This is a genomic window from Actinopolyspora sp. BKK2, assembly GCF_011291845.1.
GTDB classification, from domain to species: domain Bacteria; phylum Actinomycetota; class Actinomycetes; order Mycobacteriales; family Pseudonocardiaceae; genus Actinopolyspora; species Actinopolyspora saharensis.
Map to the genome: position 1 here is coordinate 1 of NZ_JAANTE010000003.1, position 57,671 is coordinate 57,671.

General features: G+C 68.4%; 49 protein-coding genes and 1 rRNA gene. 17 read left to right on the plus strand and 33 right to left on the minus strand.

The window, feature by feature from the left end:
- The 18 genes from G9Q41_RS07010 to infC all read right to left on the minus strand — a co-directional run.
- Nucleotides 1-1,144 (minus strand): 16S ribosomal RNA (locus G9Q41_RS07010); the annotation flags it as partial.
- 458 nt (nucleotides 1,145-1,602) lie between these two features.
- Nucleotides 1,603-2,874 carry a tyrosine--tRNA ligase gene (gene tyrS / locus G9Q41_RS07015; RefSeq protein ID WP_165632155.1) on the minus strand — a complete coding sequence of 424 codons (1,272 nt, stop codon included), beginning with the start codon at nucleotides 2,872-2,874 and terminating at the stop codon, nucleotides 1,603-1,605.
- 150 nt (nucleotides 2,875-3,024) lie between these two features.
- Nucleotides 3,025-3,648, minus strand: a complete 624-nt coding sequence (locus G9Q41_RS07020; RefSeq protein ID WP_092521780.1) for a DNA-3-methyladenine glycosylase — start codon at nucleotides 3,646-3,648, stop codon at nucleotides 3,025-3,027.
- Between the two features lie 64 nt (nucleotides 3,649-3,712).
- Nucleotides 3,713-5,107 (minus strand): argininosuccinate lyase, encoded by a 1,395-nt coding sequence (argH, locus tag G9Q41_RS07025; RefSeq protein WP_165632420.1) that lies wholly within the window; start codon nucleotides 5,105-5,107, stop codon nucleotides 3,713-3,715.
- A gap of 135 nt (nucleotides 5,108-5,242) precedes the next feature.
- The gene (locus G9Q41_RS07030; protein ID WP_165632156.1) at nucleotides 5,243-6,442 is read right to left on the minus strand and encodes an argininosuccinate synthase; all 1,200 of its coding nucleotides are present in this window, start codon (nucleotides 6,440-6,442) and stop codon (nucleotides 5,243-5,245) included.
- Nucleotides 6,435-7,004, minus strand: a complete 570-nt coding sequence (locus G9Q41_RS07035; protein WP_092521782.1) for an arginine repressor — start codon at nucleotides 7,002-7,004, stop codon at nucleotides 6,435-6,437. Before G9Q41_RS07035 ends, G9Q41_RS07030 begins: the two co-directional genes overlap by 8 nt.
- Nucleotides 7,001-7,930, minus strand: coding sequence for an ornithine carbamoyltransferase (argF, locus tag G9Q41_RS07040; protein WP_092521783.1), 930 nt, complete (start codon nucleotides 7,928-7,930; stop codon nucleotides 7,001-7,003). Before argF ends, G9Q41_RS07035 begins: the two co-directional genes overlap by 4 nt.
- Complete coding sequence (locus G9Q41_RS07045; RefSeq protein ID WP_165632157.1) at nucleotides 7,927-9,153, minus strand: acetylornithine transaminase; 1,227 nt, start codon at nucleotides 9,151-9,153, stop codon at nucleotides 7,927-7,929. The genes argF and G9Q41_RS07045 overlap by 4 nt, the downstream gene beginning before the upstream one ends.
- Nucleotides 9,153-10,076, minus strand: coding sequence for an acetylglutamate kinase (gene argB, locus G9Q41_RS07050; protein WP_092521785.1), 924 nt, complete (start codon nucleotides 10,074-10,076; stop codon nucleotides 9,153-9,155). Before argB ends, G9Q41_RS07045 begins: the two co-directional genes overlap by 1 nt.
- On the minus strand, nucleotides 10,073-11,275 hold the full coding sequence (gene argJ, locus G9Q41_RS07055; RefSeq protein WP_347567507.1) for a bifunctional glutamate N-acetyltransferase/amino-acid acetyltransferase ArgJ: 1,203 nt from the start codon (nucleotides 11,273-11,275) through the stop codon (nucleotides 10,073-10,075). The genes argB and argJ overlap by 4 nt, the downstream gene beginning before the upstream one ends.
- A gap of 14 nt (nucleotides 11,276-11,289) precedes the next feature.
- Nucleotides 11,290-11,697, minus strand: coding sequence for an ACT domain-containing protein (locus tag G9Q41_RS07060; RefSeq protein WP_165632158.1), 408 nt, complete (start codon nucleotides 11,695-11,697; stop codon nucleotides 11,290-11,292).
- Nucleotides 11,694-12,719, minus strand: a complete 1,026-nt coding sequence (argC, locus tag G9Q41_RS07065) for an N-acetyl-gamma-glutamyl-phosphate reductase (RefSeq protein ID WP_165632159.1) — start codon at nucleotides 12,717-12,719, stop codon at nucleotides 11,694-11,696. The genes G9Q41_RS07060 and argC overlap by 4 nt, the downstream gene beginning before the upstream one ends.
- Nucleotides 12,720-13,022: 303 nt before the next feature.
- Nucleotides 13,023-15,515, minus strand: coding sequence for a phenylalanine--tRNA ligase subunit beta (gene pheT / locus G9Q41_RS07070; RefSeq protein ID WP_165632160.1), 2,493 nt, complete (start codon nucleotides 15,513-15,515; stop codon nucleotides 13,023-13,025).
- A gap of 72 nt (nucleotides 15,516-15,587) precedes the next feature.
- Nucleotides 15,588-16,655 (minus strand): phenylalanine--tRNA ligase subunit alpha, encoded by a 1,068-nt coding sequence (pheS, locus tag G9Q41_RS07075; protein ID WP_092521789.1) that lies wholly within the window; start codon nucleotides 16,653-16,655, stop codon nucleotides 15,588-15,590.
- A 165-nt stretch (nucleotides 16,656-16,820) separates the two neighbouring features.
- Nucleotides 16,821-17,681, minus strand: a complete 861-nt coding sequence (locus tag G9Q41_RS07080) for an RNA methyltransferase (RefSeq protein ID WP_207630719.1) — start codon at nucleotides 17,679-17,681, stop codon at nucleotides 16,821-16,823.
- Nucleotides 17,682-17,731: 50 nt separating this feature from the next.
- A complete protein-coding gene (rplT, locus tag G9Q41_RS07085; protein ID WP_092521790.1) occupies nucleotides 17,732-18,100 on the minus strand; it encodes a 50S ribosomal protein L20 in 369 nt (122 codons plus the stop codon).
- A 115-nt stretch (nucleotides 18,101-18,215) separates the two neighbouring features.
- Nucleotides 18,216-18,410: a 50S ribosomal protein L35 gene (gene rpmI, locus G9Q41_RS07090; protein WP_092521791.1), complete on the minus strand. Its 195-nt coding sequence runs from the start codon at nucleotides 18,408-18,410 to the stop codon at nucleotides 18,216-18,218.
- A 122-nt stretch (nucleotides 18,411-18,532) separates the two neighbouring features.
- Nucleotides 18,533-19,144 (minus strand): translation initiation factor IF-3, encoded by a 612-nt coding sequence (gene infC, locus G9Q41_RS07095; RefSeq protein ID WP_092521792.1) that lies wholly within the window; start codon nucleotides 19,142-19,144, stop codon nucleotides 18,533-18,535.
- A gap of 320 nt (nucleotides 19,145-19,464) precedes the next feature.
- Here infC and G9Q41_RS07100 point away from each other — a divergent pair, with 320 nt between their 5' ends.
- Nucleotides 19,465-19,773: a DUF1844 domain-containing protein gene (locus G9Q41_RS07100; protein ID WP_092522794.1), complete on the plus strand. Its 309-nt coding sequence runs from the start codon at nucleotides 19,465-19,467 to the stop codon at nucleotides 19,771-19,773.
- Nucleotides 19,774-19,998: 225 nt separating this feature from the next.
- Here G9Q41_RS07100 and G9Q41_RS07105 read toward each other — a convergent pair whose 3' ends face one another.
- Entirely contained in the window at nucleotides 19,999-20,778 is a 780-nt protein-coding gene (locus tag G9Q41_RS07105; RefSeq protein WP_347567482.1) for an IclR family transcriptional regulator, read from the minus strand.
- Nucleotides 20,779-20,937: 159 nt separating this feature from the next.
- Here G9Q41_RS07105 and G9Q41_RS07110 point away from each other — a divergent pair, with 159 nt between their 5' ends.
- Entirely contained in the window at nucleotides 20,938-22,227 is a 1,290-nt protein-coding gene (locus tag G9Q41_RS07110) for an amino acid deaminase (protein WP_207630775.1), read from the plus strand.
- A gap of 312 nt (nucleotides 22,228-22,539) precedes the next feature.
- A complete protein-coding gene (locus tag G9Q41_RS07115) occupies nucleotides 22,540-23,673 on the plus strand; it encodes a lactonase family protein (RefSeq protein WP_165632162.1) in 1,134 nt (377 codons plus the stop codon).
- Nucleotides 23,674-23,688: 15 nt separating this feature from the next.
- Here G9Q41_RS07115 and G9Q41_RS07120 read toward each other — a convergent pair whose 3' ends face one another.
- Together G9Q41_RS07120 and uvrA are read right to left on the minus strand one after the other, a co-directional pair.
- On the minus strand, nucleotides 23,689-24,807 hold the full coding sequence (locus G9Q41_RS07120; RefSeq protein WP_165632163.1) for a DnaJ domain-containing protein: 1,119 nt from the start codon (nucleotides 24,805-24,807) through the stop codon (nucleotides 23,689-23,691).
- A 297-nt stretch (nucleotides 24,808-25,104) separates the two neighbouring features.
- Nucleotides 25,105-27,969, minus strand: coding sequence for an excinuclease ABC subunit UvrA (gene uvrA / locus G9Q41_RS07125; RefSeq protein WP_092521797.1), 2,865 nt, complete (start codon nucleotides 27,967-27,969; stop codon nucleotides 25,105-25,107).
- A gap of 424 nt (nucleotides 27,970-28,393) precedes the next feature.
- Between uvrA and G9Q41_RS07130 the strand changes: the two genes are divergently transcribed.
- The gene (locus G9Q41_RS07130) at nucleotides 28,394-29,164 is read left to right on the plus strand and encodes a maleylpyruvate isomerase family mycothiol-dependent enzyme (RefSeq protein WP_165632164.1); all 771 of its coding nucleotides are present in this window, start codon (nucleotides 28,394-28,396) and stop codon (nucleotides 29,162-29,164) included.
- Nucleotides 29,165-29,198: 34 nt separating this feature from the next.
- Nucleotides 29,199-29,876: an MBL fold metallo-hydrolase gene (locus tag G9Q41_RS07135; protein ID WP_165632165.1), complete on the plus strand. Its 678-nt coding sequence runs from the start codon at nucleotides 29,199-29,201 to the stop codon at nucleotides 29,874-29,876.
- A gap of 518 nt (nucleotides 29,877-30,394) precedes the next feature.
- Here G9Q41_RS07135 and G9Q41_RS07140 read toward each other — a convergent pair.
- Nucleotides 30,395-31,195 (minus strand): hypothetical protein, encoded by an 801-nt coding sequence (locus G9Q41_RS07140; protein ID WP_165632166.1) that lies wholly within the window; start codon nucleotides 31,193-31,195, stop codon nucleotides 30,395-30,397.
- A gap of 105 nt (nucleotides 31,196-31,300) precedes the next feature.
- Here G9Q41_RS07140 and G9Q41_RS07145 point away from each other — a divergent pair, with 105 nt between their 5' ends.
- Nucleotides 31,301-33,019: a carbon starvation protein A gene (locus G9Q41_RS07145; protein WP_165632167.1), complete on the plus strand. Its 1,719-nt coding sequence runs from the start codon at nucleotides 31,301-31,303 to the stop codon at nucleotides 33,017-33,019.
- Nucleotides 33,020-33,104: 85 nt separating this feature from the next.
- Here the strand turns inward: G9Q41_RS07145 and G9Q41_RS07150 are convergent, their stop codons facing one another.
- Complete coding sequence (locus G9Q41_RS07150) at nucleotides 33,105-33,995, minus strand: universal stress protein (RefSeq protein WP_092522796.1); 891 nt, start codon at nucleotides 33,993-33,995, stop codon at nucleotides 33,105-33,107.
- A gap of 507 nt (nucleotides 33,996-34,502) precedes the next feature.
- Between G9Q41_RS07150 and G9Q41_RS07155 the strand changes: the two genes are divergently transcribed.
- From G9Q41_RS07155 to G9Q41_RS07165, 3 genes are all read left to right on the plus strand, one after another.
- A complete protein-coding gene (locus tag G9Q41_RS07155) occupies nucleotides 34,503-35,024 on the plus strand; it encodes a hypothetical protein (protein ID WP_165632168.1) in 522 nt (173 codons plus the stop codon).
- 92 nt (nucleotides 35,025-35,116) lie between these two features.
- On the plus strand, nucleotides 35,117-35,587 hold the full coding sequence (locus G9Q41_RS07160) for a gamma-glutamylcyclotransferase family protein (protein WP_165632169.1): 471 nt from the start codon (nucleotides 35,117-35,119) through the stop codon (nucleotides 35,585-35,587).
- A 277-nt stretch (nucleotides 35,588-35,864) separates the two neighbouring features.
- The gene (locus G9Q41_RS07165; protein WP_165632170.1) at nucleotides 35,865-36,743 is read left to right on the plus strand and encodes an NAD(P)-dependent oxidoreductase; all 879 of its coding nucleotides are present in this window, start codon (nucleotides 35,865-35,867) and stop codon (nucleotides 36,741-36,743) included.
- A gap of 56 nt (nucleotides 36,744-36,799) precedes the next feature.
- On the opposite strand, the gene G9Q41_RS07170 is transcribed toward G9Q41_RS07165, so the two are convergent.
- From G9Q41_RS07170 to G9Q41_RS07190, 5 genes are all read right to left on the minus strand, one after another.
- A complete protein-coding gene (locus tag G9Q41_RS07170) occupies nucleotides 36,800-37,063 on the minus strand; it encodes a DUF3040 domain-containing protein (protein ID WP_092521805.1) in 264 nt (87 codons plus the stop codon).
- A 219-nt stretch (nucleotides 37,064-37,282) separates the two neighbouring features.
- Nucleotides 37,283-38,221 carry an NADP-dependent oxidoreductase gene (locus G9Q41_RS07175; protein WP_092521806.1) on the minus strand — a complete coding sequence of 313 codons (939 nt, stop codon included), beginning with the start codon at nucleotides 38,219-38,221 and terminating at the stop codon, nucleotides 37,283-37,285.
- 449 nt (nucleotides 38,222-38,670) lie between these two features.
- Nucleotides 38,671-38,961, minus strand: coding sequence for a WhiB family transcriptional regulator (locus G9Q41_RS07180; RefSeq protein ID WP_092522798.1), 291 nt, complete (start codon nucleotides 38,959-38,961; stop codon nucleotides 38,671-38,673).
- Nucleotides 38,962-39,725: 764 nt separating this feature from the next.
- Entirely contained in the window at nucleotides 39,726-40,340 is a 615-nt protein-coding gene (locus G9Q41_RS07185) for a CBS domain-containing protein (RefSeq protein ID WP_165632171.1), read from the minus strand.
- A gap of 10 nt (nucleotides 40,341-40,350) precedes the next feature.
- Complete coding sequence (locus tag G9Q41_RS07190) at nucleotides 40,351-40,932, minus strand: hypothetical protein (RefSeq protein WP_207630721.1); 582 nt, start codon at nucleotides 40,930-40,932, stop codon at nucleotides 40,351-40,353.
- Between the two features lie 819 nt (nucleotides 40,933-41,751).
- On the opposite strand from G9Q41_RS07190, the gene G9Q41_RS07195 reads away from it, so the two are divergent.
- Nucleotides 41,752-42,657, plus strand: coding sequence for a universal stress protein (locus G9Q41_RS07195; protein WP_165632172.1), 906 nt, complete (start codon nucleotides 41,752-41,754; stop codon nucleotides 42,655-42,657).
- A 129-nt stretch (nucleotides 42,658-42,786) separates the two neighbouring features.
- On the opposite strand, the gene G9Q41_RS07200 is transcribed toward G9Q41_RS07195, so the two are convergent.
- Entirely contained in the window at nucleotides 42,787-43,056 is a 270-nt protein-coding gene (locus G9Q41_RS07200) for a DUF1876 domain-containing protein (protein ID WP_092521808.1), read from the minus strand.
- A 377-nt stretch (nucleotides 43,057-43,433) separates the two neighbouring features.
- On the opposite strand from G9Q41_RS07200, the gene G9Q41_RS07205 reads away from it, so the two are divergent.
- Nucleotides 43,434-43,700: a DUF3040 domain-containing protein gene (locus G9Q41_RS07205; RefSeq protein WP_092521809.1), complete on the plus strand. Its 267-nt coding sequence runs from the start codon at nucleotides 43,434-43,436 to the stop codon at nucleotides 43,698-43,700.
- An 89-nt stretch (nucleotides 43,701-43,789) separates the two neighbouring features.
- Nucleotides 43,790-44,680 carry a DUF72 domain-containing protein gene (locus G9Q41_RS07210; RefSeq protein ID WP_165632173.1) on the plus strand — a complete coding sequence of 297 codons (891 nt, stop codon included), beginning with the start codon at nucleotides 43,790-43,792 and terminating at the stop codon, nucleotides 44,678-44,680.
- 288 nt (nucleotides 44,681-44,968) lie between these two features.
- On the opposite strand, the gene G9Q41_RS07215 is transcribed toward G9Q41_RS07210, so the two are convergent.
- Together G9Q41_RS07215 and G9Q41_RS07220 are read right to left on the minus strand one after the other, a co-directional pair.
- Entirely contained in the window at nucleotides 44,969-46,243 is a 1,275-nt protein-coding gene (locus tag G9Q41_RS07215) for a multidrug effflux MFS transporter (protein WP_092521811.1), read from the minus strand.
- A 392-nt stretch (nucleotides 46,244-46,635) separates the two neighbouring features.
- Nucleotides 46,636-48,120 carry a GAF domain-containing protein gene (locus G9Q41_RS07220; protein WP_242687230.1) on the minus strand — a complete coding sequence of 495 codons (1,485 nt, stop codon included), beginning with the start codon at nucleotides 48,118-48,120 and terminating at the stop codon, nucleotides 46,636-46,638.
- 256 nt (nucleotides 48,121-48,376) lie between these two features.
- Here G9Q41_RS07220 and G9Q41_RS07225 point away from each other — a divergent pair, with 256 nt between their 5' ends.
- The 3 genes from G9Q41_RS07225 to G9Q41_RS07235 all read left to right on the plus strand — a co-directional run bounded on the left by G9Q41_RS07225 (nucleotide 48,377) and on the right by G9Q41_RS07235 (nucleotide 51,647).
- Complete coding sequence (locus G9Q41_RS07225) at nucleotides 48,377-49,900, plus strand: aldehyde dehydrogenase family protein (protein WP_092521813.1); 1,524 nt, start codon at nucleotides 48,377-48,379, stop codon at nucleotides 49,898-49,900.
- The gene (locus G9Q41_RS07230) at nucleotides 49,900-50,280 is read left to right on the plus strand and encodes a DUF779 domain-containing protein (RefSeq protein ID WP_165632174.1); all 381 of its coding nucleotides are present in this window, start codon (nucleotides 49,900-49,902) and stop codon (nucleotides 50,278-50,280) included. Before G9Q41_RS07225 ends, G9Q41_RS07230 begins: the two co-directional genes overlap by 1 nt.
- 410 nt (nucleotides 50,281-50,690) lie before the next feature.
- Nucleotides 50,691-51,647 (plus strand): cation diffusion facilitator family transporter, encoded by a 957-nt coding sequence (locus tag G9Q41_RS07235; RefSeq protein ID WP_165632175.1) that lies wholly within the window; start codon nucleotides 50,691-50,693, stop codon nucleotides 51,645-51,647.
- Between the two features lie 87 nt (nucleotides 51,648-51,734).
- Here G9Q41_RS07235 and G9Q41_RS07240 read toward each other — a convergent pair whose 3' ends face one another.
- A complete protein-coding gene (locus G9Q41_RS07240; protein WP_207630722.1) occupies nucleotides 51,735-53,225 on the minus strand; it encodes a PucR family transcriptional regulator in 1,491 nt (496 codons plus the stop codon).
- Nucleotides 53,226-53,319: 94 nt separating this feature from the next.
- On the opposite strand from G9Q41_RS07240, the gene gabT reads away from it, so the two are divergent.
- Complete coding sequence (gene gabT / locus G9Q41_RS07245; protein ID WP_165632176.1) at nucleotides 53,320-54,678, plus strand: 4-aminobutyrate--2-oxoglutarate transaminase; 1,359 nt, start codon at nucleotides 53,320-53,322, stop codon at nucleotides 54,676-54,678.
- Nucleotides 54,679-54,825: 147 nt separating this feature from the next.
- Here gabT and G9Q41_RS07250 read toward each other — a convergent pair whose 3' ends face one another.
- A complete protein-coding gene (locus G9Q41_RS07250) occupies nucleotides 54,826-55,842 on the minus strand; it encodes a class I fructose-bisphosphate aldolase (RefSeq protein WP_092521817.1) in 1,017 nt (338 codons plus the stop codon).
- Between the two features lie 517 nt (nucleotides 55,843-56,359).
- Here G9Q41_RS07250 and G9Q41_RS07255 point away from each other — a divergent pair.
- Nucleotides 56,360-57,520 (plus strand): AGE family epimerase/isomerase, encoded by a 1,161-nt coding sequence (locus G9Q41_RS07255; protein WP_207630781.1) that lies wholly within the window; start codon nucleotides 56,360-56,362, stop codon nucleotides 57,518-57,520.
- Nucleotides 57,521-57,671: the final 151 nt, after the last annotated feature.

Sequence of the window (57,671 nt, forward strand, 5' to 3'; positions counted from 1 at the left end):
ACCGCTGGCAACACAGGACAAGGGTTGCGCTCGTTACGGGACTTAACCCAACATCTCACGACACGAGCTGACGACAGCCATGCACCACCTGTACACCAGCCACAAAGGGACACCCCATCTCTGAGGCCATCCAGTGTATGTCAAACCCAGGTAAGGTTCTTCGCGTTGCATCGAATTAATCCACATGCTCCGCCGCTTGTGCGGGCCCCCGTCAATTCCTTTGAGTTTTAGCCTTGCGGCCGTACTCCCCAGGCGGGGCGCTTAATGCGTTAGCTACGGCACGGACACCACAACGGTCCCCACACCTAGCGCCCAACGTTTACAGCATGGACTACCAGGGTATCTAATCCTGTTCGCTACCCACGCTTTCGCTCCTCAGCGTCAGGAACGGCCCAGCAAGCTGCCTTCGCCATCGGTGTTCCTCCTGATATCTGCGCATTTCACCGCTACACCAGGAATTCCGCTTGCCCCTACCGCCCTCGAGTCTGCCCGTATCGGCCGCACGTGCCCAGTTAAGCTGCGCATTTCCACGACCGACGCGACAAACCGCCTACGAGCCCTTTACGCCCAGTAAATCCGGACAACGCTCGCGCCCTACGTATTACCGCGGCTGCTGGCACGTAGTTAGCCGGCGCTTCTTTAGCCCCTACCGTCACATTCGTCAGGGCCGAAAGGGGTTTACAACCCGAAGGCCGTCCTCCCCCACACGGCGTCGCTGCGTCAGGCTTCCGCCCATTGCGCAAAATTCCCCACTGCTGCCTCCCGTAGGAGTCTGGGCCGTGTCTCAGTCCCAGTGTGGCCGATCACCCTCTCAGGCCGGCTACCCGTCATCGCCTTGGTACGCCCTCACCGCACCAACAAGCTGATGGGCCGCGAGCCCCACCCAGGCCGGAACACCCCCTCACAAAGGTGAACCTTTCCCACACACCCCATGCGAGGCATGCAGCACATCCGGTATTAGCCCCAGTTTCCCAGGGTTATCCCCACGCCCAGGGCAGGTTACTCACGTGTTACTCACCCGTCCGCCACTCCCACACCCCAACCCTCCCCGAAAGGAAGAGCACACGGGGTGTGAGCGTTCGACTTGCATGTGTGAAGCGCGCCGTCAGCGTTCGTCCTGAGCCAGGATCAAACTCTCCAACAATGAACCAGAGAAAAAACCCCAGCAAAAAACACAAAAAAACAAAAAGACAAGAAGCCACACACGCGTCAAGGCACTGTTGAATTCTCAAAGAACACACCCACACCAGTGGGCACACCACCACAGAACCCCTCCGACACCCATCGAAAGCGCCTCTGTGGTTAAGGCACTTTCCAATCTAACACCGGAACTCACACCCTTTCGAAGGGGGTCCCCGATGTCGATCGGATCGCACCGACTCTTTGTTCAAGCTTCAACGGTGAGCCCCGGCCGGATCAACATCCGACCGTGTTCACCAATCCCGAGGTTCCGCGCCCGTCAGGCACGGCCACCGGAGGCCGACATCGCGTCGACGAGAACTAATTTACACGGCACTCATCCCGGTGTCAAACGGGCCTCAAGTGCCGCCGGTCGAAGCGAAAGAGCAGGTCCGACGCTCCGCCGTTGCCCCTGCCACCCTACTAGACCAGCCGAACCCCGGCCGTGTGACGCTTGCCACGGCGCAGCACCAGCCAGCTCCCGGGCAGCAGGTCCTCCTGAACCGGGCACCAGGTGTCGTCCCGCACCTTCACGTTGTTCACGTAGGCACCGCCCTCGTCGATCGTGCGGCGTGCGGCCTTGCGCCCGGTAACCAGCCCGCTCTCCACGAGCAGATCCACGATGCTCGGCTGGTCGGCGAGCCGGAGTTGCACGTTCGGCACTTCGGTCAGCGCCGCATCGAGCGTCCCCGCGTCCAGCTCTCCGAGGTCACCCCGTCCGAACAGGGCCCGACTCGCTGCGATCACCTGTTCGGTGGCGCTCGCCCCGTGCACCAGCGTGGTGAGCTCCTCCGCGAGCTTGCGCTGTGCCAGTCGTTCGCTCGGGCGGTCGATGGTCGCCTGCTCCAGCTCCTCGATCTCCGCACGTTCCAGGAAAGTGAACAGTCGCAGGTACTTGCCCACGTCCGCGTCGGCGGTGTTGAAGAAGTACTGGTACCAGGCGTAGGGCGAAGTCATCTCCGGGTCCAACCAGAGGTTGCCGCCTCCGGTCGACTTGCCGAACTTGCGTCCCTCCGAGTCCGTCACCAACGGGGTGGTGAGCGCGTGGGCGGTTACCCCCTCCTGCCTGCGCAGCAGGTCCACTCCCGCGACGATGTTGCCCCACTGGTCGGAGCCGCCGAGCTGGAGGCGCGTGCCGTACCGCCGGTAGAGCTGCACGTAGTCGTTGGCCTGCAGCAGCATGTAGCTGAACTCGGTGTAGGACATGCTGTCCGTCTCCAACCGCCTCTTGACGGTTTCCCTGGACAGCATCGCGTTGAGCGGGAAGTGCTTGCCCACGTCGCGCAAGAAGGCGGTCACCGAGAGCTCCGCGGTCCAGTGGGCGTTGTTCTCCACGACCGCACCGGTGGTCGTGTCGTCGAAGTCGACGAAGACCCCCAGCTGCCGACGGATCCCCTCGGTCCACTCGGAGACCACGCTCTCGTCGTGCAGACTGCGCTCCCCCACGTCGCGCGGGTCGCCGATCAGCCCGGTGGCCCCGCCTGCGAGAACCAGCGGACGGTGCCCGGCGCGCTGGAAACGACGCAGCGTCAGCAGCGGAATCAGGTGGCCGGCGTGCAGACTCGGTCCGGTCGGGTCGAAACCCGCGTACAACGTGAGTGACTGCGAATCGAGATCACGCCGCAGCGATTCGAGATCGGTGGTCTGCGCGACCAGCCCGCGCCAGGAAAGCTCGTCAAGGATGTGCTCACTCACGCTTCCAGTCTCGCTCACCGCAGAGCCGCGTCCCCATCCGGGGCCCGGCCGGGATGGAGAGTCACGCCACGCGGTCGCGAGGGCACCAGCGGCGACACGCCCCACCCGCGCCGAGCGAACCGGACGGACCAGCGGACGGCGCGGGGCCGGTCAGACGCCGTCCCGCACTCGACGCCGCCCGCCGCGGCGATACGAGCTGACCGCCGGTGAACCGTGCACCCAGGAACGCCAGGGAAGCTCGGTGGCGGTGGAGACCCCCACCCTGGGTCCGCTGCGGACCTCCTCGTCGCCGACACCCGCTCCGCGAACCAACCGCAGGGAGGAGTCAGCGGCGAGCAGGTCCGTGCCGTTGTGCTCGCGGGTGATCCCCAGCGCCCCGGCCAACCGGGCCGGGCCGCTGGCCAGCGCCGTGTCCTTGCGAACGGCGGGGCGCCGAGCGCGCGCCAGCGCGGCACCCTCCAGCACCTCGCCCGCACGCAGGAGCACGGCCCCCGGAACACCGTCCTGCGAGCAGACCACGTTGATGCAGAAGTGCATCCCGTAGACGAAGTAGACGTACAGGTGTCCCGCGGGCCCGAACATGACCGAATTGCGCGCGGTGCGTCCCCGGTAGCAGTGCGATGCCGGGTCGTCCCCTCCGCGATACGCCTCCACCTCGACCAGGCGCACGCCGACCTCTCCCTCTGGGGAGGTCGACCACAACTCGCCTCCGAGCAGGTGACGCGCCACGAGGAGGGGATCGCGGGTGAGTTCGGAGCGTGTCACATCAGTCACGGCAGTGACACTACCGGGCGGGCGAACAGCTCCGGCACGGACCGCGCGGTGGGTGGAACGGTGCTCACCCCGGCAGCCAGGCCCGGTGCTCGGCCACGCGCTCGGCCACGCGCTCCGCCTGCTCGGCCACCCGCGCCGGAGCGGTGCCACCACGCGAGTTCCGGGCGCGCACGGCCCCCTCCACGGTCAGCACCTCGCGCACCTCGCCGGTGAGCTCGGGATGCGCCTTCGCCAGCTCCGCGTCGGTGAGCTCGTCGAGTCCGACACCGCGTTCCTCGGCCATCCGCACGCACTCCCCGGAGGCCTCGTGGGCGAGGCGGAACGGCACCCCGCGCCGCACCAGCCACTCGGCCAGGTCGGTCGCCAAGGTGAACCCGGAGGGAGCCATCTCGGCCATGCGCTCGGTGTGGAAAGTCAGGCTCCCCAGCATTCCCGCCATCGCGGGCAGCACCATCTCGAGCTGGTGCACCGAGTCGAACAGCGGCTCCTTGTCCTCCTGCAGGTCCCGGTTGTAGGCGAGCGGCTGCGCCTTGAGGCTGGTCAACAAGCCGGTGAGGTTCCCGAGCAGTCTTCCGGACTTCGCCCGGGCGAGCTCGGCCACGTCGGGGTTCTTCTTCTGGGGCATGATCGAGCTGCCCGTGGCCCAGGAATCGTCCAGCGTTATGTAGCCGAACTCGGCGGTGTTCCACAGCACCACCTCCTCGGCTATCCGGGAGAGGTTCACCCCGAGCATCCCGAGACCGAACGCGGCCTCGGCGGCGAAGTCCCGGGCCGAAGTACCGTCCATGGAGTTGTCCACCCCGTGCTCGAACCCCAGTTCGGTGGCTATGGCATCGGGGTCCAGGCCGAGCGAGGAGCCGGCCAGCGCTCCGGATCCGTACGGCGAGACCGCGGTCCGCGCGTCCCAGTCCCGCAGCCGCTCGACGTCCCGCAGCAGCGCCTGGGAGTGCGCGAGCAGGTGATGCGCCAGCAGCACCGGCTGCGCGTGCTGCAGGTGGGTCCGCCCCGCCAGGACGGCGTCGGGGTGCTTCGCCGCCTGCTCCCGCAGCGCGTCGACGACGTCGAGGGTCGCCGAGACCACCCGCCGCACGGCGTCCCGCAACCACATCCTGAACTGGGTGGCCACCTGGTCGTTGCGCGAGCGGCCCGCGCGCAGCTTGCCGCCCAGTTCCGCGCCGACGCGCTCGAGCAGACCGCGTTCCAGCGCGGTGTGCACGTCCTCGTCCTCCGGTGCGGGGCGGAAGATGCCCGTCCGGACGTCCTCGGACAGTTCGTCCAGGCCCGCCAGCATCCGGTCCAGCTCCTCGGCCGTCAGCAGGCCGGCGTTGTGGAGCACCCGGGCGTGGGCGGCCGATCCCGCGATGTCGTACGGGGCCAGGCACCAGTCGAAGTGGGTGGACAGACTGAGCGCGGCCATGATCTCCGAGGGGCCGGACGCGAATCGTCCTCCCCAGAGCATCGTAGGGCGCGACTGGTCGTCGTCCGCGGAGTTCTCCTGTTGGGACACGCGAAAGTTCCTCGAGAGTTAAGTACGGGCACGGTCGACGGCGGGGCGGGGACCCGCGGTTAGGCACCGGAGGCCCCCGCCCGGTGTTCAGCTGTACTGCTCGCGCTTGGAGGCGATCTTGCTGGGAAGCCCCCACAGCTGCACGAAGCCCTTGGCCAGCTCCTGGTCGAAGCTGTCGCCCTCGTCGTAGGTGGCGAGGTTGAAGTCGTACAACGACTGCTCGCTGCTGCGACCGGTCACCACGGCGTTGCCGTTGTGCAGCGTCATCCTGATCTGTCCGGAGACGTGACGCTGCGTGTCCGCGATGAAGGAGTCCAACGAGCTCTTCAGCGGGGAGAACCACAGCCCGTCGTAGACGAGTTCGCCCCAGCGCTGCTGCACGGTCCGCTTGAACCGGGCCTGGTCCCGCTCCAGGGTCACCGCTTCGAGCTCGCGGTGTGCCGTGATCAGCGCCAACGCTCCGGGAGCCTCGTAGATCTCCCTGCTCTTGATGCCGACGAGCCGGTCCTCGACCATGTCGAGCCTGCCCACTCCCTGGGCGCCGGCCCTGCGGTTCAGCTCGGTGACCGCCTGCAGCGGTGTGACGGCGGCTCCGTCGATGGCCACCGGCACCCCGCGGTCGAAGCCGATCACGACCTCGTCCGGCTCCCGCTGCTGCGTGGGATCGGCGGTGTAGGAGTAGACGTCCTCGATCGGGGCGTTCCAGATGTCCTCGAGGAAGCCCGTTTCCACCGCGCGTCCCCAGACGTTCTGGTCGACCGAGTAGGGCGACTTGTTGCTGACGTCGATCGGCAGTCCGTTGCGCTCGGCCCAGTCGATCGCCTTCTCCCGCGTCCAGGCGAAGTCGCGCACCGGGGCCAGCACCTTCATCTCCGGAGCGAGCGCCCCGATGCCCACCTCGAAGCGGACCTGGTCGTTGCCCTTTCCGGTGCAGCCGTGCGCCACGGTGTCCGCACCGTGCTCCCGCGCCGCGTCGGTGAGGTACTTGGCGATCAACGGCCTGGACAGCGCCGAGACCAGCGGGTACTGGTCCATGTACATGGCGTTGGCCTGCAGCGCGGGCAGGCAGTACTCCTCCGCGAACTCGGCGCGCGCGTCCGCGACCACGGCCTCGGCGGCACCGCAGGCCAGCGCGCGCTTGCGGATCGTCTCCAGGTCCTCACCGCCCTGGCCCACGTCGACCGCGACGGCGACGACCTCGGCGCTGGTCTCCTCGGCGATCCAACCGATGGCCACGGAGGTGTCCAGGCCTCCGGAGTAGGCGAGTACGACCCTGTCACTACTCATGATTCTGCTCCTCGTGCTGCGTGGTTCTGTCGTGCCGCACCGCCCGGCCGCGGGCGGTGTCCTCGGCATCCTGGGGTGAACTGGATTGTTGCGCGGCGAGTTCGCGCAGTCGTTCCGCGAGCTCGCCACCGGTGAGGGGGTCGCGCGCCACCACCATCAACGTGTCGTCACCGGCGATGGTGCCCGCCACCTCCTCCATGGCCGAGCGGTCGATGGCGCTGGCCAGGAACTGCGCGGCTCCCGGTGGGGTGCGCAGCACGGTGAGGTTTCCCGATCCCTCCGCGCTGACCAGCAGGTCTCCCAGTAATCGGCTCAGGCGCGCGGTGCCGCCCTGAACTCCCTGGACCGGACTGCCGTCCTCCGGGATGACGTAGACCGGCTGACCACCGTCCGGGGCCCGGAGCTTGACCGCACCGAGCTCGTCGAGATCCCTGGAGAGGGTGGCCTGGGTGACGTCTATGCCGTCCTCGGCCAGCAGTCCGGCCAGTTCGGTCTGGCTGCGGATCTCCTTGCCGGTGACCAGTTCGACTATGCGCGCCTGACGCGCCACCCGCGTGGTCAACGTCGCTGCACCAGCCAAGTCAACAACGCCTTCTGAGCGTGCATCCTGTTCTCGGCCTCGTCGAACACCGCGCTGGACGGCCCGTCCAGCACCTCGTCGGTGATCTCCCATCCGCGGTGGGCGGGCAGGCAGTGCAGAACGCTGGTCTCCTCCTTGCCCGTGGCCGCGAGCAGCTCGGCGTTGAGCTGGAAGGGGCGGAAGGGACTCACCCTGTCCTTGCCGTCGTTCTCCTGCCCCATCGAGGTCCACGAGTCGGTCGCCACGACGTCCGCTCCGGCCACGGCCTCGGTGGGGGAGTCGAAGACCTCCACGGAACCGCCGGTCTCGGCCGCGCGCTTCCTAGCCGCGTCGAGCACCCACTGCTCCGGTGCGAAACCGTGCGGGGCTGCCGTGCGAACGTTCATGCCCGCGGTGGCCCCGCCCACGAGCAGGGAATGCGCCATGTTGTTGGCACCGTCGCCCAGGTAGGTCAACGTCAACCCTGGCAGCGGACCGTGGCGTTCCCGGACGGTCTGCAGATCGGCGAGGACCTGGCAGGGGTGGAACTCGTTGGTCAGCGCGTTGACCACGGGCACGTCCGAAGCCGAGCTCATCGCGTCGATCCGTGCCTGCGCGAAGGTCCGCCAGACCACCACGTCGACGTAGCGGGCGAGCACGCGAGCGGTGTCCTCGATCGTCTCCTCCCGCCCGAGCTGCATGGTCCGGGCGTCGACCACCACGGGGTGTCCTCCGAGCTGCGCTATTCCCGTCTCGAAGGAGAGCCGCGTCCTGGTGGACGTCTTCTCGAAGATGACGGCGACCGACTTCGGACCGGCCAGCGGGGAGGGGCTCCCCCGCCCGTTCTTGAAGTCGTCCGCCAGCTCGAGGATCTCGAGCTGCTCGGCGGGACTCAGGTCGTCGTCCCGCAGAAAGTGCCGCAGTGTCATCGGGTTCCCTCTTCTCCGCCTGTGGACATCGCCAACGCCTCGGACAACACCTCGCCCAGGTCGCGAACGAAACGCTGTGCCTGCTGTCGTTCGAGGACCAGCGGGGGCGCCAGTCGTACCGCGTCCGGGCGCACCGGGTTGAGCAGGTAGCCGCGCTGTCGTGCCGTCTCCACCACCACGGAAGCGAGCTTTTCGTTGAGCTCGACGGCGATGAGCATCCCCGCCCCGCGCACTTCCGCGACCAGCGGATGGCCGAGCCGCTCGATCATGGTGACCAGCTCCTCGCCCAGCCCGGCTCCGTGGCGGAGCAACTGCTCGGACTCGATCGTGTCCAGCACCGCGAGCGCCGCAGCGCAGCAAACCGGGTTGCCGCCGAACGTGGTGGCGTGCTGGCCCGGGTTCAGCATGGCGGCCGCCTCGCCGATCCCGACGCACGCTCCCAGGGGCAGCCCGCCCCCGAGTCCCTTGGCCAGGGTGAGCACATCGGGCAGCACGCCCTCCCGCTGGAAGGCGAACCAGTGTCCGGTGCGCCCGATCCCCGTCTGCACCTCGTCGAGGATCAGCAGGGCTCCCGCGCGATCCGCGATCTCGCGTGCCGACCGCAGGTACCCCTCGGGCGGGATGACGATGCCGGCTTCCCCCTGGACGGGTTCGAGCACTATCGCAGCGGTCTCCTCGTTCACCGCCGCCTCGAGAGCGGCGGTGTCCCCGAAGGGGACGTGCTCCACACCGCTGGGCAGCGGTTCGAAGGGCTCCCGCTTGATGGGCTGGCCCGTCAACGCCAGCGCGCCCATCGTCCGTCCGTGGAATCCTTCGGAGGCCGCCACCACTCCGGGACGGCCGGTGCGCCGGGCGATCTTGAACGCGGCCTCGTTGGCCTCCGAGCCCGAATTGCAGAAGAACACGCGCCCGTTGTCGGGTGCTCCGATCAGCGTGAGCAGTCGCTCGGCCAGCCGCAGCTCCGGCTCGTGGCTGTAGAAGTTCGAGACGTGGCCGAGCGTGGCGATCTGCTCGCTCACCGCCCGCGTCACGGTCGGGTGGGCGTGCCCGAGCACGTTGACGGCGATACCGCCGAGCAGGTCGAGGTAGGTGCGCCCCTCGACGTCGGTGACCTCGCAGCCGGAACCGCTGACCAGTTCCACCGGCGGTGTGCCGTAAGTCTGCATGATCGATTCACGCCAGCGCTGTGCCGCGCCGGCGTTGTCGTTGCCTCCGGACGACATCAGTTCTCGTCCTTTCCTGGTTCTGGTTCTGGCGGAACGACCATGGTTCCGATACCCTCGCTCGTGAACACCTCGAGCAGCACCGAGTGAGCCAACCTGCCGTCGATCACGTGCGCCCGCGGCACACCCCCGGAAACCGCCTGGAGGCAGGCCTCCATCTTGGGGATCATCCCGGAAGCCAACGTCGGCAGCAGGGAACGCAGCCGTCGAGTGTCCAGGCTGGAAACCAGTGAGTTCCGGTCCGGCCAGTCGGTGTAGAGCCCTTCCACGTCGGTGAGCACCACCAGCTTCTCCGCGCCGAGCTCAGCGGCCAGCGCTCCCGCCGCCGTGTCGGCGTTCACGTTGTGCACCACTCCGTCGGTGTCCGGGGCCACGGTGGAGATCACCGGGATCCGCCCCGCCTCGATGAGGTCGAGCACGGCAGTGGGGTCGACGCTGTCGACGTCACCGACCAAGCCGATGTCCACCGGCTCGCCGTCCACCACAGCGTTGCGCCTGCGCGCGGTGAGCAGCTGGGCGTCCTCACCGGACATGCCCACCGCGTGCGGACCGTGCTGGTTGATCAGGCCGACGAGCTCACGGCCGACCTGTCCGACCAGCACCATCCGGACGACTTCCATCACCTCGGGTGTGGTCACGCGGAGTCCGCCGCGGAACTCCCCCCGCATGCCGAGCCTGTCCAGCATGCTCGTGATCTGCGGACCGCCGCCGTGGACGATGACCGGCCGCAGGCCTGCCAGCCGCAGAAAGACCATGTCCTCGGCGAAAGCCCGCTTGAGCGTGTCGTCGGTCATCGCGTTGCCGCCGTACTTGACCACCACCGTCGCACCGCGGAAGCGCTCCAACCACGGCAACGCCTCGGTGAGCACCCCGGCTTTCCCCGCCGCGTCGGTCAACCGTTGGTCGGCTCGTGTCTCGGTCATGAGGAGTAGGCACTGTTCTCTTCGACGTATCCGTGGGAAAGATCGGTGGTCAGCACGGTCGTTTCGTGCTCACCGAGCCCGAGGTCGATCACGATTTCGATCTCGCGGCCGGACAGGTCGACCTCGCTCCGGTCGACCACCGGGGCGCCCTTCGAGTACAGCGTCACCCCGTTCGCGGCGATATCCATGCGGTACTCGTCCATCTCGACGCCGGAGCGCCCCACCGCCATGGCGATGCGCCCCCAGTTCGGGTCAGAGCCGAACAACGCGGTGCCGACCAGGTTGTCCTCGGCGACCAACCGCGCGAGGTGGACGGCGTCGGATTCCCGCAGGGCTCCGCGCACCGTGATGTCGATCGCCTTCGTGGCACCCTCGGCGTCGTACTGCAGCTGACGGACCAGGTCGTGGCAGACCTCGGTGAGCAGCTCGGTGAGTTCGCCGGCCTCGGGGGCAACCCCGGAGGCCCCGGAGGACAGCAGCAGCACCGTGTCGTTGGTGGAGGTCCCCCCGTCGACGTCCAGCCGCTCGAAAGTCCTGCCCGCGGCCCGCCGCAGCGCCGCGTTCAACGTGTCACCGTCAACAGCGGCGTCGGTCGTCACCACGGCCAGCATCGTCGCCAGGTTCGGGGCGATCATCCCGGCGCCCTTGACCATTCCGCCGACGGAGAAGCCCGTGCCGTGCTCGCGGAAGGCCTGCTTGGGGCGCGTGTCGGTGGTCAGCACGGCAGTGGCCGCCTCGGTGGCCGACCGCTCCGAATCTGCGAGTTCGGCCACCGCGGTCGACACACCGCTCGACACGGCATCCATGGGCAGCCGTTGTCCGATGAGCCCGGTGGAGCAGACGGCCACGTCGATGGCCCCGATACCCAGCTCCTCGGCGACCTTCTCGGCCGTGGCATGGGTGTCCTGGAACCCTTCCGGCCCCGTGCACGCGTTCGCGCCTCCGGAATTGAGCACCACTGCGCGCAGCCGCCGCTCGCGCAGCACCTGCTCGGACCACAGGACCGGGGCGGCCTTCACCCTGTTCGCGGTGAACAGCCCGGCGGCCTCCCTCCGGGGACCGTCGTTGACGACCAGGGCGAGGTCCGCCGCGGAACCCTGCTTTATCCCCGCGGCCACCCCGGCGGCTCGGAACCCACCGGGTCCGGTCACCCCGCCTCGTCCCGCGCTCTCCCCCGTCCCGGAGGGGCCGGCGTCGATCTCGTGGTGAGTGCTCAATGTTCTCCTTCGGCGTGGTCGACCACGGTGTGCCCCGCGGCTCGCAGGGCGTGGACCGCTGCCGCCAGCGATTCCGCGGGGACGAGGATCCAGTCGGTTTCGAAGGTGGCGAGCGTGAACACGCTGATCTCCGCCTCGGCCAGCGGGTTCAGCACGCTCGCGAGGACGCCCGTCAGCTCGAAGTCCAGCGGACCGACCACCTCCAGCACCCGAAAGGGGCCCTGGTGGTTCGCTCCCTCGGGATCGCGGGTGAGCTGCTCGTAGTCCAGCACCAGCGTCGTGCTGTCGGCCGTGTTCAGCTCGGCCGTCAGCGGGGCGGGGAAAGCGGGGGCCGGTTCGGGACTGCTGCGCGTGGTGGTCACCGCGAGCCGCTGCCCGTGGACCCGCAGCGTCAGGTTCGTCACGGGGCCACCCCCGACAGCGGCAGACCGGTTTGCTCGGGCAGGTCCAGCGCGAGATTCATGCACTGCACCGCCCCGCCCGCCGTTCCCTTGGTGAGGTTGTCCTCGGCACCGACGGCGACCACCCTGCCCGCGTCGGCGTCGACGGTCACCTGGAGCTGCACCGTGTTGGCCCCGATCGTGGCCGAGGTCTGTGGCCACTGCCCGTCCTCGAGCACGTGGACGAACGGCTCGTCCGCATACGCCGCCAGGTAACTTTCCCTGACCCGCTGCGCGTCGACGTCCTCCCGCAGCGGAGCGCTGCAGGTTGCCAGGATCCCCCTGGACATGGGCGCCAGCACCGGTGTGAACGAGACCTTCACCCGTTCACCGGCCACGGCGCTGAGGTTCTGCACCATCTCCGGGGTGTGCCGGTGGCCCCCTCCCACGCCGTACGCGCTGGCCGAACCCATCACTTCGGCGGACAGCAGGTGGGGCTTCAGCGCGCGCCCCGCCCCGGAGGTTCCGGTGGCGGCCACGACCACGGCCTCCGGTCCCACCGCGGAAGCGGCGAAGGCCGGCGCCAGCGCCAACGAGACCACCGTGGGAAAGCAACCGGGAACGGCGACGCGGGAAGTCCCGCGCAGCTTCGTCCGCGCTCCGGGCAGTTCCGGCACTCCGTACGGCCAGCTCCCCGGGTGCTGCCCGCCGTACCACCGCTGCCAGTCCTCGGGGGCCTCGAGCCGGTGGTCGGCCCCGCAGTCGATCACCACGGTGTCGCCGAGCTCGGCGGCGAGCTCGGTGGAGTGCCCGTGCGGCAGCGCGAGGAACACCACGTCGTGGCCTGCGAGGACTTCCGCGCTGGTCTCCTCGAGCTTCCGGTCGGCGAGCGCGACCAGGTTCGGGTGGTGCTCACCCAACGAGCTCCCGACACTGCTGCCCGCAGTGAGCGCACCGATCTCCACCTGCGGGTGCGCGAGAAGCAGCCGGAGGAGTTCACCACCCGCATAACCGCTCGCACCGCCCACAGCCACCCGTATAGCCATACGAATGATTATGCACGATGATGCAATAACAATCAAGCGTTTTCGACAGCTACTCACGTTGCCCCCGCGGAGGCTTCCCGAACTTCCCCCTGCGGAAGGCCTCACCCGCCCCGGTGCACTCGTCCGCCCGGGCCAAACCGTTCGGAGTGCGAGCCGGGCACATCGCCCACAGCACCACCACGCCGCGCAGCCGCCGGTGATCCGTCGTACCGGCCCCGACCGTTTCCGCCCCGGACGAAAAAATCGGGTGACCGGTCCGCCCTCGGACCGATCACCCGAATGTCGACGCTGCGCGCCGGGAGGTCACCCGCGCAACGTGGCCCCGAAACGCTCGTGCGCCGCGGCAACAGCGGCGTCCCTGACCTCGGTCGCCTCCTGCTGCGTCAACGTGCGATCCGAAGCGCGCAGCTGCAGCGCGAAGGCCAACGACTTCTTGCCCGCACCGATCTGCTCACCCGTGAAGACGTCGAACAGCCGGATCTCCTCGACGAGCTCACCACCGCCCGTCCGCAGGGACTCGGCGAGTTCCCCGGAGGGAACTCCCTCGTCGACCACCAGGGCGACGTCGAGACGGACCGGCGGGTAGGACGAGACCATCGGAGCCGGCCTGCGCTCGGTCAACGGCAGCGCGTCCAGGTCGAGCTCCATCGCGCAGGTGCGCTTCGGCAGCTCGAGCGCTTCGATCACCTTCGGGTGCAGCTCCCCTGCGTGGCCGACCACGGTGTCGCCCACCGTGAGCTCGGCACAACGCCCCGGGTGCCACGGCGGGGTCTCCCCGGCCGAAACCTCCAGGGAAGCACCGACCGTCTCCGCGACCAGCCGCGCGGCCTGCACCGCATCGGCCCAGCCTGCCGCACGTCCGGAGCCCCACCAGCCGGAACGCTCCCGCTGACCGGCGAGCACCACCCCGACGTGCTTCGGCTGCGCCGGCAGCGCAGAGCGCAGTTCCGCCAGGCTCTCCTCGGAGGGCCTGGTTTCCACGCCCAGCTCCGGAAGGGCCTGCTGCTCCTTCTCCGGAAGCACCACCTGGCCGATGTGGAACAGGGCGAGATCGCGCCGACCACGGGCCAGGTTGCGCTGCAACGAGTCCAGCAGACCCGGCAACAGGGTGGTGCTGATCAGGGAGCGGTCCGCTTCGAGCGCATTGGCCGCGCGCAGCGCGTTGCGCCTGGGATCGCTGTCGTCCAGCCCGAAGGCGTCGAGGGTCTCCTCCCCCGTGAACGGGAAGGGCAGCACCTCGACGTAACCGTCGTGAGCCAGGGCGCGGGAAACCGCGCGCTGGCGCAGCTGCGCCGCGTCGAGGCCGTCCCCGGCCGGAGCAGCGGGCACGACGGAGGGAATCGTGTGATAACCCTCCAGGCGCAGCACCTCCTCGACCAGATCGGCGGGCTGGGACAGGTCGGGACGCCAGGTCGGCGGGGTGGCCGTAACCACACCGACACCGTCCGCGGAAGTTCCCACCTCGATCCGGCAGCCGATCTGGGTCAGGCGCTGCACGGTGACCCCGCGTTCGTACCGCACGCCCGCGATCCGATCCGGCAGCGCGAGCGGCATCGTCACCGGTGCGGGCGTGGTCGGCTCACCGACGTCCGTGCGGCCCGCGCTGATCGTCGCCTCGCCGTACTCGACGAGCAGTCGTGCAGCACGTTCGGCGGCCACCGCGGCGATCGCGGGATCCACACCGCGCTCGAACCGCTTCCCGGCCTCACTGGGCAGCCGGTGCCTGCGGATCATGCGCGAGATGCTCGCGGGATCCCAGTTGGCCGCCTCCAGCAGGACGTCGTTGCTGTCCCTGCCGATCTCGGTTCCTGCCCCGCCCATGACGCCGGCCAGCGACACCGGTCCGGAGTCGTCGCAGATGACGACGTCGTCCGGATCCAGCTCGCGCCGCACGTCGTCCAGCGTGGTCAGGGTCTCGCCCGCGGCGGCGCGCCGCACCACCACGTCCCCGGAGACCTTGGCCGCGTCCCAGGCGTGCAGTGGCTGGCCGAACTCAAGCATGACGTAGTTGGTCACGTCCACGGGCAGCGAGATCGAACGGATCCCGGCCAGGGCGAGCCTGCGCTGAATCCACCAGGGGGTGGGGGCCGCCGGATCGACCCCGGTCAACCGGCGGAACACGAACCGGGAGCAGGCGGTCTCGTCCTCGATGCGCACGACTCGCGAGGGACGGTCGTCGTCAGGGATCGAACGGTTGGCCGGATCCCCGAAAGGCACGTCCAAAGCGTTGGACAGCTCACGGGCCAGACCGCGAACCGAGAAGCAGTACCCCCTGTCCGGAGTGATCGACAGCTCGATGACCGAGTCGTCCAACCCGACGATCTCACTCGCGTCGCTGCCCGGATCGGCCGATCCCGGGGGCAGCACCAGAATGCCGTCGTGGTCCTCGCCGATCCCCAGCTCGCGGGCCGAGCAGATCATGCCCTCGCTGACCCGGCCGTATGTCTTGCGCTCGGCGATCTCGAAGTCTCCCGGCAGCACCGCTCCGGGCAGCGCCACCACGACCAACGAGCCCGCGCTGAAATTGGTGGCACCGCAGACGATGCCCCGGATCCGCTCCTCGCCCGTCTCGGACTCTCCGACCTCGACCCGGCAGTAACGAATGGGCTTCTTGAAACCGGTCAGCTCCTCGACCTCGGCGACCCGTCCCACGACGAGGGGGCCGGTGATCGGGGTGAGGTGAGTGACCTCTTCGACTTCCATTCCGATGCGCACGAACGCATCGGCCAAGGTCTCCGCGCTCGTTTCCTCGGACAACTCAAGATGCTCGGCCAGCCAGGAAACCGGAATCCGCACTGGATCGCAGCCCTTCTCTCGATCATGGTGGGGGTCAGAAGTACCGATGAACGCCCGGTCCACCGGCCGGACTCAGTATTCGATGCCGAACGCCTCGGTGAATCGGACATCCCCCTCGACCATGTCCCGCATGTCGGGGATGCCGTTGCGGAACTGCAGCGTCCGTTCCAGCCCCATGCCGAAAGCGAATCCGGAGTAGGTCTCGTGATCGACCCCGGAGGCACGAAGCACGTTCGGGTGGACCATGCCGCAGCCGCCCCACTCGACCCAGCCTGCGCCCCCCTTCTTCTCGGGGAACCAGACATCGACCTCGGCCGAGGGCTCGGTGAACGGGAAAAAGCTCGGCCTGAACCGAGTGATCGCCTCGGGCCCGAACATGGAACGAGCGAAAACGTCCAGCGTTCCCTTGAGGTGGGCCATGGTCAGCCCCTCGTCGACGGCCAGTCCTTCGACCTGGTGAAACACCGGTGTGTGGGTGGCGTCGAGCGCGTCGGTGCGGAACACCCTGCCCGGGGAGACCCGGTACACGGGGGGCTGGCTGTTCAGCAGGGCACGCACCTGCACCGGGGAGGTCTGGGTTCGCAGCACCAGTCCCGAGTCCTCCGGGGCCACGTGGAAGGTGTCCTGCATGGTGCGGGCCGGGTGGTCCTTGCCGAAGTTCAACGCGTCGAAATTGAACCACTCGGCTTCCAGCTCCGGCCCCTCCGAAACCTGCCACCCCATCGCCACGAATCCGTCCGAGATACGTTCGATGAGCTGGGTGATCGGGTGCCGCGCTCCGGTGGGAACACGATCGGTCGGAAGCGTCACATCGACGGTTTCCTCCCGCAGCACCCGCTCGTCACGCTCGGCCTGCAGCTCGGCGTGCCGCTTGTCGAAGGCCTCCTGGATCAACCGGCGCGTCTCGTTGACCCGCTTTCCCGCGTCCGCCTTCGCCTGCGGGGGCAGCGCCCCGATCTCCCGACGCGCGGTCAACACCGGGGAACGTTCCCCCAGGTGAGCGGGTTTGACGGCGGCCAGCTCGTCGAGATCCGCGGCGTCCTCGAAGGCCTTGCGGGCGTCGTCGACCGCGCTTTGCAGCGTCTCCGGTGCGAGCGCGACGACCTCCTTCGGGTCGTACGGGTCGTTGGCTCCAGACATCGTCGCTGTGTAACTCCCGTATCCGACGGCCCGCTCACGCGAACCGATCTTGACGTGTGAAAACTCTTCCCATGCTCGTGGACAGTCTATGCGACGTCCGCGGACTCCCCCGTGCCGTCACGGGCGAGTTCGATCACGGTGAACCGGTGCGCTCCCACGGGGCCGTCACGCCTCGGGCCGGTGGACGCGACGTGCCGAGGTGTACAGGCAGACCGCCGCGGCCGTGGCGAGATTGAGACTCTCCGCACGGCCGTAGACCGGCACGCGCAAGGCGTGATCCAATTCCGCGGAGCGCTCCCCGAGTCCGTGGGCCTCGCTACCGAAGACCCACGCGGTCGGACCGTCCAGCCGGCCCCGGGTCTCGGCGGTGTGCAGGTCCTCCCCTGCTTCGCCATCCGCGCCGATGAGCTTCATGCCCGCGTCCCGGCAGGCCGCGAACACGGAACTCACGTCGCGCTCCCGAATCAGGGGGAGATGGAAAACGCTACCGGTGGAGGCCCGGACCGCCTTGCCGTTGTAAGGGTCGACGGTGTCTCCCGCGAACAACACCGCTCCGGCGCCCGCGGCATCGGCGACGCGCACGACGGTGCCCGCGTTTCCCGGGTCGGCGACATCGGACAGCACGGCGACCAGTTCGGGACGAGCAGCCAGGACACCGTCCAGCGAGGGGCGCGGCAGACCGCACACGGCGACCAGCCCCTGGGGGGTCACCGTCTCGGAGAGCGTGGCGGCGGCCCGTTCGGTCACGATTCGCAACGCCACTCCCGCTGCGGAACAGCGGTCGGCGACCTCCGGGTGACGCCGCAGCCCCTCGTGCGTGGCGAAGACCTCCCGCACTTCGGTGGGAGCGCCTCCGGGGGGATGTTGCCCCGACAAGGCGTCCAAGGCCTCGGTCACGGCCATCGCGCCCTCGGCGAGGAACATCCCGGCGCGCTCACGCCCGGCACGACGTGTGAGCTTGCGGGCGACGCTCACCCTCGAGGAGCGCTCCGTCAACGGAGTCTCCACCGTTCCGGGGTGCGCCATTTCCTCCTCGCTCACCACGTCGCTGCGCCGGGCGCTCGGTCGAACCGAAATCAGGCCGCGCCTTCCGGCAGGCTGCTGCGAGCCTTGTCACACAGCGCGGTGAACGCCTGCGGGTCGTTGACCGCCAGCTCGGCGAGCATCTTGCGGTCGACCTCGACCTCGGCGGCCTTCAGGCCCTGCATGAACTTGTTGTAGCTGAGACCGTTCTGCCTGCTGGCGGCGTTGATACGCATGATCCACAGCTTGCGGAAGTCGCCCTTGCGCGCACGGCGGTCGCGGTAGGAGTAGACCTGCGAGTGCAGCATCTGCTCCTTCGCCTTGCGGTAGAGCCGGGAACGCTGCCCGCGGTACCCCTTCGCCGATTCGAGGACCTTCCGACGCTTCTTCTGGGAGTGAACCGCTCGCTTGACGCGTGCCATTGATTTCGTCCTGTCGCTCGTATTAGGGGCGGGTCTTTCGCCCCTGCGGATAAGGCTGTCACTCGTTGCGGACGGTGCGGCCGTCCCGCTGTCCGCCGATCAAGATGTGGCGCTTTCAGCGCCCCAGCATCTTGTTGACCTGCCTCGTGTCGTTGGGGGAGACCTCGGTGGTGCCCTTCAGCCGACGCTTCAGCTTGCTGGACTTCTTCTCCAGGATGTGCCTGCGACCGGCACGCTCGTGACGCAGCTTGCCCGAGCCGGTGACCTTGAACCGCTTGGAAGTGCCACTGTGCGTCTTGTTCTTCGGCATTTTCGTCCTCTTTTCGTGCGAACGCCGGGCAGAATCCCTACGGGGAATCCCGCCCGGCTTGCGTTCCGGGTGAAGTCACGACCGGGTGGACGGCCGCTGTCGATCCCGATTCCGCTAGACGGTTATGACGCGTTCGCCTTGGTCTTGTTGCCCTTACCGGTCTTGTGCGGCGCCAGCACCATGGTCATGTTGCGGCCGTCCTGCTTGGGTTTGGCCTCGATGAACCCCTGCTCGGAGACATCGTCGGCCAGCCGCTCCAACAACCGGAACCCCAGCTCGGGGCGCGACTGCTCACGGCCGCGGAACATGATCGTCACCTTGACCTTGTGACCTTGACCGAGAAAGCGCGAAACGTGACCCTTCTTGGTCTCGTAGTCGTGCGGATCGATCTTCGGGCGGAGCTTCTGCTCCTTGATGACGGTCTGCTGCTGGTTACGGCGTGATTCGCGAGCCTTCTGCGCGCTCTCGTACTTGAACTTTCCGTAGTCCATGAGCTTGCACACCGGCGGACGAGCCTGGGGAGCAACCTCGACGAGATCCAACTCCGCTTCCTCGGCCAACCGAAGTGCGTCCTCGATACGGACGATGCCGACCTGCTCCCCGTTCGGCCCGACCAAACGGACCTCTGGCACACGGATACGGTCGTTGATGCGCGTCTCGGAGCTGATGGGGCCTCCTCGGTTCGATGGCGTTTCTCTGCTGCACCGCGGCGTGAAGCTCGCCCCTAGAGCAATGCAGCCGTCCCACAGGCTTGCAAACCTGACGGGACCCTCTTACTCCAGCCGATCGAACCGGTATGGCAATACCGTTTCAATCCACCGTCGGACAACGTCCGTGGCGGGATCGGGACCCGGCAGCCTGCGAAACAGCCACGCGGGTGGGAGCGGGGCTCCACTTTTACGCCCCCGAGCCACGGGGGCGTTGCGCACATGCAACAGTAACAGTCGTGACCGAGCCGCAGCCAACCGATCCCCCCGAGTCCACCGGACGAACGAACGACAGTGAGCACGAGCAGCACTTCGACACCGCGGGTACCACGGACAACGTCCGTGAGCTGGACAGTGTTCCAAGCGTGGAGGTAATCAGCCGATCGGCCGTGATGCTGATGTCGGCGGCGGCGGAGAAACTGGGGCTGGCCGAGGAGGATCCCGACACGGCTCCCGTGCGGGACCTGGACGAGGCGCGGCGGCTGATAACCGCGCTGGCCGGGCTGATCACCTCCTCCGTCGAGTACCTCGGTCCCCACGCGGGAGCGATGCGGGACGGGCTGCAAACGCTGCAACGGGCCTTCAGGGAGGCGTCGGCGGAGCCGGACCCGCCGGGACAGGGCCCCGGCGAGAAGTACACGGGCCCCGTCAACTGACGCGCGGAAACGGCGCGGCACCCGACACCACCGGGCTGCCGCGCCGCTCCGGCTGCAGCGAGCCCGCCGAGCGGAGCGCTGCCCCCGCGGATACCGCCGGTGCGCCGCTCTCGGCCGGCGTCCCGGGCGGGCCGGCGAGGACGCGGGAACACCGCCCCGAAGAGCTCGGAGCGCCGGGAGCTGGTTCACGCTCTTGACCGGCGCGCCCTTCCGCTCGATTCGCGATCACCCGTGCGGTTGCCAGCCGAGTTCGGCCGAGATGCGCGCGCACGCTTGCCTCAGTTCCCCGCTCCACCCGGACAGCTCGTCGAAGCCGAGCAACATCTCCGGAACGGAGACGGACACCGCGGCCACGACCGCTCCGCTGGGGTCACGCACTCCGGCCGCGACGCAGTGCACGAAGTCCTCGTGCTCCCCGCGGTCGAAAGCGCACCCCTCGGCCGACACGCGGTCCACTTCCGCCAGGAGCGACTCCGCACCGGTGATGGTGTGCTCGGTCCACGCGGGGCGCTCCAGCCTCGCGACCAGTTCCCGCCTGTCCTGTTCGGACATGCCCGACAGCAGCACCTTGCCGACCGCGGTGCAGTGCAGCGGGGCTCGCGCTCCCGTCCTGGAGTACATCCGCACCGACCGACTGCTGTCCACCTTGTCCACGTAGACGGCGCTGTCGCCCTCCCGCACCGCCAAGTGCACCGTGTGTCCGGTGCGCTCCCCCAGTTCGCGCAACTTCGCACCGGCGGCGGCACGCACGTCGATCCCGTCCAGCGCACAGTTGGCCAGCTCGAACAGCGCACTTCCCAGCCGGTAGCGATGAGCGTCGGGGCGGTTCACGAACCGCGCGGACTCCAGGGTGCGCAACAGGCGCAGCGCGGTGGACTTGTGCACTCCCGCGGCCTCCGCCAGCTGGTCGAGGTTGCGCGGCCCTTCCGCCAAGGTGTTGAGCAACGCGAGTCCACGCTGCAGGCTCTGACTCATTCCCTCGCCCTCGATCCGTCCACGAGCCACTCCCTCATACTCATCAGCGCGCTGCGCAGGAGTTCCGTCCAGCGGACACGCAGTGTCCACGTTGACGGGCACCTGTCGGAATGCTAGACAGCAGCATACACAACATGTGCAATATCCATTGCGCTCAATGCAACTGGAGGTTCGGTGCGGGCGGCGACTATGGACCGGTCGGCAGTGCGCGACCTGCGGGACGAACGAATCGACTGGCGCTTCAAGGGACTTCCCTCCGCTGCCTTCGGCAGCACGGTCGACCAGTTCCTCCGGACGCGTCCGAACCTCCGGGACAGCGGTTTCGTGGGACCACTGCTGCTGTTGGACCGTCCCGCGCTGGAGCACAACCTGACGACGATGGCCGACTGGTGTTCACGCCACGGCGTGCTGCTCTGCCCGCACGGCAAGACCACCATGGCTCCCCAGCTCTTCCAGCGCCAGCTCGATCACGGCGCCTGGGGGATCACAGCGGCCAACGTCAGCCAGTTGCGGGTTTATCGGGCGTTCGGCACGAGCCGCGTTCTGCTGGCGAACCAGCTCGTCGACCCAAGCGGACTCTCCTGGCTGGCCTCCGAACTGGACCGGGACCCCGGGTTCGACTTCGGCTGCTGGGTCGACTCCACCAGGAACGTGGAACTGATGGAGCGGACGCTGTCCGCGACGGGGTGTCACCGTCCCGTGGACGTACTGGTCGAGCTCGGCCGGCGCGACGGCCGCACGGGGGCCAGGAGCACTGCGGAGGCGCTGGAGGTCGCACGAGCGGTGGACGCGAGCCCGCACCTGCGCCTGGCCGGGGTCTGCGGCTACGAGGGAGCGATCTCGCACGATCTCAGCGACACCGACCTGAGCGCGGTGGACGACTACCTCGCCGGGATGCGCGAAGTGGTCACCGGTGCCGCACGAGCGGGGCTGTTCGACGAGGTCGACGAGATCGTCGTGACGGCTGGAGGAAGTTCCTACTTCGACCAGGTGGCCGAGGCGCTCACCACGCCGTGGGAACTGGACAGACCTGTCGTCCCGGTCCTGCGCAGCGGCTCCTACATAACCCACGACCACGGCTCGTACCGCACCATGTCCCCCTTCGGGCGTGCCCACCGACTGGCGGGTCCCGAACAGCCCTTCCGCCCCGCGCTGCGCGTGCTGGCCCAGGTGATCTCCCGCCCCGATCCGGACCTGGTGCTGCTGACCCTCGGGAGGCGCGATGCCTCCTTCGACCAGGACCTCCCACAGCCGCAGCGGGTGCGCACCGGCGACGGGGTCCGTCCGCTGCAGGGGGCTCGGATGACGGAACTGGCCGACCAGCACGCTTTCGTCCGGGTGCCCGCGGATTCCGCCGCGGAGGTCGGCGACTGGTTCGAGTGCGGGCTCTCGCACCCGTGCACGGTGTTCGACAAGTGGCCACTGATACCGCTCGTCGACGGCGAGGAAGTGGTCGACCTCGTGCGCACCTTCTTCTGACGCGGAATCGAGCGAACCGGCGAGCGCCCGGTTCGCGGGCTTCCTCCTCCAGCCTCGCCGCGGCCCTGCTCGAGTCGCACCCCGCGGTGCTGCGCCGCACCGTTCGGTCCTTTCGGGGAAAGGATACGAACAACCGGGCGCGCAACCACTCCTGTTCACTCCCGAGGAGCGCAACGCGAGTGGACGTTCGCCGCGCTCTCGGCCTGTTCCCTCAGCCGAAAGTGCGACACACTGTCCGAAGTCGCCGGACCGTCGAACCGCCCCCGAACCACGACCGTTTCCGGTCCGCACGAACGACTTCGAGGAGACGAATTGTCCACCACCCCGAATCGTCGCGCTTTCCTCACCGCACTCGGCGCGGTGGGAGCCACCACTGCCCTGACGGGCACGAGCAGCGCCCGGCCCGCCGGGCACCGCAGTCCCGTGTACCTCGGCAGCTTCAGCTGGACCGATCCGCCCGGAGAGGGCTTCCAGGTCTTCGCGCGCGACATCTCTTCCGGAGCGCTCCGTCCCGAGAGCACGATCGACGGGGTCCCGGACGCGTCGTGGCTGGCCTTCTCCCCGCGCCGACGCGTCCTGTACACCACCAACGAACTGGCCCCGAACGGAGCGATCACCGCACTCGACCTCGATGATCCGTGGCAACCACGAATACTGAACACGCGGTCCAGCGAAGGAGCGAGCCCCACCCACCTGAGCGTCCACCCGACGGGGCGTTTCCTGCTGACCGCCAACTACACCGACGGAACGGTCGTGGTCCACCGCCTGAACGACGACGGGGGCGTCGGCGAGCCCACCGATCTGGCCGAGCACTCCTCAGGTCACCGCGCGCCCAAAGCGCACCAGGTACTGCCCGATCCGACCGGGCGGTGGACCATCAGCGTGGACCTCGGCGCCGATGCCGTGCACACCTACCACCTGGACACGGTGACCGGAAAGCTGCGGCTCAACCAGCGGTTGCCGATCCGAGCCGGGAACGGCCCCAGGCATCTGGAATTCCACCCCGCGGGGCGGTACGCCTACCTGGTCAACGAGCTCGCCAGCACCGTGACGGTGTTGGAATGGCACGCCACCGCCGGAGAGTTCGCCGTTCTCTCCACGCTCGACACCCGACCGCCGGGCGCCCGCGGTGAGAACGTTCCCGCCGAGATCGTGGTCGACCGCGCGGGCCGGTTCTGCTATTTGACCAACCGCGGGGACGACACCGTGGCCGTGTTCACCATCGAAGCGCGCGGCGCGCGACTCCGGTTGAGCGAAACCGTCCCCACCGGCGGCGCCTGGCCACGTCACTGCACGCTGGACCGGAGTCAGCGCTGGTTGTACGTGGCCAACCAGAACTCCGGGACCGTCACCCGACTGCCACGCCACCCGGGCACGGGGCGGGTGGGGCCCGTCGCCGGCAGCGTCGCGGCCCCGGGAGCGGTCATGTTGGCCCTCCGGAACTGAGCGCGACGGGGTCCGTCAGGGAACCACCCGGGCCAGCACTTGGCGAAAGGCGTCCCGATGCACCCTGGCCGGGTCCGCGGCCAGGTATCGTCCGATCTCGTCCACGAACCCGGCCGGAGTCATCGGAGGCGCGGGGACGCTACCGGGGGACTCGCTCGCGGTGATCTCACCCGCGCGACTCGGGTACAGCACCAGCGCTCCCACCACCTCGACGTCGCGCAACAGTTCCCGGTAGGCCGCGATGCTCTCGGCCAGGTTGGTGCTCCCGCCCCGGAAAACGCTCCCGTTCCGACGCAACGTACCGTCCGCATCGGCGGTGTAGTGCCCCGGCAACCACATCTTGGACTCGATGAGCACCAGTCTCCTGCCGCAGAGCACCGCGTGATCGACGTCGGCGAACACCGAGTCGGGCCAGGAGAGGCCGTGAAATATCCGCACCCCGGGAAGACGGGTCAGATAGGTGGACAGCAGTTCGGCGGTCAGCCGTTCGCCGTGTTCGCCCCTGACCCCGGCCGGTTCCCCGAAGACGGTGCAGCGGCCGAACTCGGTGATGAACGCCCGGTCCTCGGAAGCAGCGGGCAAGTACTCCGGCGCGTAGCGATAGGCGCCGGCCACGGCTATCGCGGGCATCAGCCACAGCACCAGCAGCAGCGGCCACGCCTCGCTGACCAGGACCACCGGCAACAGCAGCGCCCATCCCCCGACGGCTGCCGCCATGGCACCACCGCGGTAGGGGGCCCGTGGGATGTAGCGGACCGGTTGCCTCGGGTTGACGGCGTGCCACCACGGCAGCTGGTCCACGTCGAGTTCCGGCTTCGGCGGCACAAAGTTCGGGTCGGCCCCGAAGTCCCTTCTGGTTCTTCGCGTGCGGGGACGTCTCCGGCGTCGCGCGGCCGTGGCCCCTGCCGGGGTTCCCCCGTCCGTTCCGCTGCCGAGGTCACCCCGGTCGTAAGCGGCTCGGCGAGCCGGATCGCTGAGGGTCTCGTAGGCTTCCTGCAGATTCCGGAAGGTTCCGGCCGTTCCTCCGGCATCGGGATGCATCACGCGCGCCAGGGAGCGGTAAGCGGACTTGATCTCCGCGGACGACGCGTCCCGGGCCACCCCGAGCAGCTCGTAGTAATCGTCCCCGTTCACGCTCTGCGACCACCTTCCGTTTCGACACTGTGACGATACGGAAGCGTAGGACTCGACGCCCAGCGGGCTTCCGGACGGAGAACGGGTGCCGACCGTCCGGAACGCGCGATCTGTCGGGTGTGGCCGCAGTGCATATGTCCGGAGAATACCGCGAAACCCCGGAATGATCATCCACATGGGACACAAGTGCGGATTCTTTCCGGTCGTCGTGCCACGCACCGGAAACGGTGCTCTCCGCGGCGTTCCCGCCTCGGGCGGAGCTCACGGAGAGCACCGGCAGCGCTGCCCGGGGACGAGCTACTCGTGCTCGGCCAGCACGGGTGCCAGGAACCGGCCGGTGTAGCTCTCCTCGACCTGAGCGACCTCTTCGGGACTGCCCTGAGCGACGAGCAGTCCCCCGCCATCACCCCCTTCGGGGCCCAGGTCCAGCAGCCAGTCCGCCATCTTGATCACATCGAGGTTGTGCTCGATGACGACCACCGTGTTGCCCTTGTCCACCAGACCGTTGACCACGCCGAGCAGCTTCCGGATGTCCTCGAAGTGCAGCCCGGTGGTCGGTTCGTCGAGAATGTAGACGGTTTGACCGGTCGAACGCTTCTGCAGCTCACTGGCGAGCTTGACCCGCTGCGCCTCTCCCCCGGAGAGGGTCGGAGCCGGCTGGCCCAGCCGCACGTAACCGAGGCCGACGTCGACGAGCGTCCGCAGATGGCGGTGGATCGCCGTGATCGGCTTGAAGAACTCGGCGGCCTCCTCAATCGGCATGTCCAGCACCTCTGCGATGCTCTTGCCCTTGTAGTGCACTTCGAGGGTCTCCCGGTTGTAACGGGCCCCCTTGCAGACCTCGCAGGGCACGTACACGTCGGGCAGGAAGTTCATCTCGATCTTGAGGGTTCCGTCACCGGCGCAGGCCTCGCAGCGGCCGCCCTTGAGGTTGAACGAGAACCTGCCCGGCTGGTAACCGCGCACCTTGGCCTCGTTGGTGGCGGCGAACAGCTTGCGGATGCGGTCGAAGACCCCCGTGTAAGTGGCGGGGTTGGAGCGCGGCGTCCGTCCGATGGGTGACTGATCCACCTGGACGAGCTTGTCCACGTGCTCCAGCCCCCTGATCCGCTTGTGCCTGCCGGGGACCACGCGAGCCCCGTTCAGCTTGTTCGCCAGCGAGGAAGCCAGCACATCGTTGACCAGGGTCGACTTCCCCGAGCCGGACACTCCCGTCACGCCGATCAGACAGCCGAGCGGGAAGGACACGTCGATCTCGTCGAGATTGTTCTCGCGAGCGCCGACCACGGTCAACTGACGTTTCGGATCACGCCGCCTCCGCGCGGCGGGGAGCTCGATGCGTTTGCGCCTGGCCAGGTAGTCCCCGGTCAACGAGTTCTCGTTGGCCAACAGCTCGTTCACCGGCCCCGCGTGCACGACGTGCCCGCCGTGCTCGCCCGCGCCCGGTCCGATGTCGACCACCCAGTCCGCGCTGCGCACGGTGTCCTCGTCGTGCTCGACCACGATCAACGTGTTCCCGAGGTCGCGCAGCCTGCTCAGGGTGTCCAGCAGCCGGCGGTTGTCCCGCTGGTGCAGCCCGATGGACGGTTCGTCCAGTACGTAGAGCACCCCCACCAGTCCGGACCCGATCTGGGTGGCCAGTCGAATACGCTGCGCCTCTCCCCCGGAGAGCGTGCCGGCGGGCCGGTCCAACGAGAGGTACTCCAACCCCACGTCGAGCAGGAAACCGAGCCGGGCCTGCACCTCCTTGAGGACCCTGCCCGCGATCATCTGCTCGCGTTCGCCGAGAACCAGTCCGTTGAGGAACTCCGAGCAGTCCCGCACGCTCAACGCGCTGACCCCGGCGATGGACTTCTCCCCCAGCTCGGCGTTCTCCACCGTCACCGCCAGGATCTCCGGCTTGAGCCTGCTGCCCGAGCACGAGGGGCACGGGACGTCCCGCATGTAGCCCTCGTACTTCTCCCTGGTGTAGTCCGACTCGGTCTGTTCCAGCCTGCGCTCCAGGAAGGGAATGACGCCCTCGTAGGCGGCGTAGTACGAGCGCTGCCTACCGTAGCGGTTCCGGTAGCGCATGTGCACCTGGTCGTTGGTGCCGTGCAGTATCGCCTTCTTGACCTTGGTGGAAAGTCGCTTCCAGGGCGTGTCCATGCGGAATCCGACCGCTTCGGAAAGCGCCGTCAGCATCCGGGTGAAGTACTCCGCCGTGTTCCCCCCGCTCCACGGGGCTATCGCCCCTTCGGACAGCGAAAGGTCCTCATCGGGGACGATCAGTTCGGGATCCACTTCCTTGCGGATTCCGATACCGGCGCATTCCGCGCACGCACCGTAGGGCGAGTTGAACGAGAAGGCCCTCGGTTCGAGCTCTTCCACTCCGAAGGGGTGACCGTTGGGGCAGGCGAAATTCTCCGAGAACTTGCGTTCCCGCTGCCCGTCCTTCTCGTCGACGTCGACGAACTCGAGCACGACCAGACCGTCGGCCAACCGCAGGGCCGTCTCCACGGAGTCCGTCAGCCGCTGCTTGGCGCTCGGTTTGACGGTCAGCCTGTCCACCACGACCGCTATGTCATGCTTCTCCTGCTTCTTCAGGGTGGGGGGCGACTCCAGCGGATAGACCTCCCCGTCGACGCGCACCCTGGCGTAGCCCTGGGTCTGCAGCTGCTCGAACAGGTCCACGTACTCGCCCTTGCGCCCACGCACCACCGGGGCCAGCACCTGGAAGCGGGTGCGCTCCGGCATGTCCAGGACCTGGTCGACTATCTGCTGCGGGGTCTGCTTGCTGATCGACTCCCCGCACTCGGGGCAGTGGGGCCTGCCTGCTCGCGAGAACAGCAAGCGCAGATAGTCGTGTACCTCGGTGATCGTTCCGACGGTCGAACGCGGGTTCTTGCTCGTCGATTTCTGATCGATCGACACCGCCGGGGAGAGGCCCTCGATGAAGTCCACATCCGGCTTGTCCATCTGCCCGAGGAACTGTCTGGCATAGGCCGACAACGATTCGACGTAGCGACGCTGCCCCTCGGCGAAGATCGTGTCGAAGGCCAGGCTCGACTTCCCCGAACCGGACAGTCCCGTGAACGCGATGAGGCTGTCGCGGGGCAGATCGAGATCGATTCCGCTCAGGTTGTGCTCACGCGCGCCGCGAACGACTAGGCGGTCAGCCACTCGGTGATCCCTTCGCAAAGTGCGTGGTCAATGCGGATGCACGGGTGGCGTCGGTCCGCCGCACGCCACCGCGCACCACTACCCGCCCGCGCGCTTGCGCTGCCCGATCGGTCGTCGATCCGCGGGCACGGGGTGTGGTGCTCCCATGCTATTGCAGAGGCCCGACAGAGCTGTTCGGCGCGGCTGTTTCGACGCGGGAACCGACCCGGGCCCTGCCGGGGAACGCTTTTCACGACGGCGAAATTCCACCGGACGTGGAGGAGCACCGCTTCCCGCCTTCCGGAAAAGCTCGACCAGCGGTGGACGAGAAGCACTACCGCGCGCCCCGGAACCACGCTTACCCTCGACCGCACCGGATGAACACCCCTTCGGTGACAGTCCCCACGGGGCCCGAGGGAAACGCGGCACTTCCGGAAGGAGGCTCATGGTCGAGCTCGAGTCCAGCGCTGGTCGTCCACGCGAACGCACCACGACCGCACACCCCAGAACCCACGACCTCCTCGCCGCCGTGCAGGGCGCCACGAACACGCTACTCGAAACCGTGGGGGCGATGGACGAGGTCTCGGTACACGCCCCCAGTTCGCTGCCCGGGTGGAGCCGGGCGCACGTGATCTCGCACCTGGCGCGCAACGCGGACGGGTGCGTGAACCTGCTCACCTGGGCTCGTACCGGTGTGGAACACCCCATGTACCCGAGCGCGGCGGACCGGGACGCCGACATCGCGGAGGGAAGCCACCGCAATCACCGCTTGCTGTTCGAGGACCTGGCCGCCTCGTCCGACCGCTTCTTCGAAGCCGCCCGCACCCTGCCGCAGGAGGCCTGGCACTCCTTGGTCGCCAGCGTCCCCGGCAACCCCGTTCCGGCGCACGAGGTGCTGCGCAACCGGCTGCTCGAGGTCAGGGTCCACATGATCGACCTCGATCACGGCTTCGGGTTCGAGGACATGCCACGGGGTGACCTCGAAAGGCTGCTCAACGACGCGGTCCGCCAGCTCGGGGGCAGGACGGACGTTCCACCGCTGTCGGTGACCATCGACTTCGACGACGGCAACAGCACCGTGTGGGAGATCGGGGCACCGCATTCCCAGCGGTACCGGGTTCGAGGCAGGGCCGGGACGGTCCTGGGCTGGCTGCTGGGACGCACCGCCCCGGGGACGCTCGGCGACTCCGCCCCGGAGCTCCCACCGTGGCTGTGAGCGTCCGGGAACCGATCCGGTTAGGCTCGGTCGCGTGGAGATCCAGGAACACTACACCGGACACGTACAACCGGGCGGGGCCGCGGTGCGGCGCAGGCTCGACGCGCTGACCATCACCAAGATTTCCGTCGGCCCGATGGACAACAACGCGTATCTGCTCACCTGCAGCAACACCGGGGATGCGCTGCTGATCGACGCGGCCAACGACCCCGAACGCCTGGCGGACCTGCTCGGCCACGACGAGGACCGGCCACGCCTGCGCACCATCGTGACCACGCACCAGCATCCGGATCACTGGCAGGCCCTCGGATCCGTCGCGGGGCAAACCGGTTCCTACACCGTCGCCCACCCGCAGGATGCCCACCCCCTGCCGGTGCCCCCGGACCGGGAGGTCGAGCACGGCGAGACCGTCCAGGTGGGCGACTCGGCGCTGGAGGTCATCCACCTGCGCGGGCACACGCCCGGCTCCATCGCCCTGCTCTACCGGGATCCGAACGGCCGTCCCCACCTGTTCACCGGGGACTCGCTGTTCCCCGGCGGAGTCGGCAAGACCAACTCCGCGGAGGACTTCTGCGCGCTGCTCGACGACGTCGAGAACCGCGTGTTCGCGGTGCTGCCCGACGAGACGTGGTTCTACCCCGGCCACGGTGACGACTCGACGCTGGGTGTCGAGCGGCCCAAGCTACCCGAGTGGCGCGAGCGGGGCTGGTGACCTCCTCCGCACGGCTCGGCCGCACCGCGAAACGCCGCGAGCACCTTCCTCCGAGGTTTCGGTTCCCGGATCGCCGGGCGTTTCCGGGAACCGGTCGGTGACCGATCGAATCCCCCAGCCGACGAGCTCGTCGCAGTGTTGTCCGGAATTCTGCCACGGGCTCGTCGGCGCCCGACAGAACGCGAATTCCGCGTGACTGCTCTCGCGGTAGACGAAACCTGCTCGCACAGGTGGACGAACAACCGGTCATTTTTCCGAAATCTGCTCGAGGAAAACGCGGACCGGCTCCCCGGACGAAAAGCGGTTCCCACGGCGCGCCGCCGAAAAGAAGCGACGTCACCGGACGGAGTGCCAGAATGAACCGGTGATTCCGGTGCTCCCCGTACTGCTCGGATCGCTGCCCACTCGGATCGCTGCCCACTCGGATCGCTGCCCACTCGGATCGCTGCCCGCGACAACCCGGTTCACGCCCCCTCGGGCGAGGCCCGTCCGCCGGACGGCAGCGTTCGCCAGACCGCTCACCCACCCCGTTCGGCGGCGACGATCGCCCGGCGGCACTCCTTGGCCAACCGATGTCTGCGTCGGATCCGTTCCAACAGTCCCAGGGGAGCGAGATGCCGCCCCGGGACGCCGCCCTCGCGGTGCTCGATCAGCAGTTCGTCCCCGGAGAACCACCCGAAAGCCCGCCAGCTCTCCCACCGCTCGAAATCGGAGGCCGTGTAGTCGTGCGCGAACAACACCCCCGACCCCGCGCGAAGTGGTTCACTCTCCGCCGGAGTCGAGCACTTCACCCGATCCGCGGAAAGACCGTCGATCGAGACGGTGGTTACCTCCGGTCGCGCGGAGTCGCCACCAACCGCCAGCACGTGTCTGGCCGGATCGACGCGCGCGACGAGCTTCCTCACACGCTCGGGGGAAGGCATCTCCACGATCAACCGCGGCGTCCACCACCAGTTCTCCCGCCGTGAGATCACGCTGTCCGCCAGCAACCTCGAGGGCGGGTACTTGAACAGTTCCTGCTCGAGCAGCCCGTGGAGAAAGCTCTCCCCGGTGAGGTCCTCCCGCACCCGGACCGGGCCGTGGGCCACGATCCCGTCGCTCCCCTCCCCGAGGGAACGCCCGTCCGTCACGGAGAACCCGACCTCCTCCGCGCGGGAGAGCTCGCGGACCAGGGCCAGCCAGGAGTACGGCAGCGCCACGCAGGGGGTGTCCCCATCCGACAACGGAGTAGCGGCGATCACTCGGGGGCGTCCTGTTCCGTCCACCCAACACAGCTCGGCGGTCAGCGCCTCCCGCCACGTGGACCGAAAACAGCGCACCCGTCACTTCCTTCCACTCTGGTGTGTCCCCCGAATGGGAGATACTCTCCGCCGGTGGCTTATACCACGTTGTCAGACATCACGGCCATGCCAGAGGAGTGAGACATGCCCGCGATCGTCCCCGCTCTGGTGGTCCTGGGGATCTTTGCCCTGGGGTACCGCTACTACTCGGCCTATCTGGCACGCCGCGTGTACGCCCTGGATCCCGAGTTCCTGACCCCCGCCCACCAACAGCACGACGGCGTCGACTTCGTACCGACCAACAAACACGTACTGTTCGGACACCACTTCACCTCGGTCGCGGGAGCTGCCCCGATCGTCGGACCGGCGATCGCGGTCTTCTGGGGCTGGGGACCGGCACTGCTGTGGATCACCGTGGGCACGGTGTTCGCCGCCGGGGTGCACGACTTCGGCTCACTGGTGATCTCGGTGCGTCACCGGGCACAGAGCATCGGGGCCGTAGCCAGGGAAGTGATCAGCAAAAGAGCGCGAACCCTCTTCCTGCTGATCATCTTTTTCCTGCTCACGCTGGTCAACGCCGTGTTCGCCGTCGTGATAGCCAACCTGTTCGTGGCGAACCCGGCCGCGGTTCTTCCGGTGCTGCTGCAAATACCGCTGGCCATCGGAATCGGGCAGTACGTCTACCGCACTCGCTCCTCGGCCTTCGTGCCCTCGATCGTCGGTGTGGTCGTGCTCTACCTGACCATCCTGCTCGGAACCCAGTTCCCCGTCTCGGTGGAACCGCTCGCCGGAGCACTGGGAATCGAGCCGCGAACGCTCTGGGTAGTCCTGCTGTTCGCCTACACTTTCGTGGCCTCCCGGCTCCCCGTCTGGGTGCTGCTGCAGCCGAGGGACTACATCAACTCTCACCAGCTGTTCGTCGGCCTCGGCGTCATCCTGCTCGGCATCATCGTCGGTCTCGACCGGATAGCCGCTCCGGTGGTCAACGACGTCCCGAGCGACGCGCCGAGCTGGTTCCCCTTCCTGTTCGTGACCATCGCCTGCGGCGCGGTGTCCGGCTTCCACAGCCTGGTCTGCTCCGGCACCTCGTCGAAGCAGTTGCACCGAGAGACCGACGCCCGCTACGTCGGATACATGGGAGCCGTCAGCGAAGGGGCGCTGGCGCTCGCGGCCGTGCTGGCCGTGACGGCCGGAGCCGTCGGTTCCCGCGCGGAGTGGAACGATCTCTACTCGAGTTTCGCGCTCGCCTCCGACGGAGCCACGCAGAACTTCGTGGAGGGCGTGGCCGGATTCGCGAACAACCTCGGCCTGCCCGTCGGCATCGGAGTCGTCTTCGCCACCATAGTGGTGATCAGCTTCGCCGCGACCACGATGGACACCGGTGTGCGGTTGCAGCGCTACGTGGTGCAGGAGATCGGGGAGATCACAAGGGTGTCCGCGCTGTCCAGGAACATGACGGTGGCCACGACCGCGGCCGTGGTCGTTCCGATGGCGATGGCGCTGCTTCCCGGCGGCGGGGAGAAGGGCTACACGTTCGGCGTGCTCTGGCAGCTCTTCGGCACCACGAATCAGCTCACCGCCGGCCTGGCGCTGGCGGTGGTGGCCGTCTGGGTGACCAAGAACAACCGCAATCCCCTGGTCGTGTTGTTGCCGCTGGTGCTCCTGCTGGTGATGACGACCTGGGCACTGACGCTGAACCTGCTGGAATTCCTCCAGCAGGGCCAATGGGTGCTCGCTCCGCTGGACCTGATCATCTTCCTGCTCGCCGTGTGGTTGATCGTCGAAGCGATCGTGGCGCTGCGGCGCGCGGCACGGAGCCGCTCGGACCGAGAAGACGTCGCCACGCACTCCGTGGAGGCCTGAAGAATCCGCTCGAGACCGCAGCGGGGACCTCCGATGGGGACCTCCGACGGTATCGGCACGTCGTGCCGCTCCTCGGAGGTCCCGTTCAGCGGGCCACCAGGACCGGGCAGGGCGAGTGGTGCAGCAGAGTCTGGCTGGTCGAGCCGAGCAGCAGGCCGGCCAGCCCCCCGCGCCCGCGAGCCCCGACGACCACGAGCCGCGCCCTCCGGGCCTGCTCCAAGAGGCACCGCGCGGGCTTGCCGTAGGTGACGAGCTCGTGCACCGCGACGTCCGGATAGTCGGCACGCCAGCCCGCCAGCACCTCGGACAACAGTCGTTCCTCGTCGGCCTGCACCGCGGCCCGGGGTTCCTCGGCCTGTTCCCTGGTCCACAGTTGTCCCACCACCAGGTCGTGCCAGGCGTGCACGGCCAGCAACTCAGCCGAACGCGCAGAGGCCGTCTCGAACGCCCAGCGCAGAGCCCGTTCGCCCGCCCTGGACCCGTCGACGCCCACCACGACCGGACGGTCCGTGGCCTCCTCCCCCTCATCCGGCTCGCGGATCACCGCCACGGGGGACTGACCGTGCTGGCACAGCGCGATCGCGACCGACCCCAGTATCACTCCGCTGAAGCTGCCCAGTCCTCTGCTGCCGACCACCACGAGCCGAGCGGTCGTGGACTCGTCCAACAGCACGGTCCGGGCCGATCCCGTGCGTACGCCCGTTTCGACCACTACCTCGGGAGCTTCCGAAGCGGCTATCTCCGCCGCGCTGCGCAGCCAGTCCCGCACGAACTCCCGCGCGGTTTCGTTCGCCGACTCCGGCGCGGAGGTTCCCAACGTGTCCGGCACGTAATCGGACGCGGAGACGTCGGCGTGCACCACGTGCAGCGGCGCCGACCGCAAGGAGGCCTCCCGCGCCGCCCAGCGCACTGCTTCGAAGGAGGTGGGAGAACCGTCCAGCCCCACGAGAACCGGTTTCGCGGTGGAGTTGCGCATCTTCACGCTCCGAAACGCTCGCCGTCGAGCACGCCACGCGCGGGCGCGCACCTGCCCGCAAGACGGTCATCGGCAGCGCACGACCGTCCTCCGCCACGATGACACCGATGGGGGAACTCCGCAGAGATCATCGGAGACAGCGGTCGCTCGAGGGATTCGCCCGCTCGCGCGGGTTCCGCGAAATCTGCCCGCCGAGCACGCCGGCGACGCGCCCGTTCACACGATCCACCGATCACACGGATTCGACTCGGGTAAGATGTTGTCGCGAACCGAAAATATGCGAGCATCGCACATGTCACACGGATGGACGTTGCGCTGTCGTCGCCCCGCCAGTTAGGAGCGACGCTCGGCAGAGCACAATCATGTAAGGACACGCGTCGCTGTCGCCCGTGGGTACCGTGCCGCTCGGCGGGCACGAAAAACCCCGAAACCGAAAACGGGTCCGACGGTTCGGCAGGGTGTGGCCTTTCGGCGGCCGGCTGAGATGCCGACAAGGGAAGGACCGAGGTGGATACCGAGATCGCGCAGACCGACGACCTCCGGCTCGTCGCGCTGCAGAGCGCCGTGAACTGCACCGACATGTTCGTCCGCTTCACGCTGAGCGAGTGGTCACTGCGCCCCATGACCGAGGACGCCACGCGGGTCGCCACCCGGCTGGTGTCCGCTGTGGTCGAGCGCTCCAACACGAACGCCCCCGGCTTCGTCTCCGTGCGCCTGCGTATCCACGGCAACAACCTGGTGATAGAGCTCGAGGACGACCAGCCCGTGCTGCCCGCCACCGTCCCGTCGGACCTGGCAGGCGTGCACACCGAAGTGGTCTCCTCCGGGGAACGGCCGCGCATCCTGCGGTGCGAGCTGGAGCTTCCCCAGGGAATGCGCGCCTCGGACGTCCCCCTCCCCCGCCGCGAACCGAAACGGTCCCAATCCTCCGAGCAGCCCGAGAACCCTTCCGAGGACGTCGACCCGCAGGTGATGGAGCGGCTGCTTTCGAGCCTGAGCAAACGGAACCCCGCCGGCGGTTCCGAGTAATCCCCGCAGACGCGGGGCAGGCTGAGCGGAGGACGCGGGAGCGGACTCGGCGATCGCTTCCCGCGCGGGACCGCCCGTACGGTGGAAGATCGATGCGTGACCCCGCGAACCCCTGCTCCGCCTCCCCGGGGCGGAGAGCGGAGAGCTCCCGAACGGATTTCCCCGAGCACATCGCCGTGTACGGCACCCTGCGGAGCAACGGTTCGGCGTCCGGGCTGCTGGCCGAGCTGGTTGCCGCGCGGGAGGGGGACACCACCCTGCCCGGGGTGCTGTACGACACGGGACGCGGTTATCCGGCCTTCGTTCTCGAGCGGTTCCCACCCCGTCCCTCGCGGGAACCGGCGGAGCGCGGTGTGCCCGCCGAGGTGTACCGGCTGCGCGATCCCCGCAGCGCCCTTCCCGTGCTGGACGACTACGAGGGTCCGGAGTACGAACGTCTCGTGCTCGACCTCGACGCCGAGCGCTCGTGCTGGGTGTACGTCTGGCGTCCCCCGGTCGAAGGTATGCGCAGGATTTTCGGGGGCTGGACGGAGTCCTGTCGACAGCACCCGCGCGACGGGTGAGCCAGGGCCGCCGCCGCGCGCAGCCCCCCGCGGCCCGAGCGTGTCCGGGCCGGTGCTCGCCGGGGAAATGTCCTAGGATCTCGGGCGGAACGATCCGTTCGGAAAGCTCTCGACCCGACACGTGGGCCGAGACCTCGCTCCGCGAGGCCCGGGCATCCGGTCGGAATCAACCATCCCACGATGATCTCTCAACGTCTCCCGGGCGCGGGCGAACCGAGCACGGGCTCCCCCGCTACCACGCACCCGGGGGACACGCTGGACGAACTGGAGAAAACCGATGACTACGGTCGCGTTTCTGGGGACCGGGACCATGGGCGCTCCGATGGCGAGCAACCTGCTCGGAGCCGGTTTCGACGTCAGGGTTTGGAACCGTAGCCGGGACAAGGCCGCTCCGCTCGGCGCGGAGGGGGCGATGGTCGCGGACACTCCGACGGAGGCGGCCCACAACGCCGATGTCCTGGTGACCATGCTGCTGGACACGGAGGCGACCGTGCAGGCCGGCCGCGAGGCCGTCGCGGCGCTGGGCCCCGACTCCGTCTGGGTGCAGATGGGCACCATCGGCCTGGAGGGAATGGAGCGGGTCCGGCAGCTCGCTCAGGAGATCACGCTGGTCGACGCTCCCGTGCTCGGAACCCGCGCCCCCGCCGAGCAGGGCACACTGACGGTACTCGCCGCGGCCTCCCCCGAGGTTCGGTCCACTGTGCGACCACTGCTGGACGCGGTCGGGCAACGCACCCTGTGGGTGGGTGAGGACGCGGCGTTCGCGAGCGGCACGCGGCTGAAGTTGGCGGTCAACAGCTGGGTGCTCACACTCACCAACGCCGTGGGGGAATCACTATCGCTGGCCCGGCATCTCGGGCTGGATCCGAATCTGTTCCTGGACGCCATCGACGGCAGCGCCACCGATTCCCCCTACGCCCACCTGAAGGGCTCGGCGATCCTGAACGAGCAGCTCGCCCCGTCCTTCACGGTGCGCGGCGCGGCCAAGGACGCCTCCCTGATCAGCGAGGCCGCGGGGGACTCCTTGCAACTGGATCTCATCCGTGCGGCCGGTGAGCGCCTTCAGCGGGCCGAGGAGGCGGGTTACGCGGACTCGGACATGGCAGCGGCGTACTTCGCGTCCTTCGTTTCCAACACCTCGACCGGGTCGGAATAGCGGTGGGTGTTTCCCAGCGGCAGCGTCGTGGCGTCTTCCGCGGAAGCCGGCACGGCCTACCTGACCCGCCCGCGCCAGATACGGAACGTCAACAGCGCTCCCGCCAACGCGGCGGCCAGCAGAGCCGCGCCGAACTCGGCGAGCACGAGCAGAGCTGTGGACAGTCCCATGGCCACCACGGCGAGTACCAGTAGCGGTGAGATTCTGCGCCAGACGGATCGCGGGGTCCCCTCGGCCAGGCCACGGGCCAGTTCGGGATCCTCCTCGGTGAGCCGGTTTTCGATCTCTTCCAGGCTGCGGCGCTCGTATTTGTCCAACATCGCCGACCTCCCGCAGCTTTCGCTGTCCGCTCCTCACTCGGGCACGACCAGTGTCACACCCGAACGACCCTGAGAGCCAGTCGCGAAAGCGAGGAGTGTCGGGAAAGGGACAGCGGCGCTCCCCGGAAGGCCGAGAGGTCGAGAGACCCGGCGGGGCTCGGCGAGCCCCGCCGGGCCACCGTAGTTCGTGGTCCGGCGGGAGCCGAGATTCCCGGGGGATCAGGAGGTGAAGTCAAGCACCAGGCGACCGCGGGTTCCGCCCGCTTCCAGCACCCGGTGGGCCTCGGCCGCCTGGTCGGCGGGAAAGACCTTCGCCACTCGCAGACTCAGCACTCCCTGCTCCACCTGTTTGCGGAGCCCGTCGAGCGCTGCCCTGTCCTCAACGGATTCGACCACCATCACCCGGTGCACGGTGATGCCGCGACCGGGGTCGCCGTTCCAGCCGCGCACCACGGCCAGCCCGCCGCCGTCCCGGATCGCGGGAGCCACTTCCCCGTTCAACACCGCTCCGTCGGCGACTCCGGCCACTCCTTCGGGAACCAGTTCCCGAATTCGTTCGGCGACGTCGTTCCCCCGCCGCACCACCTGGTCCGCACCGAGCTCGCGCACCAGGTTCTCGTCGGCGGCGGAAGCATCGGCGATCACGTGCAGGCCCTTCGTCTTGGCCAGTTGGATCACGTAACCTCCGAAGGATCCCGCGGCACCGGTGACCGCCAAGGTCTCCCCGGGGGAGAGCCCGAGCTGCTCCAGCGCGAGATGCGCGGTGAGCCCGTTCATGGGAAGCGTGGAAGCCGCGGCGAAATCGACCCCTTCCGGCACGGGCACCACGGAGTTCGCGGGGACGACGATCTCGTCCGCATACGCCCCACCACGCGAATCGATCGGGACGACGACCGCCATGACGCGATCTCCCACCTGCGAGGTGGTGACACCGTCACCGACCTCACTGATCACGCCCGCGGCGTCCATTCCGGGGATGTAGGGCGGGGCCAGCCCGTCGATGCGGTGCTGCCCGGCACGCAGCGCGGTGTCGGTGGGGTTGACCGTGGCCGCGTGCACTCGGATCCGCACTTCGCCCGCTTCGGGATGTGGTTCGGCGACGTCCAGAACGCGTAGTTTCTCCGGACCGCCGACCTCTGTGACACCAACTGCTCGCATGTCAGGGTCAACCACACCGAAGCCGCGTATCTTCCAACGAGCGGAAGCTTTTTCACGCCGGGGAAGCGAATACGTTTCGCCGCGCTCGCGGGACAACTGCTGAGTGGCCGATCGGATACGGACGATACAAAGAAGCAGACCGTTCGGGAAAAGACGAACCGCGGTAACTCTCCCCGAAAGAGCGACAGGCCGTCGCACCGACACCGGATTCGCTCGAGAACGACCCGTGAAGGTATGGCCCGCCCGTGGCGGCGTCCGAATCGGCGGGGGATGCGACTCGGACGCCGTCACGAGGCACGGCCGGAACCGGTGACGAGGTCACCGGTTACGAGCTCTTTCCGTTGCGCACACCGGATGGGCACGACCGGTCACGCGAAGCGAACCGCAGGGGATCGCCGCAGCTTTCCGACAGCGAGCACATCTCCACCAGCGGACCGGAGCTCACTGCGTCACTGCTGGGCAGGCGAGGACTGGGTACCGGTGGAGGCGGTGGTACGGCGAGCACGACGGGCGGACTTGCGCCGCTCGTCCGGGGTCAGCCCGCCGAAGATGCCGAAGTCGAGTCCGTTGCTCTGCGCGTAGGCCAGGCACTCGGAACGCACGGGGCAACTTCCGCACACTGCTTTGGCACGCTGCACCTGCTCTGCGCCCGGGCCTACCTCGGACACCGGAAAGAACAGCTCCGGATCCTGGTCACGGCAGCTCGCGCGGTGCTGCCAGTCGGTGCTCGTGTTGTCCATCATGTGGCGCCTCCTCTCGTTTGCGGGCGCGGTTGTGTGCCTGCTGCTGATGGTCGGGTTGGGACGCCTTTTCGGCGCATGAGTTCATCGCGGCTGTGAAAAGGCCGCACCGACGTCACGTGTCGGAACACGTCGACGTGGCGGGATAGCGACCAGCCTCACCTGCAACGCTGTGGGACCGGAACCAGTTCCGCACCGGACGGGTGTGTCCGCTCACAACAACCACACGATCAACCTGCCGGGAAATCCCGGCGGGCGCTCAGCCTGTCTTCCGAATCGTTCGGCTCGAAACAAAAGCGCGCGCCAGCCGACCACGGGCACAAAAAGACCCGCGGTTCGGATGTCTCATGTCGTTGTCACCGCACCGGTCCGCGGTCACCGGGCTCCGCCAACGGGATTCCACCGTCCTCCAGACGGTCTCAACCCGCAACCGGTTTCCCACAGTAGCCACGTTTACCCCATTTGACCAGCGTCGCAGCAGAGTGTTTCCGCTTCGATCGGCCTGAAGACTCTTCGTGAAGCATCGTGAAGCAGTCCACACGGCAGCGCCACGACTCACTCATGCAACGCTGATCGACTGCATCCTACACACGAATCCGTTCACTCGTACAGCGGTAGCCGCCGAATCGAAGGTGTGATGTCGCATTCCCTCCGTCACGGAAGGAACACCGCGACAGCACATATCGCACGCGGACTCGGCGGAGTGCCACCGAGCAGCGCGCAACCGAACGAAACTGCCTGCTCGCTGCCGACGATTCTCGCGATCACTCGTTCTCCTCGGCCGCGGCCGCAGTGCAATGAGCCCGCAGAACCCCGGGAACGCTCTCCGCGAGCACGCGGGCGACGTGGCGGTCCTCTGCGCTGTCGTAGGCGTCGACGATCAGGGCCGTTCCCTCGTCGACCTCCACGCTCCACCGCCTCGGCCCCCCGACGAAGGAGAGACGGTAACTGATGTCCCTGGCCAGCAGGTCGTCATCGCGTGCCAGAGTGCGCACGAGATCGCGTCCGGTCACCATGCCCACCAGTCGCCCCTCCTCCACGACGGGAACGCTGCGAACGCGCTCCTCGAGGAGGCCCCGCACCAGATCGGTCACGTCCGTTTCGGGATCTATGCCGGTGATCCGGGGAGATATCAACTCCCCGACCACCCCGGGAGGCGGTTCCCCGTGCTCCTCCGCCCCGCCCGAGTACCGCGGATCGCGCGGAAAACGGTTCCGCACCAGATCGAGCTCGGTCACCTCTCCGAGCAGCCGGTCCTCGGAGTCCACCACGGGCAACGCGGTCACGCCGTGCTCGACCAGCATCCCGGCGGCGGCTTTCACCGGAGTGTCCGCCCTGGCCACCACCCCGGGTTCGGCCATGATGTCCCGTACTCGCATCAAGATCCCTTCACGCCTGACCGCCGTCGCGAAACCCGCTCCAGAGAGGTCCGAACATCTTCCACTCCCGTTGCCAGCTCCGCCGTCGCACACGGTCGAGCAGGCAACGCGAGCCCCAGAAAAGTCCCGCACATCCGAACAGGACCGCCAGCCACAGACTCGCCGCGGCGGCCAATCCCTCCCGAACGGCTCCTCCCCTGCTCATCGGGGACTGCACCTTCTCGCCCCGCTCGTCGACCCAGATCCGCACACCTTCCCGCGCCCGGGTGCCCACCTCGGCCGCGACGGTTCCGGTCCGCAACGCCCCTCCCGGGGAATGCCAGTAGGCGGGGGTCTCGGAGACCGCAGCCGTCCCGCGAACGTCGGGCACCTCCGAAACGGCGTCCTCCGTCAGCACCGCCGTCACCGGGGTTCTGCTCCGCACCTGGTTACGTGCTTCCCGGAACTGCTCGGCGTGGGTCTGGGCACCGACCACCGCTGACACCGGCAAGGCCAACAGCGGCACCGTCAGCACCACGGCGAGCAGCACCCCCTCCAGGCAGTCCGAGGCACGAGCGAGCGGGTTGCCGCCGGGACGAATCAGACGTCTCAAGCGGAGAGCGGATTCCCCCACCGTCACCGCCTCCTTCTCCGAGGCACTCCTCGAACGAGTCGTCCGAGAGCCGAAAAACCGTCGTGGCGAGCAGGTCGTGGCGAGCGGGGAGTCCCCACCGCCTACGGGGTCAATTCCTCACCGTTGCTCGGCAGATCCATCCCTCCGCCCTTCGGGACTTCCCGAGTCGGCCGCCCCGCGACAGCGGAGCGCCCCTTCGGACCTCGTAGCAGGACCTCGTGCTCACCCCTCTCCCGTATAGCACGAAAGTGTGATCGATGCAGCGAGGAAGGAAGCCCGGCACGAATGTGCCCGGAAACGATCACGCGGCTCCCGGACGCTGCCGACAAAACACGAAGAATCGAACACGACCCGGCCGGAAAAGGACTCGCGGTGCTCATGCTTTCCAGTGCTCGAACTGCTCTTCCCGGATCTTGGTCACCACAGTTGCCCGGGCAAGACGAACGTCCACCCCCCGGAAAGGACTTCCCGGAAAGGACTTCCCGGCACGACCGTTCCCGCCCTCGATCGCACCGTGACCGAGCACGGTCGCGAGCACGCGCATCGGCCGGCCGAGGCGGTCGAGCCGGCGTGGTCGCGTTCGGCGGTTGGCGCAGAGCCCCGAGCTGAACCGCCCTCCGTCACACCCCCGCTCTCCGAGCCTCGGGCGCAGAGGTCGACACACCGGAGCAGGCGTGGAATTCGCCCCACGACCTCGGTGCGCGGGCTTACCATGACCGGCGGACCGCTCGGAGCGAGCCGCACCGGACAGGCCGTTCGGCGGGAACCACCACCTTGGCGCGCGAAGGGTTGGCAGCGATGTGCGCAGAGCAGAACGGCAAAGTCGTCGTCGGGTTCGACGGACTCGACCACTCCCGGGAAACCGTTCGCTGGGCTGCCTTCGAAGCGGTCAGCAGGGACCGGGAGCTGCTGGTGGTCCGGGCAATTCCCGCACCGCTGGAGCAGCTCACCCGAATCCGCCTGCCCAGCGAATCAGTGGAGTTCGAACCGCTGCGCACCGAGTGCGAGAACGAAGTGAACACGATGGTGTCCGAGTGCAGGGAGGAGTTGCCCGAGCTCCGGGTGGAGACCGCCATGAAGCTGGGACACCCCGCCAAGATCATCGGGGAGCTGGCGGACCGGGCCGACCTGCTGGTGCTCGGCCCTCCGGAGCAGTCCCAGCCCTGGCGCATGCTGCTCGGTTCGACCTCGGCCGAGCTCGTCCGCACCGCCCGTCCTCCTGTGGTGGTGGTACGTGGTGAGCGCGAACGAGAACGAATCACCACGGACCCCCGGCAGTTCACTCGGGTGGTGGTGGGTGTGGACGGCTCCCGAGGGAGCGAACGGGCGCTCGGCTTCGCCTACGAATTCGCTTCGCGCCATCAGGCGGAACTGGTCGCGCTGCTGTCCTGGAACGAAGTTCGCAAGTACACCACGTCCCCGACCGCCCGCCGCAAGCTCGACTGGCAGCAGGTGCACGACACCTGCGAACGGGTCCTCACGGAGTCCGTGGCCGGGTGGAAGGAGCAGTACCCGGACGTCTCCCTGCACAGCGAAGTGGTCACCACGGAAGGAGCCGCCGACGCCCTGTTCTCGGCCTCGGAGCAGGCCGACCTGTTGGTGGTGGGCAGTCAGGGGCGAGGGCCGATCCGCTCGAGCCTGCTCGGATCGGTCAGTCACGCCGTGGCGCACTACGCGCGCTGTCCCGTGGCGGTCGTGCACTGAACGGACCGCGCAAGTCCCCTCTCCCGGCGCGGCCTACCTGCGCCCCTGCCGGAAACCGCTGCGGGAAATCGCGGCCCCCACCGGGACGGCGGAGGCCGCGTGCTCGTCCGGGTCGGAAGTCATCGAGCATCAGCTGTGGAAATGTGCGGGTTGTCCGGTCGACCGCTCGACATCCGCCGCGGAGACGTCGAGCAGTTGGTCAGCGAGCTGGGACAGTGCCCTGGAGGCCGCCAGTTCCGCCCCGATCTCGGGGACGTTGACGTCCCGCGGATTCCGGTGGGCGATTCCGTTGCCGCGAAGCTCCGGTTCGCCCCGTTTCATCAATCGGGCTTCGGCTCTGGTCCTGTCGTCCCGCTCGTCGATGTAGACCGTCACGACCCATTGCTCCGTCGCGATCATGATCTTCTCCAGAGGTAAATTGCGCGACCGCTTGGATTCCGCTGCTCCGAGGCTCACGTGGCGGCACCGGTCCTTCGCGCGCCCATCGGCAGCGTCGCTCGTCCCCGCGCCGGTCCGAGCCATCCCGGGTGTGCGCGGCCGGAGGGTCGACGTTTCCGATCCGCACGGCTCAACCCCGGCAAATGCGGCGCGTAGCACCATGGTGAACGCGGCAGGCTGCTCCCCGCAACACTTCTCCAGCCCTGCTGAGCAGGCGCCGCTGCCCACCGAGCGATCGGCACTCGGTCACATACCAGATTCGAGTAATCGCCGCTCTTCCTCGTTCGTCCGTGGCGAGCGACGCTGGAGGTGACTGGTTCGATGGCGGGAGGTGGGGCATGCTCGACCGGGACGAACGGCGCCGCCTGGACGAGATCGAGCAACACCTGAGCGGAGACGATCCCGATCTCGCCGAGCTCATGACCGGGAACAGTCCGCACGTCTCGTTCCGCGGGAAGCTCACCCCCAGGACGGTGTTGATCGCCTTCTCCTATGGATGCGCTCTGCTGTGCCTGCTGCTCGGCGCGGGGGGTGGTTTCTTTCTCGGGGCCGCGCTGGCCACGGTCCTGCTCGGTTTGCGGGACTGGCGACTGCACTCCGAGTGACCGGGAACCGGCCGTGACCGCCTGCGCCCGCGCTCTCCTCCGGAACTCGCCGGGAAACGGATCCGGGACGGTGGTGGCATGCTGGGGCCATGGGCGAGATCCTGGTCGGCACCGCGGGTTGGACCGATCGCGGGCTGCTCCAGTCGGGCTGGTACCCGCCCGGAACCGACACTCCTGCCAGGAGACTCGCCCACTACGCCGAAAGGTTCCCGCTGGTGGAGGTCGACTCCACCTACTACCACCCGCCGTCCGAACGCACCGCGGAGCTGTGGGTGAGGCGCACCCCCGGGGACTTCACGTTCAACGTCAAGGCTTTCCGGCTGTTCACCCGCCATCCCGCGAAACCGTCCACGCTCCCCCGTAATCTGCGGTGGGCGGCCGGGTCCCGACGGGACAACGTCTCCCTCGACGAGCTGGATCCGGACGTCGTCGAGGAGCTCTGGCGGCGTTTCCGCACCGCGCTGGCCCCGTTGTACGAAGCGGGCAAGTTGGGCGTGGTGCTGTTCCAGTTCCCGCCCTGGTTCTCGAGCGGCCCCGACAACAGGCGCTACCTGGTCGAGTGCCGGGACCGCGCCGCGCCGCTGCCGGTGTGCGTCGAGTTCCGCAACCACACCTGGATGGAGGAGCACGAGCGGGAACGAACGCTGGACTTCCTGAGCCAGCACCGCCTGCCCTGCGTGGTCGTCGACTCACCCCGGGGACACGGCAACTCGATACCACCGGTGATCGCCTCCACCGCCGATCCGGCGGTCGTTCGCTTCCACGGGCGATCCACCGAGTGGAACAGCCGCATCAAGGAGAGACGTTTCGGCTACAAGTACTCGGAGGAGGAGCTGGCCGCCTGGGTCCCGGCCCTGCGCGAGTTGTCCGCTTCGGTCAGCACCACCTACGTGGTACTGAACAACTGCTACCGCGACTACGCGCACGTCAACGCGGCCCAGCTGGTCGAGCTCCTCGACGGGGCCGGACGCGAGCGTTGAGCCGGTTCTCGCAGTCCGGTACGAGTGGGGCCTCGCCGGTCTCCTTCCACCGGCGAGGCCCCACGCTCGTGTCCGCGCGGACCACCGCCCGGACACCCTCCTCGACTCACTGGTGCTGCTGTTCGGCTCGCGGGTACGCTGCATCCCCGCCGCGGGCTCGCGAGCGGGTGCCCCACCCGCGAGAAACGGCCACGCGGCCGGGAGGCGCCGGAGCACGCGCGGGCGAACCCGCGGGCCCGGTTCCGGCAACGCGACCCGCTTCGGCGCTGCCGTCGGAGAGCTCCCCGCTCAGGCGGCTTCGGCGGCTGCCTCGTCCGCGTGGTTGGAACCGCTGAGCTTGGTGACCACGGTCAGCGCGATCAGCGCGATCAGCACACCTGCGGTCATGGTCATGGCCATGGCAGGACCGTCGTTGCCGAGCAGCCCCACGATCGGTGCCATCAGGGCACCGAGCCCGAACTGGAAAGCCCCCAACAGCGCCGCGGCGGTACCGCCGGAGTCACCGTGCCGTTCCAGCGCCAACGCCGGTGCGTTGGGCAGTACGAAACCGACCGCTCCCAGCATGAACAGCAGCGGGACGAAGAAACCGGGAAGTCCGCCGAGGCCGAGCAGCGCCACGGTGGTCAGCACCGCGCCTGCCACGGTGGCAACGGCCAGCGCACCGGAGACGATGCGCTTCGGGGAGAACCTGCGCAGCAGGACCACGTTGAACTGCGTGGAAGCGATGATCATCAGGGCGCCGAGGCCGAAAACCACGCCGAACTGCTGCTGGTTCAGCCCGTACTGCTCCTGCAGCACGAACGAGGCCCCGGAGATGTAGGAGAACAGCGCCGACATCCCCAGCGCCGCCACCAGGATCATCACCATGAACTGTCCGTCGCTCAGCAGCTGCCGGTAGGAGCGCAGCACGGGGCCCATTCCCCCCTTGTGCCTCCGTTCGGGGGGCAGGCTCTCGCGCAGGGCGAGACTGGCCAGCACCAGCAGCACCACTCCCAGGACGGCCAGCACGGCGAACACCCCGCGCCACGAGAGCTGCAACAGGATCATGCCGCCCAGAGTGGGGGCTAGAATCGGAGCCGCCCCGTTGACCAGCATCAACCGCGAGAGCGTCGTCGCCGCGGTGCGTCCGCTGAACAGATCGCTGACCGAGGCGAGGGCGACGACCATTCCGGCCGCTCCGCCTGCTCCCTGGAGCACGCGCAGGATCCCGAGCACCAGGACGTTGGGGGCGATCAGGCACAGCAACGATGCCGCCACGTGCACGGCTATGCCCACGATCAGCGGAATCCGCCGACCGACGGCATCGGAGAACGGCCCCATCACCAGTTGGCCCAGCCCCAGGCCCAGCAGAGTCCCGGTCAGTGTCAGCTGGGTGGCCGAGGAGCTGGCGTCGAGGCTTTCGCCGATGGCAGGCAGGGCGGGCAGGTACATGTCGATCGTCAGGGGAACCAAGGCAACCAGAGCCCCGAGGACGAGGATGATCCGGGCACGTGCCCAACCGGTGGGTTCGGACACACCCGCGCTGGTCGAGGTGGACGTGCTGTGTTCCGCGACTTTTTCCATCACGACCTTCCGGACGGGAACGATAAGTTGACAGGACTGCCAACTTCACAGCGAACGTGAAGGACGTTTTATTCCCGGCTGCGCGGTTCGCGGTCGAATCAGCAGAACTCGTGTGAGCTCCGTCCGTGATCGACCGGCGCCCGTGGCCGCACGGTCTCCGGGAGCAAGCGGGACGCGCAGCAGCCGATCACGGGGAGTGACCACGCAGCGTCCGCAACCGCTCACCGAGAACCGCCGCGGGAATCACCGGCCGCGCTTCGCGGAGCAGCACCGGGAGATCGGTGGAAGAGAACAACGGCACGCTCGACCGGCGCCTCACGAGGCGCACGGCCCCGCTTCCGCGCCGGAACCGCGCGGCGCGCCTACGCCGCTCTCCTCGCTCCGCACGGCGTTCACTCCTCGTCGTTGAGCAACCGATCGAGCCGAGTCCTGGTTCCGGCACGACGCCAGTCCCGCACGGGCAGGGTTTCGAGCAGCTGCTCCAGGACCTCCGCGTCCCACCTCCCGCTATCGGTGTGGGCGAAGCGCCACAGCAGTTCCGGGTCCCGCGCGGCGAGCACGGCAGCACGCATCCCGGCCAGCAGCTCGTCCCGCTCAGCCCGCACCACCGGTGCGTCCGAGCCGGGAAGCAGTCCTTGTCCGTAGCGTTCCAGGGCCGCCGCAGGCCGTCCTTCGCGCAGCAGCGAACGCACCGCGGTGAAATCGGCCTCCACCCGCACGCCGAGACGGTACGGCTTGGTGCGCACGATCGAGTTCCCCAGGCGAGCGCGAAGTCGGTGCAACTCGGCGCGCACGGTGACCGGATTGCCCTGTTCCCCGTGCACCATCAGCGCGAGCTGCTCGGCGTTCAGCCCCTCCGGGCGCAGCGTCAGGGCCGCGAGCAGCTCGGCGTGGCGCTGTCCCACGCGAACGGACCGGTCGTTCAGCTCCACCTCGGGCCACGTTCCCGTGAAGCGCAACCGCAGCACGGAATCGCGTTGTTTCACCCCGGAGACGCGGTAGGTTCGCAACAGGTAGCCCTCCGTCAGGGGCTCGAGCACCGCCTTCCTGCCGTTTCCCGCGTCGAACTCCTCCCCGCAGGTCCGCGGAACCGCCCCTTCGGGGAGCGCGAGGTTTCGCGGTTCGGAGGCGATGACCCGACCGTACGGACTCAACAGCGCCACCGACTCCCCGGACGAGGGACGCAACCGCGGCATCTCCCGCTCGACGATCCGCATGTGCCGCCGACGCATCTGCTCGGCGAGCTCCCCCTCCGCCAACCGGGAGGCGGCCGCGACCAGCGCGGGCAACGTCGGGTGCATGGTGTGCAGGGGACCGCTGAGATCTATCGAACCGATGACCTCGCCCGTCTCCGGGTCCCGTATCGGGCTGGCCGCGCAGGTCCAGGAGTGATACGTGCAAACCAGGTGCTCGGCGGAGTGGATCTGCACCGGCGTTCCCGTGGCCAGCGTGGTTCCCATGGCGTTGGTGCCGATGGTCTCCTCCGCCCAGCGGGTTCCCTCGCTGAGCAGGACGTCGTCGGCCTTGCGGCACACGCTCGGATGACCTTCCCGCCAGAGGATGTGGCCCGTCTCGTCGGTAACGATCATGATGTGGGCGCACTCGCCCACTTCGTCCAACAACGTCCGGCGCAGCAGCGGAAGACAGCTCGCCAGCGAGTGCGCGTCGCGCTGCTCCTCGAGCTCGTCCGCGGCGAAGACGATCGGGGGTTGCCAGCCGTTGGGATCGATTCGGGCCTGCAGGGAGCGTTGCCAGGAGGCGGCCACCACCGGACGGGGCGTTTCCTCCTCGTCCGATTCCGAGAGCGTCGCCGCGTGGATCCGCTCGAGCCTGCGCGCCCGTTCGAGAGGATCGGTGGAGACTTCCGGGAAATTCATCATGGCGAAGTGTTCGGGCAATCGACCTGCCTTGCGGTGTCCTCACGGTCGTACGCGTCGATCGATGCGATCGACATCATACTGATAGGTGGCCCGGGTTACATACAAGCGTCGACCGCCGTCGTGGACACCGCCTTTCGCGCGAAACGTTGTTGCAACGTGGCGCTGCTCAGAATTCCCCACGTCGACCACCCCTCGCGAAACCGCGTACCGCGGTGGCCGAACCAGTCGACACAGTTCGAACGGAGGTGGGGGAATGCCCCAGTACGCAGCTCCGGGAACCGCCGGATCCGTCGTCGAGTACAGGTCCCGCTACGACCACTTCATCGGCGGCGAGTACGTCCCCCCGGCCGGGGGAGACTACTTCGAGAATCCGACTCCCGTCACGGGGCGAGTGTTCACGGAACTGGCCCGCGGCACGGCCCCCGACGTGGAAAAAGCCGTGGATGCGGCCGAAGGGGCCGCCAAGTCGTGGGGCAGAACGGCACCGGCCGAGCGCGCCAAGGTGCTGCTGGCCGTGGCGGACCGCATCGAGGAGAACCTCGAGAAGCTCGCCGTGGCCGAGTCCTGGGACAACGGTAAACCGGTGCGGGAAACGCTGGCGGCCGACATGCCGTTGGCCGTCGACCACTTCCGCTACTTCGCCGGAGCTCTGCGTGCTCAGGAGGGCACGCTCTCCCAGATCGACGAGGACACGGTCGCCTACCACTTCCACGAACCCCTGGGGGTGGTCGGCCAGATCATCCCGTGGAACTTCCCCGTGCTGATGGCCACGTGGAAACTCGCCCCGGCGCTGGCCGGCGGCAACACCGTGGTGCTCAAGCCCGCCGAGCAGACCCCGGCCTCGATCCACGTGCTGCTGGAGCTGATCGCGGACCTGCTGCCCGCCGGTGTGCTCAACGTGGTCAACGGTTTCGGGGTGGAAGCCGGGAAACCGCTGGCCTCGAACCCGCGGATCAACAAGATCGCCTTCACCGGCGAGACCACCACCGGCAGGCTGATCCTGCAGTACGCCAGCGAGAACATCATCCCCGCCACGGTGGAGCTGGGCGGCAAGAGCCCGAACATCTTCTTCGACGACGTCACCGCCGCCGACGACGCCTTCCGCGACAAGGCGCTCGAGGGGTTCGCGCTGTTCGCGTTGAACCAGGGCGAAGTGTGCACCTGCCCCTCCCGCGCCCTGGTGCAACGAGGCATCTACGACGAGTTCGTCGCCGCCGCGGTCGAACGCACCGAGCGCAACGCCCCGGGGCACCCGCTGGACACCGAAACCAGGATCGGGGCCCAGGCCAGCAACGACCAGCTCGAGAAGATCCTCGCCTACATCGACATCGGCAAGCAGGAAGGCGCCAGGATCCTCACCGGTGGCGGACGAGCGGACCCGGGGGGCGAGCTCAGCGGGGGATACTACGTGGAGCCGACCGTTTTCGAGGGGCACAACAGGCAGCGCATCTTCCAGGAGGAGATCTTCGGCCCCGTGGTCTCGGTGACCTCCTTCGAGGACTACGAGGAGGCCGTCGAGATCGCCAACGACACGCTCTACGGCCTGGGCGCCGGTGTGTGGTCCCGGAACGGCAACACCGCGTACCGCGCCGCGCGGGACATCCAGGCCGGACGCGTCTGGGTGAACAACTACCACTCGTACCCGGCGCACGCCGCCTTCGGCGGTTACAAGCAGTCCGGGATCGGCAGGGAAACCCACAAGATGATGCTCGATCACTACCAACAGACCAAGAACATGCTGGTCAGCTACTCGGTGAACTCCATGGGGCTGTTCTGATGGATTCGGGGGAGAACAGCAGGGTGGACGTGACCGAGCGGGCGGCCGAACTTCTCCGGAGCCTGCGACAGCGGTACGGCGCGGTCATGTTCCACCAGTCCGGTGGATGCTGTGACGGCAGCGCACCGATGTGCTACCCGAAGGGGGAGTTCCGCACGGGAGTCAACGACGTGCACGTCGGGAGCCTGAGCGTCGTCGGTATTCCCGAGCGGATCGAGGTGTGGATGTCCGGGCCGCAGTTCGAGTACTGGCAGCACACCCACCTGACCATAGACGTGGTCGCCGGGCGCGGCAGCGGGTTCTCGCTGGAAGCCCCGGACGGGGTGCGCTTTCTGCTGCGCTCCCGATTGCTCACCGAGCAGGAGCTGGACAACCTCTGATCCCCGCCCGGGGTGGTCCTCGGCCGAGGGCCACCCCGGGCAACCGCCCCGGTCCCCTGCGGGGAAGGTCGGTGCGCCTGCAACATCTCAGGGCTTTCCGAACAAGCTCGTGCACCGGTCCGAACGACTGCCGGGCGAATTGCCACCCAGCCGAAAAGCGGGAACCCGGGACCGCTTTCCACCGGAATCGGGCGGGGAAACTCCCCGGGAATCCGTTCTCCCCTCTCCTGCCCTGCCTTTCCAGTTGCGCCGAAATGCCCCGAAGCGTTTCCGTTCGCACCGAAATTCCCGGTCACAAGGCCGCACAAGCTTCCTGCGACGCAATTTCGCGCACGCTAGGGTGAGGCCGTCGACAACGTGCGCGGAAATTCCCCGGCACGCTCCCCGAGGTGGCAGCGAGAGGTGCGCGGATGGGCGAACACGGACACGGCCACTCACACGTAGCCGACCGTGAAGCCGATCGGAGGTATCTGAGCGCGGCACTGGCCGTGATCGCGCTGTTCATGATCGTGGAAATCGTGGTCGGGGTGTACGCCTCCTCGCTCGCACTGATCTCCGACGCCGGTCACATGCTCACCGACGCCGGAGCACTGGCTCTCGCGCTCGTGGCGGGCAGGCTCGCCAGAACACCGGCCCGGGGCGCCTACACCTTCGGTCTCAAGCGAGCCGAGATCCTCTCGGCCCAGATCAACGGAATAACGCTGTTCGCGCTGGTCGGCTACTTCCTCGTCGAGGGAATCCGGCGGCTGGTCTCCCCTCCCGAAGTGGCGGGCGCCTTCGTGCTCGTGACCGCTCTGGTGGGGATCGTGGTCAACCTGATCGCCACGTGGCTGATCAGCAGGGGCAACAGGCAGAGCCTCAACGTCGAGGGGGCTTTCCAGCACATCCTCAACGACCTCTACGCCTTCCTCGCAACAGCGGTGGCCGGGCTCGTGGTCCTGTCGACCGGCTGGACGCGCGCGGACGCGCTCGCCGCGCTCGTCGTAGCCGCCCTCATGGCCAAAGCGGGCTACGGGCTCATCCGCGACTCGGCCCGGGTCTTCCTCGAAGCCGCTCCGCGGGGGATCGACCCGCAGCTGCTGGAAACGGAGATGCGCGGGATCACCGGCGTGGTCGAGGTTCACGAGCTGCACGTGTGGGAAGTGACGTCCGGCTTCCCCGCCCTGTCCGCACACGTGCTCGTGTCGGCCGAGCAGGACTGCCACGAACGGAGGACAGCCGTCGAACGGCTGCTGCGCGACCGGCACGAGATCCGGCACACCACCCTCCAGGTGGATCACCGGCAGGACTTCCTGCCCACGGAGTCGTTGCGTCCTCGCTCCCCGGAGGAGCAGGACGACGCGGACCACGGGACCGGCCGGGAGTGACACCTCCGGACACCGGTCACCGGTGCGCGGCAGGCACCGGCCGCGTCCGCCCCGGGGGCAGTCCGCTCCCCTGCCGGGGGCTCCGCGTCAGTGCTCGGTCCCGTTCAGCACCCGCAGGGCCAGCCACAGTTCCGCGCGCACCCCGGGTTGATCCAGATCGCGCCCGAGCAGTGACTCCACCTTGCGGATCCGGTTGCGCAGCGTGTGGCGGTGCACTCCCAGCGCGCCTGCTGCCTGCTCCCACTGCCCGTGCCGGGCCAGCCACTCGCGCAGCGAGCCGAGCAGCTCCTGACTGCCCTCCAGCGGGGCCAGCAGGGACGCGGCGAACCCGCTCGCTCGATCCGCCGGAACCAGCTCCAGCAGGCCGCATCCGGCCAGCTCGGCGAACCGCACCACCTCGACCCCGGTGCGGGCCGCGGCCACGGCCTGCTCCGCCTGGCGCAGGGCACGCGAGATTCCGTTCGAGTCGCACGGTTCGGAAACCCCGACCCGCGCGCCGCACCGACGGCTCAGCAGCTCCGCGCTCGCCCCCTCGGCCGGAACCACCGCCAGCACGGTTCCTTCGTGCTCGACCGGGTAGACCGTTTCCGCGGAGCTTCCCGTCTCGAGCAGGTACAGCAGTTCCTCCCGGTCGCGTTCCCCGGAGAAGGCCAGCACCCGGACGGGCGAGGTGGGAAATCCGACCCGCAGGTCGTCGAGCACCTCCCAGACGGGCTCGCCCGCCAACAGGGTCCGCAGGAATCCGGTGCGCAGTTTCCGCCGCGCGGAGCGCAGCGTCTCGGTCTGCCGCAGAGCCAGGATCAACAAGGAGGCAGCCGAGTTGATCACTTGCCGTTCGGCCGTGCCGAACGAGCGCGCACGACCGACTGCGAGCACCGCCCCGTTCCCCGCTCCGAGGTCCTGCAGGCTGATCACCTGCTCGGACAGCTCGACCTCCACGGCACCTCTGCCCTGCCTGCCGTGCAGCCGCTCGGCCTCTGCGGCGAGCACCCGCGCCGATTCTCCTGCCGTGGTCGGAGCGGCGTGCAACACCGCTCCCGCACCGTCCAGCAACGCCACCCACCCCTCGACGAAACCGGCCAGCTTGCGGATCAGCGGGGCCAGGTCCCGCTTGCTCCCGGCCGCTCGGGCCAGTTCGTGTTGAGCTCGGCTGAGCCGCCGGACTCCCTCGTACTCGTCCTCGGCCAGCGCGCGTGAGACCGCCTTGCTGATCGCGATGAACGGTGTCCGGTGCGGCACGACCACCAGCGGCAGCCCCGCTTCGGCAGCCGCCGCGATCAGTTCCCGCGGCACTTCACCGTGGGTGAACCCCACCCCGAAACCGAGCCCGGACACCCCGGCCGCAGCGACCCTGTTCACGTACTCCCCGCACTCGGGACCGCGCAGCGTCAGTCCCGTGGTCAGCAGCAGCTCCCCGCCCTCGAGGAAAGGGGTGGGATCGGTCAGCTCGCTGGTGTGCACCCAGGAGATCGGCCGGTCCGCGAAGCCGCGGTTCCCGTGAATCGTCAGCTCCAGCTCCGGATCCTCGAGGAGGTCCCGCACCGTCAACGTCACCGGCAACAACTCCAAACCGTCCATCGAACCGTGCGCTGGTGGCCGTGGTGTCCACTGCGTATCACCGCTATAGCACCGAAGCTGTCCCCGAACACTTCACGACGGAGCGGAGACTGCGATGACCACACTCACCAACGAGGAGACGCCCGCCGCGCGGAAACGACTGCTGCGCACCGAGATCCCCGGGCCGAAGTCGCGTGAGCTGCAGGGGCGCCGCGCGATGACCGTGGCCGCAGGTGTGGGCAGCGCGCTGCCCGTCTACGTCACGGGAGCGGAGGAAGGCGTGCTGCACGACGTGGACGGCAACGTGCTGATCGACCTGGGCTCGGGGATCGCGGTGACCAACGTGGGCAACGCGGCCCCCGAGGTGGTCGACGCGATCCGCGGTCAAGCCGGCGAGTTCACCCACACCTGCTTCATGGTGACCCCCTACGAGAACTACCTCGAGGTCTGCGAGGAACTGGCCGAGGTCACCCCCGGCGAGCACGACAAGCGCACCGTGCTGTTCAACTCCGGGGCGGAGGCGGTGGAGAACGCGGTCAAGATCGCTCGCAGGGCCACCGGGCGGCAGGCCGTGGTGGTCTTCGACCACGCCTACCACGGGCGTACCAACCTCACGATGGCAATGACGGCCAAATCGGTGCCCTACAAGCACGGGTTCGGTCCGTTCACCAGCGAGGTCTACCGCATGCCGATGTCCTACCCGGCGCGGGACGGCGCGGACGGAGCCGAAACGGCCCGCGGGGTGATCGACCGGATCGAGAAGCAGGTGGGGGCCGACTCCGTGGCCGCCGTGGTCGTCGAGCCCGTGCAGGGCGAGGGCGGGTTCGTCGAACCGGCCGAGGGTTTCCTGCCGGAGCTGTCGCGATGGTGCGCCGAAAGCGGTGCGCTCTTCGTCGCCGATGAGATCCAGACCGGTTTCTGCCGGACCGGGGACTGGTTCGCCTGCGAGCACGAGGGGGTGGTGCCCGATCTGATCACCACGGCCAAGGGGATCGCGGGCGGCATGCCGCTGGCGGGGGTGACCGGCCGGGCCGAGGTGATGGACTCACTGCCCCCGGGAAGCCTGGGCGGCACCTACGGCGGCAACCCGGTCTCCTGCGCCGCCGCTCTCGGAGCCATCCGGGCGATGCGCGAGCGGGACCTCGCCGGAGCCGCGCGGGACATCCAGCACCGTGCGCTGCCCAGGCTGCGCGCGCTGGCGGAGCGCACCGAGCGGATCCTCGAAGTACGCGGGCGAGGGGCGATGCTGGGCGTCGAGTTCGTCCGCGCCGGAAGCGGCGATCCCGACCCAGAACTGGCCGCGCGGGTGGCCAAGACCTGCCACGAACGCGGTGTCGTCGTGCTCACCTGCGGCACCTACGGCAACGTGATCCGCCTGCTTCCCCCGCTGGTGATCTCGGCCGAGCTGCTGGACGAGGGACTCGACGTGCTCGAGGAGGCCCTGGTGGAGCAGCTGGACCACCCCGCCCGGTGACGCGTCGGCCGGGCCGGCCCGGCCGACGCTCGGCGTCGGCGGGCCCGCCCGGTTCACCCCGCGTGCCGGGAGCTGTCCGCTCGGGTCACGTGAGCGGCGCCCGCCGGATCCGTTCCGGCGGGTCCCCTCCCGGCGGGGCGAGTCCGCTCAGGCGTGCTCCAGCACGGACTCGTACTTGCCCTCGCGGGCGGCGCCGTTGAGCTTGGCCCGGTGCGCCAACACTCGTTGGGCACCGTCGAACTTCTCGGAACGACCGACCCACTCCTGCAACGCCGGGGCGAGCAGTCCCCGGCCGAACGAGAAGGTCACCTGCCAGGGCAGCGGACCGAGCTGGTTGATCGCGTTGAGGTTGACGGTGGCCTCCTCGTCGCTCTGCCCCCCGGACAGGAAGGCGATGCCGGGCACGGCCGGTGGAACCGTGCGCTTGAGCGCGCGGACCGTCGCCTCGGCCACGTCCGCGGAGCTCGGCTGCTGCGGGTGGTCCTTGCCCGCGACCACCATGTTCGGCTTGAGCACCATGGATTCCAGCTCGACGCGCTGCTTCGCGAGCTCGTCGAAGACCTCGCGCAACGTCCGGACGGTCGCCTCCTCCGCGGCTTCCAGGGAGTGGTCACCGTCCATCAGCACCTCGGGCTCGACCATCGGAACCAGACCGGCTTCCTGGGAAAGCGCGGCGTAGCGGCCGAGGGCGTGCGCGTTGGCGTGGATCGCGTAGTCGCTCGGGCGGTCGGCGGCGATGTCCAGCACGGCACGCCACTTGGTGAAGTTCATGCCGAGCTCGACGTACTCGGAAAGTCGATCGCGCAGTCCGTCCAGACCTTCGGTGATCTTCTCCCCGTCGCTGCCCGCCAGGGGCTTGGCTCCCTTGTCCACCTTGATCCCGGGCAGCACTCCGTTGTCCTCGGCCACCTTGCGCAGCGGAACACCCGAGGAGGAGTCCTGCCGGACCGTCTCGTCGAACAGGATCACGCTACTGATCGATTTGCCGAGCTCGGGCGTGGACACGATCAGCTCGCGATACTGGCGGCGCACTTCCTCCGTGGAATCGAGGCCGACCGCGTGCAACCGCTTTTCCATCGTCCCGGTGCTCTCGTCGGCCGCGAGAATACCCTTGCCCGGTGCAACCATCTCTCGTGCGATCAACCGCATGTCGTCGCTGAACACGGTGCGCTCTCCTTCGGGTGTACCTGCATGTCCTTCTCGGCCGGTGATCGCCCGGACCGGAGTCACCGTCAAGCGTGACAGACACGGTCCGAGGATTCCGAACCCAATCAACTTGAATCGAATCAGAAAACTCGGAATCGAATCAGTAACGTCGCATTCATCTCACCCGAACAGGTAAACGCTTGTCAGCCGACCGACCCCTTCCGACAATACTCGCGCACAACGAACAAAGATTTCACTTTCACCCGGAGGTGTGCCTGCTGCTCCGACGAACCACCTCCGCCGAGTCGTCGTCGGCCCTCCCGCGACGCGCCTGCCCCTGCCCGTGCCCCGGCCCGCCACGGGTGGACGGAGGTCGATAACGTCCGTTGGTCGGGTGGAAGTACCGATTCAGCTCACGCCCCGCCCCACCCCGGGGCAGCGCGCGCGGGCCCGGAACTTCCCGCGAACCGAACATCATCCGACCACGCGAGGAACAGCAGTGATCGATCCGCACTCCCCCGAACACCGCGACTGGCTGAACACGGAACGGCGCAGATTGCTCGACTTCGCCGCCTCGTCCCGGATGACGCGAGGAGGTTTCGGCTGGTTGGACGAGTCCGGGGTCCCGGACTCCGAACGTCCGGTGGAAACCTGGATCACGGCCCGAATGACCCACGTGTTCAGCCTGGCCCACCTCAACGGCGCACCGGCTGCGGCGGAAATCGCCGATCACGGAGTGCAGGCCCTGCTCGGGCCGCTCCGGGACCAAGCGCACGGTGGCTGGTTCACCAGCACGACCGACGCCACCAAGGGGGCCTACGAGCACGCCTTCGTCGTGCTCGCGGCGAGCAGCGCCGCGGCCGCGGAGAGGCCCGGGGCGCGCGAGCTGCTGGACGAGGCGCTGCACACCGTCGACAGCGGATTCTGGGACGAGCAGGCAGGACTCGCCCTGGAAAGCTGGGACCGGCAGTGGGGCTCCACCGAGCAGTACCGGGGAGCCAACAGCAACATGCACATGGTGGAGGCCATGCTCGCCGCGGGCGACGTCACCGGTGAGCGGATCTGGCACCAGCGAGCGCTGCGGATAGCCGGAACGCTGATCGACGAGGTCGCCCGCACCCACGCGTGGCGACTCCCGGAGCACTTCACCCCCGACTGGGAACCCGACCCCGAGTACAACCGCGCACGGCCCCACGACCCCTTCCGCCCGCACGGAACGACGGTCGGCCACTGGCTGGAGTGGGCCCGCTTGCTGCTGCACCTCGAGGCCTCGCTCGGCGACGCGGCCCCCAACTGGCTGATCTCCGACGCGCGCAACCTCTTCGAAGCGGGCATACAGCACGGTTGGCACGCCGACGGGCACCCCGGCTTCGTGTACACGCTCGACTGGCAGGACCGCCCGCAGGTCCGCGAGCGCATGCACTGGGTGGCCACCGAGGCGATCCTGAGCGCGGCGGCGCTGCACCAGCGCACCGGTGAGGCCTACTACCAGCAGTGGTACGCCACCTTCTGGGACTTCGCACGCACCCATCACATCGATCACGGCCGGGGGAGCTGGCTCCACGAGCTCACCCCGGACGGGCGGCCTTCGCGCTCCGTCTGGTCCGGCAAACCGGACGTCTACCACGCCTACCAGGCAACGCTGTTCCCCCAGCTCCCCCTCGCCCCCGCCGCGGCCGTGGCGCTGCGGAACTGAGACGACAGCGCGGGAACACCACGAGCGGCCGGTGCTCCGCGCGCCCTGCGGGGCTCGCGGACCGCACTGCCCCGGCGTCGCGCGGAGACGCCCGACGTCGGGGCGCTCGTCCCCGCGCGAAAGCGACCCCGTCACGGCCGACAGCGCACTT

What these genes read in the sequence shown, in the direction of transcription:
- argH (WP_165632420.1), bottom strand. Translation starts at nt 5,107, where the DNA reads ATGCTCTGGGGAGGACGATTCGCGTCCGGCCCCTCGGAGATCATGGCC.
- G9Q41_RS07030 (WP_165632156.1), bottom strand. Translation starts at nt 6,442, where the DNA reads ATGAGTAGTGACAGGGTCGTACTCGCCTACTCCGGAGGCCTGGACACC.
- argF (WP_092521783.1), bottom strand. Translation starts at nt 7,930, where the DNA reads ATGACACTGCGGCACTTTCTGCGGGACGACGACCTGAGTCCCGCCGAG.
- G9Q41_RS07045 (WP_165632157.1), bottom strand. Translation starts at nt 9,153, where the DNA reads ATGTCGTCCGGAGGCAACGACAACGCCGGCGCGGCACAGCGCTGGCGT.
- argB (WP_092521785.1), bottom strand. Translation starts at nt 10,076, where the DNA reads ATGACCGAGACACGAGCCGACCAACGGTTGACCGACGCGGCGGGGAAA.
- argC (WP_165632159.1), bottom strand. Translation starts at nt 12,719, where the DNA reads ATGGCTATACGGGTGGCTGTGGGCGGTGCGAGCGGTTATGCGGGTGGT.
- pheS (WP_092521789.1), bottom strand. Translation starts at nt 16,655, where the DNA reads ATGTCTGGAGCCAACGACCCGTACGACCCGAAGGAGGTCGTCGCGCTC.
- G9Q41_RS07080 (WP_207630719.1), bottom strand. Translation starts at nt 17,681, where the DNA reads ATGGCGCACCCCGGAACGGTGGAGACTCCGTTGACGGAGCGCTCCTCG.
- rplT (WP_092521790.1), bottom strand. Translation starts at nt 18,100, where the DNA reads ATGGCACGCGTCAAGCGAGCGGTTCACTCCCAGAAGAAGCGTCGGAAG.
- rpmI (WP_092521791.1), bottom strand. Translation starts at nt 18,410, where the DNA reads ATGCCGAAGAACAAGACGCACAGTGGCACTTCCAAGCGGTTCAAGGTC.
- G9Q41_RS07110 (WP_207630775.1), top strand. Translation starts at nt 20,938, where the DNA reads ATGGACCGGTCGGCAGTGCGCGACCTGCGGGACGAACGAATCGACTGG.
- G9Q41_RS07130 (WP_165632164.1), top strand. Translation starts at nt 28,394, where the DNA reads ATGGTCGAGCTCGAGTCCAGCGCTGGTCGTCCACGCGAACGCACCACG.
- G9Q41_RS07145 (WP_165632167.1), top strand. Translation starts at nt 31,301, where the DNA reads ATGCCCGCGATCGTCCCCGCTCTGGTGGTCCTGGGGATCTTTGCCCTG.
- G9Q41_RS07150 (WP_092522796.1), bottom strand. Translation starts at nt 33,995, where the DNA reads ATGCGCAACTCCACCGCGAAACCGGTTCTCGTGGGGCTGGACGGTTCT.
- G9Q41_RS07160 (WP_165632169.1), top strand. Translation starts at nt 35,117, where the DNA reads ATGCGTGACCCCGCGAACCCCTGCTCCGCCTCCCCGGGGCGGAGAGCG.
- G9Q41_RS07165 (WP_165632170.1), top strand. Translation starts at nt 35,865, where the DNA reads ATGACTACGGTCGCGTTTCTGGGGACCGGGACCATGGGCGCTCCGATG.
- G9Q41_RS07170 (WP_092521805.1), bottom strand. Translation starts at nt 37,063, where the DNA reads ATGTTGGACAAATACGAGCGCCGCAGCCTGGAAGAGATCGAAAACCGG.
- G9Q41_RS07175 (WP_092521806.1), bottom strand. Translation starts at nt 38,221, where the DNA reads ATGCGAGCAGTTGGTGTCACAGAGGTCGGCGGTCCGGAGAAACTACGC.
- G9Q41_RS07180 (WP_092522798.1), bottom strand. Translation starts at nt 38,961, where the DNA reads ATGGACAACACGAGCACCGACTGGCAGCACCGCGCGAGCTGCCGTGAC.
- G9Q41_RS07185 (WP_165632171.1), bottom strand. Translation starts at nt 40,340, where the DNA reads ATGCGAGTACGGGACATCATGGCCGAACCCGGGGTGGTGGCCAGGGCG.
- G9Q41_RS07195 (WP_165632172.1), top strand. Translation starts at nt 41,752, where the DNA reads ATGTGCGCAGAGCAGAACGGCAAAGTCGTCGTCGGGTTCGACGGACTC.
- G9Q41_RS07200 (WP_092521808.1), bottom strand. Translation starts at nt 43,056, where the DNA reads ATGATCGCGACGGAGCAATGGGTCGTGACGGTCTACATCGACGAGCGG.
- G9Q41_RS07205 (WP_092521809.1), top strand. Translation starts at nt 43,434, where the DNA reads ATGCTCGACCGGGACGAACGGCGCCGCCTGGACGAGATCGAGCAACAC.
- G9Q41_RS07210 (WP_165632173.1), top strand. Translation starts at nt 43,790, where the DNA reads ATGGGCGAGATCCTGGTCGGCACCGCGGGTTGGACCGATCGCGGGCTG.
- G9Q41_RS07215 (WP_092521811.1), bottom strand. Translation starts at nt 46,243, where the DNA reads ATGGAAAAAGTCGCGGAACACAGCACGTCCACCTCGACCAGCGCGGGT.
- G9Q41_RS07220 (WP_242687230.1), bottom strand. Translation starts at nt 48,120, where the DNA reads ATGAATTTCCCGGAAGTCTCCACCGATCCTCTCGAACGGGCGCGCAGG.
- G9Q41_RS07225 (WP_092521813.1), top strand. Translation starts at nt 48,377, where the DNA reads ATGCCCCAGTACGCAGCTCCGGGAACCGCCGGATCCGTCGTCGAGTAC.
- G9Q41_RS07230 (WP_165632174.1), top strand. Translation starts at nt 49,900, where the DNA reads ATGGATTCGGGGGAGAACAGCAGGGTGGACGTGACCGAGCGGGCGGCC.
- G9Q41_RS07235 (WP_165632175.1), top strand. Translation starts at nt 50,691, where the DNA reads ATGGGCGAACACGGACACGGCCACTCACACGTAGCCGACCGTGAAGCC.
- G9Q41_RS07240 (WP_207630722.1), bottom strand. Translation starts at nt 53,225, where the DNA reads ATGGACGGTTTGGAGTTGTTGCCGGTGACGTTGACGGTGCGGGACCTC.
- gabT (WP_165632176.1), top strand. Translation starts at nt 53,320, where the DNA reads ATGACCACACTCACCAACGAGGAGACGCCCGCCGCGCGGAAACGACTG.